A 57,671-nucleotide genomic window follows, 5' to 3' on the forward strand; every position below is an offset into this window, starting at 1 on the left:
TAAGCCTCTTTTCTGGTAAGCTCCTGATAGAGACGGGGAAAAGTTTCCGCAAAATAAAAATGCCCTGATGACATAATCATCAAGGCATTTTCTATATAACTTTTGGTATATTATAGCTTTTTCAAAACAATATTTCGCCAATAAACTTTTATCCCACCACCATCGTGGATTTGAAGGTTAACACCACCTTTTCCTGCTCCTATTTTAGCATCAGAGAAGTTGACCATTTCTACTCCATTCAAATAAGAAGTAACATTATCTCCTTTTACAACAATCTTCATTTTGTTCCATTCTCCAAACTTCAAGTTCTTGTCTTTTTCAGGATCTGGTTTTACCAACCAGCCTCTACCGTAAGATTCGTAGATCCCGCCAGTATCATGACCTGGAGGCGCAACTTCTACTTGCCACCCAGAAACTTTTGTGCCTTCTACTGTAGATCTGATAAACACGCCCGAATTTCCATTGGCCTCTTGCTTGAATTCAAGAGTTATTTCAAAATCATCGTACTCTTCATCTGTACCTAAATAACCATATCCTTTATCAGGTCCACTTTCTGAAATCAACAAGCCATCCTCCACGTACCATTTCTCTGTACCATAAATCGTCCAGCCGGAAAGGTCCTTCCCGTTAAAGAGTTTAATTTTCTTCTGCGCCTGAGCAAAATTTACAGATGCTAACAAGAGCATCACCACTAATACTTTTTTCATATGTTTATAATTTATCATTCAAATGTCAATGGGCCAATGTATAATCGGATGGGAAAACCGTCCTCTTATCCATGGAACCCTTCGATTTTACAATTTTCTGATTTTAATATTTTTGAACCAGGTCTCTGCGCCATGATCCTGAAGAGAGATCAACCCTGTTTTTGAAATCGCATAATCAGGGAAGTCATTCCACTTACCGGAGTTACGGGCTTTAGTCCATGCCTCAGAGTAAGGGACAAATTCAACTGTTTTCTGTCCATTCAGATAATAACTGGATCCTTCTTCCGAAAAGATGATTTTGGAAGTATTCCACTCACCAGCTGGCTTCACTGCTCCTTCGTAATCAGGCTCGGTCATTGCATAATCCGCACCAATCGATTGCCATTTCTCCAAAGGCTCTGCAAATCCCAACTGATCGATCATCTGATATTCCGGTCCTGTCTCATATGGAGCCTTATATTTTGGATCTTCCACTACATGGTAAAGTACTCCGCTATTTCCTCCTGGGGCAATTTTCCAAGTCCACTCCATTTCGAATTGCTCAAATTCCACAGGACCAAAAACAATATCTCCTCCGATATCACCACCTTTTCCTAATGCTTTCAAAGCACCATCCTCTACTGTCCATCCATCTGAAGGGAAGCTATCACCGTTGAAAGCTCTCCACCCATCGGTATTAGTTCCGTCAAAAAGTAACATCCAGCCATCAGCTTTCTCTTCCTCTGTAAGTGAGTTCTCTGGCACCAAAACTTCTTCAACAACTGTTTCGGTAACAGAATCTTCTGCTGGCTTCGGTCCACATGACCAAGCAAAGGCTAATAATGCCACCCAAGCGTATTTTGTATTTTTCATAGTACGGTTTATTACAAACTAATTGAAGTCAAAAGTTAATTGATTTTTTTAATAAAGTTCTTCAGGAAAATGAATTTTTTCATAAGCGGTAAATAGAAGAGGATCCTGCTGTTGTTTTACTAATTTCAAAGATTTTCGAAATAGGACTTAGCTTTCAAAAGCCTACTACCATACCATGAGAACATCTCCCCGTCTACTATTCTAATTTTAGCTTTCGGCAATAAGGATTGGTAGAACTCAATATGACTTTCTTTAAATGGAAAAGGCTCCGAACTAAGCAATAGGTTTTCAGGATTCAATTCAACCAGTTCCTTCTCTGATAGCTCTGGATATCGCGAAGTCTGAATTAAATTCTCATAGCCAGCAAAATCCAACATCTCATTTATAAAGGTATCAGTTCCTACTACCATAATTGGATTCTTCCAAATCAAATAAATGGCAGAGCCTTTCTTATGAAATGGTATTTCAAAATCCGAGTTCAATTGCTTAATGATTGCTTCAGCTTTCTCTTCCGCAGCTAGCATTTCTCCCAAACCCTCGATCATCTCCAAACTATCAGCCAGCGTATAGATATCACTCATCCAAACAGGGTACTTCCCCATTAGCTCCTCTATCCCTTCCTGCTCATTCTCCTCCTTATTACCTATAATTAAATCCGGGTATAAAGAATCAATAACATCCATTCGATAGTCCTTTGTTCCACCGATAATTGTTTTTCGATTTTTGAGTTCAAGCGGATGAACACAAAACTTGGTCACACCTACAATTCTCTCCTCCAAACCCAAATCAACCAACAGTTCAGTCTGAGATGGAACAAGTGAAATGATCCGTTGAGGAGTTGAAGGAAGTGCTATTCTTCGCTTAAGTTGATCTAGGTATTCCATGTAAAAGCAAAAAAGTCCACAGGTTTTTAGCTGTGGACTCCGTACTTATTTTATATATCGAAAATCAAATGTTGGATCAAAATCCAACAAGAACTCATACATCAAGTTGATCACCTGCTCGATGTCATCTTTACTGGCAGTTTCTACGGTGGTATGCATGTATTTCAAAGGGAGTGAAATCAATGCCGATGGCACTCCTTCATTAGAATAGGCAAAAGCATCGGTATCCGTACCTGTACCTCTAGATGCCGCAGCTCTCTGGAAAGGAATCTCCTTCTTTCTTGCCGTGGCAATAATCAAATCCAGCAACTTCTTATGAACAGATGCTCCAACTGGCAATACTGGACCTTTGCCAGCTGTGTAATCACCACTAGTCACCTTATTATATAGAGGAGCGGTGGTATCATGACAAACGTCCGTAATAATTGCAGCATTAGGCTTGATTTTGGCAGCGATCATTTGAGCGCCACGAAGACCAATTTCCTCTTGTACGGCATTTACTATATAGAGCCCAAAAGGTAATTCTATGTTATTCTCCTTGATTCTTTTGGCAACCTGAGCGATCATGTAGCCACCTATTCTATTGTCAAGCGCTCTGCCAGAGTAGAATTTACCATTCAATTCAGTCAACTCATCTTTGAAAGTGATCACGCATCCCACGTGGATCCCCATTTCCTCCACCTCATCTTTGGATCTTGCTCCTACATCGATGAAGATATTGTCTAAAGTCGGCGCATCTTCTTTTCCGTCTTTTCTCACATGGATCGCCGGCCAGCCAAATACTCCAGGAAGCACACCTTTATCTGTATGAATATTTACCCGCATGGATGGAGCGATCATATGATCGGAGCCTCCATTGCGGCGCACATAGATATAGCCGTCATCTTTAATGTAGTTAACGAACCAGCTAATCTCATCCGCATGCGCTTCAATCACGACCTTATATTCTGCCTCTGGGTTGATCACCGCAACTGCAGTTCCATAATTATCTGTGAAATAATCATCCGCAAAAGGCTTGACGTAATCCAACCAAATCTGCTGACCTGAAGCTTCAAAACCAGTCGGGGAAGCGTTGTTGAGGTACTTATATAGAAATTGAGTTTCGTTTGATTTTTTTGTCATTTCAATTATTATTAAAGACCATAGTATTCAGTCCATGGTCCATAGACGTCTCACGATGAGACAAGTTTATTCTTTAAAGATTGAATCATTTTCACCAGTTCCTCACATTGATTATAGGTGGACTGAAATACTTCTTCTGCAATATAATTTCTCCTCTTTGAGATAAAAAGAGCTGAGACGACTTCAACGATAGAACGGATTGAGTAATTCAAAAAACGTTGGTATTCTGGATTGGATTGGCTCGTGCTTCCTTCTGCAATATTCAAAGCTACGGAATCTGCGGCCCTCCTCATTTGCGAGATTAAATTAAATCGCTCATCACTGGGAAAACCTTTGGTGATAACAAATATCACCTCGTTAAGATCCATTGCTTTTTGCCAAATAATTAATTTTTCAAACTTAAATGCCATAACTCTAATTTAACGTAAAACTATGGACTATTGTCTTCTAACTATTAGCTCAAAGCGGAATATTCCCATGCTTCTTTCTTGGGATTTTATCGACTTTGTTTTCCAGCATTTTGAAGGCTTTGATTAGTTTGACCCTAGTTTCCGAAGGCATGATCACTTCATCAATAAATCCTCGATGTGCAGCCCGATATGGGTTGGCAAACTTATCCGTGTACTCATCTACTTTTTCCTGCAGCTTAGCTTCGGGATTTTCAGCTTCTGCGATCTCTTTTTTGAAAATAATCTCCGAAGCTCCCTTTGCTCCCATTACTGCAATCTCTGCAGTAGGCCAAGCAAAATTCAAATCAGCTCCTATGTGCTTGGAATTCATCACATCATAAGCGCCCCCGTAAGCCTTTCTTGTAATCACCGTAATTCTAGGGACAGTCGCTTCTGAAAAAGCATACAGCAATTTGGCTCCATTAACGATTATTCCATTCCATTCCTGATCTGTGCCAGGCAAAAACCCAGGGACATCCACCAAAACCAAAAGTGGGACATTGAAACTGTCACAAGTTCTTACGAAGCGAGCAGCTTTCACTGAAGCATCGTTATCCAAAACTCCAGCCATTGATTGAGGTTGATTACCAACAACACCTATACTTCTGCCTGCAATCCTTGCGTAACCAACAACAATATTGTCAGCAAAGTTTTCATGAACCTCTAAAAATGAATCCTCATCCACTATTCCTTTAACAGCATCACGAATATCATACGGCTGGTTTGGGTTATCCGGAATCAAACTATCGAGCTCCTTTCGGCTTTCATCCTCCAAAAGTTCATAAGGATAAACTGGAGCGATTTCCTCACAATTCTGAGGCATGTAGCTCAAGATCTTTTTGATATGCTGGATACATTCCAATTCATTTGCGCAAGCAAAATGCGTCACACCACTTTTAGTGCTGTGAGCAGAAGCCCCACCAAGTTCCTCAGCGGTAACATTTTCTTGAGTGACAGTTTTAACCACATTTGGCCCAGTCACAAACATATAGGAGGTGTTTTCCACCATTAATATAAAGTCAGTAATCGCAGGGGAATAAACTGCTCCACCAGCACATGGCCCCATGATCGCAGAGATCTGAGGTACAACTCCAGAAGCAAGTGTATTTCTATAAAATATATCGGCATATCCCCCAAGTGAATTCACCCCCTCTTGGATCCGAGCTCCCCCAGAATCATTCAATCCAATCACAGGAGCACCATTTTTCATAGCCATATCCATGATTTTGCAGATTTTCTCTGCATGTGTTTCGGAAAGAGAACCGCCAAAAACGGTGAAATCCTGAGAGAACACATAGACCAATCGTCCGTTCACCTCTCCATATCCTGTAATCACACCATCACCTAGATAATGTTCTTTGTCAAGACCAAAATCCTTTGCCCGATGCATGACGAATTTGTCAATCTCCTGAAACGATCCTTCGTCCATCAGCAATTCCACACGTTCACGAGCAGTAAGCTTCCCCTTTTTATGTTGAGCAGCAATTCGCTTTTCCCCACCACCGAGCAGAGCTTCGGCATTTTTCTTTTTCAGCAACTCTATCTTGCCTTCTTTTCCTGGTAAAGTATAATTGGGTTTATCCTGATTGCTCATAGTATATTTTTTAGACTAGCTCAAATATAGCAGGCTTTGTTAGCTATGGAAAGGAATGTTTCCAGATGTAACTATTGTAAAAAGTAAGTAGTAATAGGTGTTAAGAAAAATCCATAGCCAAGGAAGCTTTCGCCAGCACAGCTTCAGTAGGCTACTAGTTGTCGCTGTTCATCTCCGTGAAACCTCAGCGCGTGCTGTAATGAACTAGTGTTTAAAAAAAAATCAGGCAATTAAATTTATATGGAAAGACCTCATTTCAAATAACTTTCTATATTCGCCCATCTTTAAAATTGGCAGCGTATGAGTACCCGAAAGGCGGCGGTAATTGACATGGGCACCAATACATTTCATTTGTTATTGGTAGAATTAGATAATGTAACTTTTAAAACAATTTACAAGGAGAAAATCCCTGTCAAATTGGGTAAAGGTGGAATTAACCAAAATAATCTTGCAGAAGACGCTTTAAAACGAGCTTATCATACGCTTAAACATTTCAAAAACCTGATCGATGGCGAGCACATAGATCAGGTTTTTGCTTTTGCTACTAGTGCAGTTCGAAATGCTGAAAATGGTCCTGAGTTCGTCCAAACTGTCAAAGAAACTATTGGAATAAATATTCAGGTATTATCTGGCGAGGAAGAGGCTCAGATGATTTACCAAGGAATCCGATTGTCAGGCTCACTAAATGGACAGACTGATCTGATGATGGATATTGGTGGTGGTTCGGTCGAATTCATCATAGGCAACAGTCAGGAATCACTTTGGAAACAAAGTTTCGAAATCGGTGGACAGCGCCTGTTGGAGCTTTTCCATTATCACGACCCAATTTTACCTGAAGAAGTTGAAAAGCTTGAAGGGTACTTGGAGGAAAAACTTCAGCCGCTGGTCGAAGCCATAGCGCTTTACAAGCCAACGGGCTTGGTAGGTGCTTCGGGTACTTTTGACACGCTGACGGACATTTATTTCGAGTCAATGCTCCAGTGCAAACTCACTGGACGGCATGTATTTGAGCTTCCCGTAGAAGAATACGAGGCGATTCATCGTATGATTTTGAGTAAAAACAAGGAAGAGCGCCTCCTGATTCCTGGTATGATTCCAATGAGAGTAGATATGATCGTGGTCGCTTCAAGTTTGATCGAGTTTATTTTGCGATATATTGAAGTGGATTTCATCACCTGCTCCCATTATGCATTGAAAGAAGGAGCAATCGCTTCCTTGCTTATTCCGGAGCAGACAGCTCTTTAAGCCTTTCTGAAAAATTTCATTTCTTATATTTGGCTGGTAGTTTTTCACCAGATTAATCCACTATTCCTATGACCTATTCCTTCGAACAACTTCACGCTTTTACGCTAGGCATGCTAACTAAAATAGGCTGTCCGGAAGACCAAGCTAAAACTGCAGCGGATGTATTACTTTCCGCAGATCTGCGTGGTGTGGATAGTCATGGGGTAGCTAGACTTTCCGGATATGTGCGTTTGTGGGAGAAAGGAAGGATAAATGCTACGCCAAATGTGCATGTCGTTCACGAAACACCTTCCACGGCTGTCGTTGATGGAGATGGAGGATTAGGACTGGTTGTAGCTCCATTTGCAATGAAAGTTGCTATTGAAAAAGCTAAGATTGCCGGAACAGGTTGGGTCTCTGTGAAGAATTCAAATCATTACGGAATTGCAGGTTACCATGCTATGCAAGCTTTGGATCATGACATGATTGGGATTTCCCTGACGAATGCAAGTCCACTAGTCGCTCCGACTTTTTCACAGGAGAGACTTCTCGGGACGAATCCCATAGCAGTTGCGATCCCTGCTAAAAACCAGCCTCCTTTTGTGGCAGATTTGGCGACAACCACTGCAGCTAATGGGAAATTGGAAATCCTACAAAGAAAAGGAATGGACACGCCAACTGGCTGGGTTCAAGACAAAGAGGGAAATCCAACTACTTCCGCCAATGGTGTAAAAGACGGTGGAGCGCTACTACCTCTTGGAGGTGACCGGGAACACGGTTCTCACAAAGGATATGCATTAGGGTCAGTTGTGGACATTTTCTCGGCAGTACTTTCAGGTGCCAATTACGGTCCTTGGGTTCCACCATTTGTGGCATTCCTCGAGCCAGATCCTAATCCTGTTGGAGAAGGAATAGGTCACTTTTTCGGAGCAATGAGAGTGGATGCTTTCCGCCCTGCAGACGAGTTCAAAGCACATATGGATAATTGGATCACTAGATTCAGAGCGGCTAAACCTACACCTGGAAATGAAAAGGTATTGATACCAGGTGATCCTGAGCGGGAACTGGAAGCTATTCGTATGAAAGATGGAATCCCATTGCTTGATCCTGTAGTGAAGGATCTGACTGAATTGGGAGCGCGCTTTGGGGTGAAGTTTTAGGGTTGTTGGTGTTGGATGTCGGGTGACCGATGTTAGCGGAACGTACTACCTTACATAGCGTTGATCGTTTAAAAGAATATCGTTTGAAATGAAAAACTGGTTTATAATTCTTCTCCTTATATTTTTTTCATCCTGCAGGAGCAAAAATTCTAGTTCCTTAAAAAAAACCAGTGATACTCTTTCGGTTGAGTTTTCAGAATACATGTTTAAGAATGGACCTTTCAGATTGCATAAGCAAATCCTGATTAAACAGTTTACAAAGGATTCAACGAGCTATTCTTATTATGATTCTTTAGGGACAACCCTCTTAAGGTCATATTCTCTTATCACTGACAATGATCAAATTGAAATTAACACAAACTACCCTACTAGCGATTATGGAAATAGGTTGGGTTTAGTCTATGAGGAGAATACTATTGATACGTTACAATTATTAAAGTATCAAATTTTTAATCCTCCTCTTGATGGAGATGGAGCAATCGTAATTTGTCCAGAGTATGGTATAGTTGGACAATATTCATATACCTGGGGTATAAGTAATATCCTTACCAAATGGGGAGATCAAGAGGTCCCCTCTCAACTTGTAGGTATTTTAAATAGTGACAAATTTATAAGCACTACTAAATTGCCTAAATAAGGTGTTGTTAATTAGCTTTTATTAATGATTCAAAAGTTCCGAACTTTTTTAACTTTAAAGAATCCTATCCAAATCAAACAGATCCGACATCCCTAAAAAATTCAAGCTCGACCGATCTGCTTTTCATGAAAACAATGCCTCTGAACAGGTTAAATACGCTAAAGAGTATAAAGATTCAACGTGGCAGGAAAGACTTCGAATCCATCGTTATCTGAATAGCATTGATTACGGTTATGACATTAATAATCCTCCCAGGGTAGATAAAACAGCTTCTAGCGTTCGCTCCTAAGTAAAATGATAATCAACAACATTCAGCGGTTTAATCTAATCATGTCTTTGATAATTTTAATCTTAAATTTTTCCCTATTCTTACCTCTAACAATAGAGATTTTGCTGACAGGCGGGGGCCCTTTCGCCTTCGGGTTGCTACTTCTTCCTTTTCAAGGAATTGTCCATCTATTTTTAATTCCTGCATTTTTCGATTTCATTAATAATCGAAATTCTCACTCATTTAAATGGACCAATGTACTTGGGGCTTTAATCTCAATACTTTGGTCAATAATCGTCTTGATATCAATTGAATCTTACCCAACCCTGTTCTTAGAAATCTTTTTTTAACTTTAAACCATGTCACTAACTCCCCTCACCTCCCGCCCTTCTTTCGAAGAAAACCCTAAGCTTGCCAAAGCAGCCAATAATCTGAGCACGTTACTTTCTGCTATTGAGTTTAAGTCTATTCCTGATGAGCAAGAGCAGAAAATAAACGAGATTGTTTCGGGAGTAAATAATTTCCCAGGTCCAGACCCTGAATTGCTAAAGCAAATAAAATCCGCACAAGCAGGTATCATCAAACTACTAGATCAAGAACTGAAGCTTGTCCCGCAAAATCACTATCAACTCCAATGGCTTGTTCTCGGAATGGCTACTTTCGGGATCCCGCTAGGAGTGGTATTTGGCATTTCCCTTGGAAATCTAGCTTTTTTGGGAATCGGACTACCAATAGGAATGGCCATTGGCATAGCTATAGGGTCATCAAAGGATAAACAAGCCAATGAAGAAGGCCGACAACTGGACTGGGTAGCCAAATAGCCGGCCCTTCACTCCTCGCTCGTAAATCACATCACTTCCAAGTACAGAAATCACAACTTTTTACCATGCCAGCGCTTAGATCGACACAATACGTTGTTCGAGTAATTGCCAATTCCTGCCATTTTGTGAGCTCATCTGGTATTTTTTCTCAGTTTATCCTTCCCAAAGTATAACCAGTTATATATTTTACCCAGTCTATCAACTTGAGAAGTCAGTTATTCAAGTTAATAAGTTGATTATTGAACCTATTAAGTAGCTTATCCTAGTCAATAAGTTAACTCGCTCTCCTCCGAATAGAACTAACTATCAAAAAGGGGTAGTCCTCAGTGCATTTTTGAGACATATCCTACTTTAGGAGTAGAATAACCAACTTAGAAAGTAGAAAAGTTAACTGCATAAGTTGACTGGGTATATTTCCACTAGAAATGGAACTGTTTTTCGCAAACTTGTTTGTAGAAAAAACAGACTGAACTCAGCTATGGAATTCTCCAGGTATGTTTTTTACCTTAAAAATGGAGAAGTACTACGAGTGATTATTTCCCTATAGAAGCAAACTTCCAAAGAAAGCTGCGTTATCTAGCTCTGAGGCTTCGTTTTAGCTCTTTTTCCCATACCAGCAAAGCGAAATTTCAGCTCATTATAGATCGTAATCGCATTGGTGATGCCCATTTTCATGGCCGATTTGACTGTTTTATAATACAGATTTCCCTGACGATTGGCTTCAAAGCCTGCAAGTGCTCGTGTAGCAGTCAGCGAATCACGGATTTGCATGACTTTAATGATGAGCGAACGCATTTGCTTGGTCAGATCATAGTCTTTTTCCAATTCTTCCAACTCCATAAAGCCCGGGATAAATTCAGGGTTCGTCTTTGCAAAAGCAATGCATTTGCTCACATATAAGGACGCTTTATCTCCGAATTTGTCCTTGCGCTGCCTGTCTTTGGCTGACATCTCCACGGTGTACTTATGCAAAATCTCGGTGGATTTGCTCAGGTATTCATGCAAAAGAATCATATCCTCGTCGGATATCCGCACAGAAATCTGATTTTCAAGTCCCATGGTATCAAAAGTTTAAGTAGAGAAAAGTAAAAACTAAGATAGCTTTTTCGCAGTAGAAGCGCGTCAATGTCTGTTGAAAATCACCCTTCATGGACAAATGCCAGTCAACAGGAAATCACTTGCCAATGTTCTATCTTTTTGTAATTTGAAGCGCTTTTAACTCAAACCCATAACCTATGAATCCCTTAAATCGAAGAGAATTTTTAAAAGGAAGTACTGCCTTGATGTCGCTGGCAAGTTTTGGCTTGCTTGGCATGGACTTTAAAGACCGCGAAGCCCCCCTGCAAGTTGCTTTGATCGGTACGGGCTGGTACGGAAAGTCCGATCTTTTCCGATTGATTCAAGTCGCTGACGTGGAAGTAGTAGGCCTATGTGATGTGGATAGCAAGCAACTGGCCGAAGCTGGAAAATTAGTATCCACCAGACAAAAGTCTGGTAAAGTCCCGCCTCTTTACGAGGATTATAAGGAGCTTTTATCCAAAGAAAAACCTGAATATGTACTCGTCGGAACTCCGGATCACTGGCATGCACTGATCGCAATAGCTGCATTGAAAAGCGGAGCTCATGTTTATTTACAAAAACCGATTTCAGTGGATGTAATTGAAGGAGAAGCGATTTTGGCAGCAGCCAGAAAATACGATCGCAAAGTTCAAATAGGTACCCAACGTAGAAGCACCCCACATTTAGTCCAAGCAAAAAAGGAAATTATCGATACCGGGAAATTAGGAAAAATCTCCCATGCTGAAGTTTGCTGCTATTATCATATGCGTAATAATAGTAATCCAGATGTAATCCCGGTGCCCGATAATTTGAATTACGATCTCTGGGCTGGCCCTGCGCCTATGCTTCCTTATAGGGGAATTTTGCACCGTGGCTGGCGAGCTTTTATGGAATACGGAAATGGCATTGTAGGCGATATGTGTGTCCACATGCTGGATGCGGTACGCTGGATGCTAGATTTGGGATGGCCTATACAAGTGACTTCTACCGGTGGGATTTATGTACAGAAAGATAGCGTGGCTAATATTTCAGATACGCAAACTGCCCTTTTTGAATTTGACGAGTTGAATGTAGTCTGGCAGCATCGCACCTGGGGTAATCCCGTGGACAAAGATTATCCTTGGGCTTTTAAAATCTACGGGGAAAATGGGATGCTGGCAGGAAGCCCGATGCGAGCTGATTTTTATCCTGAAGGAAGAAATAATGGAGAGCCGATCCACTACCCTGTAGTTTTGGAAAAGGAACAATTTCCTGAAGATGTTACCGAAAAAGACAATGAAGTTCACGCTGCACCTGCTACGCGTGAGCAAATGAAAGACTGGCTTAAGGCCATAGAAAATGACACTTTGCCTGTTGCAGACGTTTTGGAAGGTCATATTTCTACTGCCTCCTGTATTTTGGCAAATATGTCAATGGAACTAGACGGAAGACCACTTCGCTACAATCCAAAAACGATGACAGTTGAAGGTGATGAGGAAGCTACGGCACTTTTGAGAAGACCGTATCGTGATGGCTATGCTCATCCTGAGCCGAATCTAATTTGAAATTTCAAATCTCAAATTTCAAATTTTAGTTGCTAAGGCTTTGTGTTTTTGTATCTTAAGAGACACAATAAACCTCAAATCCTCACTTTATGAATTCATTTAATCGAAGAGATTTTCTCAAAGGCTCTTCCGCTTTAGCTACTTTGGCAAGTTTTGGACTTTTAGGAATGGACTTCAAGGACCGAGAAGGACCACTTCAGGTTGCTCTAATTGGAGCTGGTTGGTATGGAAAATCAGATCTATTTCGCCTAATCCAAGTAGCAGATGTCAATGTAGTCGCACTTTGTGATCCAGACAAAAACATGCTAAAAGCTGCTGGAGATATGGTAGCAACCCGCCAAAAGTCAGGTGCTGTTCCTAAACTTTATGAAGACTACAAAGAACTTTTGGCAAAAGAAAAATTAGAATATGTACTCATTGGCTCGCCAGATCACTGGCATGCCCTGCAAGCAATAGATAGCTTGAAGGCTGGGGCACATGTGTATTTGCAAAAGCCAATTTCTGTAGATGTGATCGAAGGTGAGGCCATCATAGCAGCTGCGCGCAAATACAATAAAAAAGTGCAGGTTGGAACCCAACGAAAAAGTACGCCACACTTGATTGATGCAAAGGAACAGATTATTGATTCAGGGAAACTGGGCAAAATTTCTCATGTAGAAATCTGCTGTTATTACCATATGCGTGCAAACGGTAACCCTCCGGTTGAGCCCGTTCCAGACTTTTTCAATTATGACCTGTGGACTGGTCCTGCACCCCTTCGTCCATATGATGGATTACCTCACAAGCGTTGGTGGAGAACATTTATAGAATATGGAAATGGAATCACCGGTGATATGTGTGTCCATATGCTGGACACCGTTAGATGGATGTTGAAGTTGGGTTGGCCCACACAGATCACTTCGACTGGCGGGATCTATGTGCAAAAAGATGGAAAGTCAAATATTTCAGATACGCAATCCGCGATTTTTGAATATCCAGAGCTCAATGTGGTCTGGCAGCATAGAACCTGGGGAAATCCTGAGGACGCGGAATATCCTTGGGCATTTAAGATTTTTGGAGACAAAGGAATGCTGGCCGGAAGTACCATGCAGGCAGATTACACGCCATTGGATAAAGATGAAAAGCCAATCCATTTTGAATGTCTTTTCGAAAGAGAGAAATATCCAGAAGATCTAACTGAGCCAGATATAGAATTGAATGCTGCTCCAGCGACCCGACTTCATATGCAGAATTGGCTGAAAGCAATTGAGACGGATATACTTCCTATTGCAGATATAGAACAAGGGCATATTTCTACGGCTTCGTGCATTTTGGCAAATATATCGATGGATCTTGGTGGTAGAACGCTCAAATACGATCCAAAGACTATGACTGTAATTGGTGACAAGGAAGCTACTGCTCGGTTGAAAAGACCTTACAGAAAAGGCTTTGTGCATCCAGAGCCAAAAAGTGTTTAGGTAACTGATCAATTTGTAAATCATCAAAACCGACTTCTTTACTCAAAAGGTCGGTTTTGTTACTTTTATAGGTAAGTAAACTTTCTACCAAAATGATTAACATCATCCCCGCCAAATCCGAAGACCTGATCCACGTCCAATCCATCGCTCACCGTACCTGGCCAGATACTTTTGGAGCTATTCTTAGCCCTGCACAAATTGATTACATGCTGAATTGGTTCTACGATATCAATCATTTGAAAGAGCAAATTGGACAAGGCCATATTTTCTTACTTGCCAATGAAGGTGGGGAAAAACTTGGCTTTACTGGTATAGAAATCAACAATGTGCCGGGAAAGACCAAAATCCACAAGATCTATATTCTGCCTACAGCTCAGGGAAAAGGAATTGGGAAGAAATTAATTCAGGCTATCAAAGCTATAGCCTTAGAAAATGAGCAAACGAGTCTGCTACTAAATGTAAACAAGTACAATACGGGTGCTATTGAATTTTACGAGTACTTGGGTTTTGTAAATATCAAAGAGGAAGTCATAGATATAGGAAGTGGTTATGTGATGGATGATTATGTGTTTGAGTTGAAGCTTTGAGTAACCTTTGAGGTCTTTATTTGACCTCGAAGGTTTAAAATAAAAACTTAAACCTTCGAGGAGATTTCTCAGTCGTTCCTCCTTCGAAATGACACCTCAAAGGTTATTCAGAATAGTCTCCCAAAGGACCAGCCCATTGGCTGGAGCTGGTGGGAGCTTTTCAAATTTATCCGAAGTCTCGAATCGAGTTTCAATTTCCGACAAATCCATTTCACCCTTTCCTATCTGCCAAACAGCAGACATCATCATACGCACTTGATGATGAAGAAAACCAGAGCCAGTGATCTCGAAGTAATAAATATCCTGCGGAAAAAACTGTCCTAGAAATTCATTGGAAGTGTAAATCCCAGAAGAAAGAACTTCTCGGACATAGTCAGTTTTGTTTTCTGAAGGTTTGCAAAAGCCTTTAAAATCATGCTTCCCTTTAAACAATTGGCAAGCTTCTTTCATCGCTTCCCAATTCAGATTCTCCTTTATATTGACTAGAAAAGCTGAAGCGAAAGGATGGAAATCTATTGAGTTAGAAAAATAATAGCGGTAAGTTTTCTGCTTTACGGATTGGATCAAATTAAAATTGGTGGCGACTTCCTGCACGGAATTCAACTGAATATCCTGCGGCAAGTGATCATTCAATTCGGGTAAGAGTGAATTCATTTCAACTTTTTCCCGAAGGAAAATCTGCACATACCCTCCAACACAGGAAACTCCAGAGTCTGTTCTGCTTGATCCAATCAGAGAAAAATCTTCATGTCCTAACACATGTCTAATCACCCGCTCCAACCTACGCTGAACGGTTGGCTGATTGGGCTGAGGAGCCCAACCTTTGTATCGAGCGCCGAAATAGGAAATGGAAAAAAGATAGGAATATGGTCGGGATTGCACAGGATATGCTACTTTAAATCCCAATGTACGCATAGTAGGAACATACTAAAGAATTAACAGATTAAATTCATTTATCTGCCACTCCAAGATCTAACACAATCGCTGGGTGTTCCAAATTGTGATGGAATACACCCAAAACTCCAGGAGTAATATAAAACCCCAGTTCTATTGGGGATTTAGACTTCTGCATAGGAATATGAAAAAAAGAATCTCTTTGATCTAAAAGATCAAAAACTACAAATATGCTATCAAATTGAGATGGGACAGAAATTCCTTCTGGAAAGTCCACCGTAAACCATCCCGAGCTTTTAACTTCTTCCACAATCGGTGCAGCTGCCAACTCAACAAAATCATTAATTGGATAATTCTTACCCGGATTCAATTTCTCATTGCTAGTAGAAGCCAAAATCCTGATCGACACCAGTGCCGATTCCTTCAATACATCAGATATCAAAAAACTAAGTTTATATAAATCTCTATCCCTTTTCCTCGGCAAATCAATAAAAGCTGTATATCTAAAGCTACCTTGAGTATTATACGCTCGAATAGGCTGTTTAGAATCGTATATTTCATCCTCTTTCGAACCGATTTGGATTAATTTATAATGAGCTGAGGACACAATAATTTCTGGTAAATCATATGTTTTGGTATTCAGGAAAATAGTTTCTGATACCTGCAATGATTCCCTATCAATTATAGTATCATTGATCGAATAACCTGAAATAAGCACAGCATCCCAATCATTCAGTGAATAAGAAGGAACCTTAACATTCCCAGCTTTGTCAGAAGAATATACCTTGGACGAAGGAAGTATTTCAAATTTAAGATAGGGTATGGGATCTTTATTGATTGCATCTCTTAATTCCCACTGTACAGAACCTTGGGCAGACAGATTAAATACCTGAAATGCTGTCATCAGAAATACTATCGCGGAAACTCTCTTCAATGTTTCAGTTTTTAGGCACATAGCTTACTAAAATTGGGTACTCTGTAGCTTGAATCTTAATTCCTAAATTCAACAATGAGGAAGGATCAACCTCCTCGGGTAAAAGTACCGTCTGAAATTCTCCTCTCCGGACACTTAATGGTCTCATAATCACATAATCAAAGTGAGAATCCGGACTATACCTCAAAGTTTCTCCAGAATTCAAATCAACCAACCCCAACTCTACATTCTCTATATTCTCATTGAAAAAATTGAAAGCAACAAAGTTCTCGTTCTTTAATATATTATGAGCAGCAAAATAATAGGCACCAGAACTTAAAATATCATAGAAATCATTGGCGTCACTTGTTTCAAGGACTGTAGTGGGAATGCTCTTTGAACCAAAGTCTATTCGAAACTCCAAGGCCAATGCATTGTTTCTTATTTTATAAACTTGCTCTGTAAATGCTTGGGTCAAATATCCTTGTCCCAACAAATCTGTTGATATTGCTTGTGGGATATAACCTTCTATCACTCCTGGTGATTGCGGAAAATGATCGAAGGAATCAGTCGAAGCTTGATAAAAGATATATCCTGTTTTTTCTTGAGAATCTGAAATCAAAAGTAGTTGATCATCTGTAAGTCCTAATCCCCCAACCAATAAAAAATCTAGCTTGGTTTCTGATATATAGTTCAATGTTCTCAAATCATAATAAATCAGCTTAGACTGATTTCTATCATACAGAACCACACTAGTGCCTGTCATTGTGAAGAATTCAATTTCAATATATTCCCCAGGACCATTTCCCAATTTTGAAAGCTGGCGAGTAAAATGACCCAGTGAATCAAAAAACAAAATTGAATTATTCAACCCATTCTCTAAGACAATAATTTCGTCGTTGGTATATTGAACATCCTGAATTATTCCAAAGTTTATTGAGTCTGGAATACTAAGTGGGACAAATGATTTAACCTCAAAAATTTGAGACAAGTCATTTGATCCTATATTTGCATCATAAAATTCAATTACGTTTTGGCTACCACCTTTGCAAGCACAAATCAACACCACTACTAAAAAATAATAATATTTCATATTTGGAATAGAATTTAAGGCAGGGGATTTCCCCCGCCTAATAATTTTTAGATGCTAATATCAGGAGGTTGAGGCCCAGTACATCTCAGTAGGCATGTTTCACCCGGACTCACCTTACAATTAGTACTAAACCACTTTTTCTTATAATCGATAATAGCATTTCCACATGGCACTGTGGTTTGTGCATTTAATTGCTGTAAACTTAGCAGCGCGAAACTACTAATCAACAGAAATGCAATGAAAAGAGAAATCTTTGTTTTCATAATGACCTAAAATTTGAAGTTTGAAAATATCACAAAGTACTTTGAAAAGATTGTCTGACAACTAAAAATACCCCCCCGAATTAAAAAACAAATTAAATGAAGAAAAAAACTTACTTATCTCTAAAATCCATAAAAAAACCACCCCATTCCTGAGGTGGTTTCTTGTTGGACTTTGAGTAATTATAATTTCATTTATACTGATTTGAATCTAGCTTCTATAAGCTCAGGGTTCTGATTTGTATTGAAAACTGCCACAACATATACAGAATTATTATCCAGAAGGTAAAGAATAAAGAATGGAAATTTTTTAAGTGGATATCCCCTAACTCTATCGAAATACCTGATTTGATAGCCTTCTGGGGATTTAAGAATCACACCTTCCGCATACTTGAGTGAGCTCAGGAAATACTTACCTAATGAGGGACTTACTCTGTTATAGTAAATGAAGGCTGATCTGACATCATCTTCTGCTTAACTAGAATAGCTAATCGACCAAGACATTACTTGCTCTCAATTCTTGAAATCATTTCATCCCAAGTACTAAAAGACATTTTTCCAGAGTCAAACAATTCAAGCCTTTTTTTCAATTCTAACAGTTGCTCAGGAGTTAAATCAAAATTTGATTGTTCAAATTCACTGGCTACTGTATGCAAAATCTCCAACAGGTTTTCGTCTGCAGAATCGACTATGAGGTGGAGCTTTTCTTTAAGAATTGAGGTTTCCATAACATGAAAGATTATTAAATTTAACTCAATCAACATGTTTCTCCAATGTACGCATAAAAAAACCACCTCTCTCAAGGTGGTTTTAGGAAGTTCGAGATTACAAATCTCAAACAGCGTTTCTATTGACTTTCTATTACCCTAAAATCCTCTTCGCCAACCAATCGCCAACTTCAGAAGTTTTGTAGGATGTACCGCCATCAGCAATATCTTCGGTTACATATCCTTCATCAAGTGAAAGATTGACTACATCAGAAATTAGTTTAGCTTCTTCTTTCAGTTCAAATGCATAATCAAACATCATCGCAGCAGATAGAACTGTGGCCAATGGGTTTGCAATGTCTTTTCCAGCGGCTTGTGGATAAGAACCGTGAATTGGTTCGAACAATTTGATGGAAGTTCCCAAAGAAGCAGATGGCATTAAGCCCATAGAACCTGAAATTACCGAAGCCTCATCTGTTAAGATATCGCCAAATAAATTTTCAGTAATCAAGACATCGTATGCTTTTGGCCATTGAATCAATCGCATCGCTACTGCATCTACGAATTCATATTCTACTTTCACATCTGGATATTCCGGAGCAAGTTCTTGTACGGTTTCTCTCCAAAGTCTAGAAGTAGCCATCACATTTGCCTTATCCACGCAAGTCAGGAGTTTTCTTCTTTTTTGCGCAGCTTCGAAACCCATTCTCGCCAAACGTACAATCTCATGCTTGCTATACACATTGGTATCAAAAGCTTTGGTTCCTTGCTCATTTCTTCCTCTTGGCTCGCCGAAGTAGATCCCGCCAGTCAATTCTCTGAAGAAAACAAAGTCAACCCCATCTACACGATCCAATTTCAAGGGAGATTTGTGCACCAAAGAAGGGAAGGTGAATGTAGGACGAACATTGGCAAACAAGCCTAATTTCTGACGCATCAATAGCAAGCCTTGCTCTGGACGAACCTTAGCTTTCGGATCATTGTCATACTTAGGATCACCGATTGCTCCGAAAAGCACTGCATCTGATGCAGCAGCTACTTCGTGAGTTGAATCTGGATAAGGTTCACCGGTCGCATCAATTGCTGCGGCTCCTACTACTGCTTCTGTAAAAGTGATTTTGTGTCCGAATTTCTGGCCAATAGCTTTCACTACTTTCACAGCCTGGTCGATTACTTCAGGTCCGATGCCATCACCCGGCAACAGCGCGATATTCATTTCCATAAAACTTGGATTCTTCTTTCGTTGGTGTTTGATTGAATGATTCGACGATGTTCAGCATTTTCTCTGTGGCCATCATCGCAGCCACTGTTTGATCGGGATCTAGCCCTTTCGTTTTAAATATTTTTCCATAATCCCAAGTCACAACTGTCTCCACAAAAGCATCTGTTTTGCCTCCAGGAGGAATCGAAACGTGGTAATCGATCAACTTGGGAAGTTGTCTTTTTCGGGATTTGTAAATTTCTTTTACTGCACGCATAAATGCATCATATTGCCCATCTCCAGATGCATGTGCGTCATATGATTTTCCGTAAATGTTTAAGCGAAGTTGCACAGAAGGTTTTAGACCTTGAGAATGGGTCATATGGTAGCCTTCGATGAAAATATTTTTGGAAATAGAGTTATTCTGCAACACATCGGAAATGATGTAAGGCAGATCTTCCGTAGTGACCCGCTCTTTTTTATCACCAAGTTCGATGATTCGCTGAGTCACTTTCGTCAGTTCCTCTTTTTCTAAAGAAATCCCCAACTCTTCCAAATTCTTTAGAATATTGGCTTTGCCGGAAGTTTTGCCAAGGGCATATTTCCGCTGGCGACCAAATCGCTCTGGAAGCAAATCGTTGAAATAGAGATTCTTTTTATTGTCCCCGTCAGCGTGAATTCCTGCAGTTTGAGTAAAGACATTTTCGCCAACTACAGGCTTATTTGCAGGAATATGCTGTCCGGAAAACTGCTCTACCAACTTACTTACTCGGTAGATTTTCTGCTCCTGCACATTGATCTGAAGATCAGTGAAATCTTTGATCACTGCGATCACTGACTCCAATGGAGCATTTCCAGCTCTTTCTCCAAGCCCATTGATCGTAGTATGAATTCCAGAAGCTCCGTACATGATGGCTTCCATGACGTTGGCTACAGAAAGATCGTAGTCATTATGCGCATGGAAATCAAAATGGGCGTTCGGGAATTTGGTAGATATTTGGATGAAAAATGCCTTTGTCTCTTCCGGAGAAAGCAGTCCCAACGTATCTGGAAGCATAATTCTCTTCACAGGAAGAGTCGTCAGAAATCCGATCAAGGCTAACGTGTATTCCTGAGAATTCCGCATACCATTCGACCAATCTTCCAGATACACATTTACATCAATCCCATTTTCCTGAGCATATTCAATGCTCTTTTGGATGTCTGCAAAATGCTCATCCTGAGTTTTTTTCAATTGATGCACAAGGTGATTAAGGGAACCTTTTGTAAGCAGATTCATCACTTTGGCACCAGCCTTCAACAGCCAATCCACCGAAGCGGGAGTATCCACAAAACCTAAAACCTCAACCCTATCCAGATAGCCTTTCTCAGCTGCCCAGTGTGTGATTTTTTGCACCCCTTCCAATTCCCCATCTGAAACTCTAGCTGAAGCAACCTCTATTCGATCTACCTTCAATTCATCCAGCAAAAGCTTAGCGATCTGCAGCTTTTCAGAAGGCAAGAAGGAAACGCTAGAGGTCTGTTCACCATCCCTCAGCGTAGTATCCATTATTTCAATGCGCTTCCCTGCGGCCATTTTCACTTATTTATTTGCAGCAAAAGCATCGATTTCGTCTGACATACTTAATAAGTAGTCGATATCGTCGAAGCCATTTTGCATGTTGTCTTTTTTGTATTCATTGATGTCAAAAGATTCGGATTCTCCAGTGGAGTCCAAAGTAATCTTCTGACTAGGAATGTCTACAGTAATCGTAGTTTCAGGATTTGCAGTGATGGTTTCCAGTAATTTATCGGCAAATTCCGGGGAAACTGTCACTGGCAAAACACCGATATTTAGACAGTTATTTTTGAAGATGTCGGCGAAAAAGCTTGAAACTACACATCTGAACCCGTAATCATACAATGCCCAAACAGCATGTTCCCGGCTGGATCCAGAACCGAAGTTCCTTCCTGAAACCAAGATTTTACCGCTGTAAGTAGGATCGTTCAGGACAAAATCCTTTTTAGGGTTGCCCTCCACATCATATCTCCAGTCACGGAAAAGATTGTCGCCGAAACCTTCACGCTCTGTAGCCTTTAGGAATCGAGCTGGGATGATCTGATCTGTATCCACATTGTCTGTCGGTAATGGAACCGCAGTGCTCGTGAGAACAGTAAATTTATCGTAAGCCATTTTTTAATTAGTTCAAAGGTTGGAAAGTTGGAAAGTTGAATGGTTTGCTCGGTGCAAACAGGTACTTCCCATTTCTGACTTCGTATTTTTAATTTTGAAAAACTTCTCTTGGATCGCAGATTTCACCGGCAATGGCTACTGCTGCTACTGTCAAAGGAGATGCGAGCATGGTTCTTGCCCCTGGTCCTTGACGACCTTCGAAGTTTCTATTAGAAGTAGAGACTGCATATTTTCCAGAAGGAATCTTGTCATCGTTCATGGCTAGGCAAGCAGAACAGCCTGGCTGACGTAGTTCGAATCCAGCTTCTTCCAAGATTTTAACCAAACCTTCTTCATGTGCCATTTTCTCAACTTCGCGAGAACCTGGAACGATCCAAGCGGTAATGTTATCTGCTTTTTTGTGTCCTTTTACATACGATGCCACAGAACGAATATCCTCGATGCGTCCATTGGTACAAGAACCTACGAATACGAAATCAACTTTTTTACCCTCGATAGCTTCACCTGGCTCAAAGCCCATGTAAGCCAAAGACTTCAGGTAAGAAGATTTATTGCTTCCTTCCATGCCTTCAGTGGTAGGAATATTTCCCTTCACTTTGATTCCCATACCCGGATTGGTACCGTAAGTGATCATCGGTTCGATATCCGCAGCATCGAAGTGATATTCCTTATCGAAAACCGCACCTTCGTCTGTTTTCAGAGTTTTCCAGTGAGCAACAGCTTTGTCCCAATCTTCGCCTTTTGGAGCGTATTCTTTCCCTTTCAAGTATTCGAAAGTAGTTTCATCAGGAGCAATCAAACCTCCACGAGCACCCATTTCGATAGACATGTTACACACCGTCATTCTAGCTTCCATAGAAAGACTTTGGATAGCAGATCCTGCATACTCCACAAAGTATCCAGTGGCACCTGCAGCTGAAATCTGCGCGATGACATAGAGTATCAAGTCTTTGGAAGTTACGCCAGGTCCAGCTACGCCATCGATCGTGATTCTCATTTTCTTAGCCTTGGACTGCATGATACATTGCGTAGCCAAAACCATTTCTACCTCGGAAGTACCGATCCCGAAAGCAATTGCTCCGAAAGCGCCGTGGGTAGAAGTATGGCTATCACCACACACGATAGTCATTCCTGGCTGAGTGATACCCAATTCTGGACCAATCACGTGAACAATCCCATGATGAGCAGAACCCAAATCGTGTAGTTCGATGCCGTATTTGGCACAGTTCTCACGAAGTCTTTCTACCTGCATGCGTGAAAGCTTATCCTTAATTGTTTTATCCTGATCGACCGTAGGTACGTTGTGATCAGGTGTTGCAACTGTTCTACTTGGGTTTTTCACCCCTATTCCACGCTTTTCCAAATTTAGAAAAGCGACTGGAGAAGTTACTTCATGGATAAAATGCTTATCGATGAAGAATACATCTGGACCAGCTGGAACGGATTTCACTACGTGAGCATCCCAGATTTTATCAAATAATGTTGTCTTTTCCATAATTATGCGGTCGCGTATTCTTTGACCGGTATTTTATTGAGCGCATCGACAAAAGCCTGAGCTGATGCCAAAACGATGTCTGTATGTGAAGCAAAACCATAGTATGGCTTGTCTCCTTTGATTAATCTCATGTGAACTTTTGCCACATCATCACTACCGTGAGTGATGGCTTGGATTAGGAATTCTTCCAATTCCACGGCTGGTTTAGCTATTTTGTCAATAGCTTTCAGAACTGCATCTACAGGGCCATTTCCGCTTGCAGTAGAAGTATGGGATTCGTCCCCGATTTTCATTTCCACCTGAGCTTGAATTGAGCCATTGGATGAATAAGTGACTTTACCCAATTCAATAAAACTGGAATCAGTCACAAACTTACCAACCAAGCCCATCAGGTCTTTGCGACCGATATCACGCTTACTATCTGCCAAAATCAAGAACTCTTCGTAAACCTCACGAAGTGCTTCCCCTTCCAATTCTACTCCCAAAGCATCCAAGTGATGCTTCAAAGCAGCTCTTCCGGATCTTGCTGTCAAGACGATAGTGGACTCACCGACACCCACATCTTTAGGATCAATGATTTCGTAATTTTCTCTGTGCTTCAAGACACCATCCTGGTGAATTCCAGATGAATGCGCAAATGCATTTCTGCCTACAATAGCCTTATTTGGCTGGACTGGCATATTCATCAATTTGGAAATCAGACGGCTTGTATTGTAAATTCTTGGAGTGACAATTTCAGTGTGTACAGGAATAGATTTGTGGCATTTGATTGCCATCACTACTTCTTCCAAAGAAGTATTTCCCGCACGCTCACCAATACCATTGATAGTTACTTCCACCTGACGCGCTCCATGCTGAACACCTGAAACAGTGTTAGCAGTAGCCATACCAAGGTCATTGTGACAATGTGTAGCAATAATTGCTTTATCAATATTTGGCACATTATTCTTCAAACTAGCGATAATAGCACCGTATTGCTCTGGTAGGGTATATCCTGTAGTATCAGGAATATTCACCACTGTAGCTCCTGCTTTGATCACCTCCTCGATTATTTTATTCAAGAAATCAGGGTCAGCTCTACCGGCATCTTCAGCGTAAAACTCCACATCGTCTACAAACCTTCTAGCAAACTTCACTGCAGCTACACCCCGAGCAATAATATCCTCGGGAGTGGAGCGCAGTTTATATTGAATGTGGTATGGTGAAACACCTATACCCGTGTGAATACGACCTTTTTTAGCGAATTTGAGGGACTGAGCCGCTACTTCAATATCCTTTTCTACAGCTCTGGAGAGGGCACAGATAATCGGGTTAGAAACTGCCTTTGAAATCTCAAGTACAGAATTGAAATCTCCTGGACTTGAAATTGGAAAGCCGGCTTCGATAATATCTACACCTAGTTCTTCCAGCGCTTTTGCTACCACAATTTTCTCCTGGGTATTCAGCTGACACCCGGGTACTTGCTCCCCATCTCTCAGGGTAGTGTCAAATATCCATAGCTTCTCACTCATAATTCTTGGGGGTTTTGTATTAGTTATTTTCTGGTCTCAACTGACGGACGACAGCACCTGCCTGCCACATTTCAGAATCTCTCAATTCTTTCAATTCAGCTTCCAGTTTTACTCGGTAATCTTCTTTAGAGTTAGAGTCAATAGACTTCTGAGCCTCTTGACCAGTTTTTACACTGTTATATAGTTCTTCAAATACAGGCTTAGTAGCATCTCTGAAAGGCTTCCACCAATCCAAAGCACCTCTTTGAGCTGTAGTAGAGCAGTTAGCATACATCCAGTCCATTCCGTTTTCAGCTACCAGTGGCATCAATGACTGCGTCAATTCTTCCACAGTTTCGTTGAATGCTTCAGAAGGAGTGTGACCATTTGATCTCAACACTTCGTACTGAGCTGCAAATATACCCTGAATTGCTCCCATTAGCGTACCTCTTTCGCCAGTCAAATCAGAAGTTACTTCACGATAAAAGTCCGTTTCGAACAAATATCCTGATCCTACACCGATACCAAGTGCAACAACACGATCTTTCGCTTTGCCAGTTCCATCTTGATAAATTGCATAGGATGAGTTCAAGCCTCTACCTTCCACAAACATTCTTCTCAAAGAAGTACCGGATCCTTTAGGTGCTACCAAGATCACGTCTACGTCAGCAGGAGGAACGATACCAGTTTTGTCTTTGTAAGTCACACCGAAGCCGTGAGAGAAATACAACGCTTTGCCTGGAGTAAGGTGTTTCTTTACTGTTGGCCAAAGAGCAATCTGCCCTGCATCAGAAAGTAGAAACTGAAGGATAGTGCCTTTTTCGCATGCTTCTTCCAATTCGAAAAGTGTTTCGCCAGGAACCCAGCCATCAGCTACGGCTTTGTCCCAAGTCTTGGAGCCTTTACGCTGACCTACAATCACGTTGAAACCGTTGTCTTTCAAGTTAAGTGCCTGACCTGGACCTTGTACACCGTAACCCAAAACCGCGATCACTTCGTCTTTGAGTACTTCTCTTGCTTTTTCCAGTGGAAATTCTTCCCTAGTTACTACGTTTTCTTCTGTTGAGCCGAATTTTAATTTCATCTGTTTTTTTATTTATTACTAGTGTTTAATAGGTTCCAGAGGAAGCCTTTTTATTGGTTTATTATTATTTGACAAAACTGTCAATTGTGAGCATTCTCTTTGCTATAGCGACCCTACCTGATCTTGCAAATTCCAGAAGACCATAACCTTTTAAGATCTCAAGTAACTCCTGCGTCTGTTCCTTGTGACCGGTTAGTTCCAACACTACAAAGTCTGGTTCTGCAGCGATGATTTTTGCATTGTGCTGACGAATAATCGTTTCCAATCCACCATCCAACCTCGATACAGGAATCTTATATAAAGCGATCTCCTGATATACAACGCTTTCATCTTCATGGTAAAATGCCTTGATCACATCGATGATTTTCTCAATCTGATTGACCAGCTGGACTACCGTGTCTTCAGATGCAGTCACCTCGATTGTGATTCTGTGAATCCCTTCCAAGCGGCTTTCAGAGGCCGTAAGTGCATCGATATTAATACCTCTACGGGTAAAAATAATGGTGATGCGGTTAAGAATACCGATGAAATTCTCGGTAATAACGAATATGGTATATCGTTTCATTTAGGGTTGGTTTAGCTAAGTCTAACCTCTTCCACTGAACAGCCAGTGGCAATCATTGGGAATACATTGTCTTCTTTTTCCACCACTACTTCGAGGAAATAAGGTCCATCGTGAATCAGCATATCTTCAATCGCTTCCTGCAAATCACCTCGCTCGGTGACTTTTTGAGCTTGAATATTATATGCCTCAGCTATTTTGATAAAATCAGGATTGTCAAGTTCGGTAAATGAATAGCGTTTGTCAAAGAACATTTGCTGCCACTGTCTCACCATTCCAAGGAAATTATTGTTAAGTAACACAATTTTCACTGGAGCCTTGGTCTGCATAATGGTACCCAATTCCTGGATCGTCATCTGAATACCACCATCTCCTACTACACAGATTACCTGCCTGGAGAAATCATACATCTGAGCTCCCAGAGCTGCCGGAAGTGCAAAACCCATAGTTCCTAAGCCACCAGAAGTCACTTGTGTTCGTGGTTTCTTGTAATTGAAATATCTCCAAGATATCATTTGGTGCTGGCCTACGTCAGTTACTAGGATCGCATCATCAGCTTTGTATTTATTAACCTGATGTATTACTTCACCCATGGTCAATCCAGGCTTGGTCGGTGTCAAATCAGGATCGATGACTGTTGCTTTCTCCTGATCCGCCAATTCTTTGAATTTCGCCATCCAATCCGGATAGGTATTTTTCTTAACAGCTTCAGTTAATAACGCCAAGCTATCCTTACAGCTGCCTAGTACAGCAACTTCACATTTTACATTTTTATTGATTTCTGCCGGATCAAGTTCCAAATGGATCACTTTAGCTTGCTTCGCGTATCGCTTCAAATCTCCAGTTACCCGGTCATCGAATCTCATTCCCACCGCGATCAACACGTCGCACTGATTTGTCAATAAATTTGGCGCATAATTCCCATGCATACCAAGTTTACCTACATAGTTGGGATGATCTTCTGACAAAGCTCCAGAACCTAAAAGTGTACAAGCAGCAGGAATACCTGATTTCTCCAAAAAGGCTTTCAATTCTGCTTCAGCTTGACCCAAGACAACTCCCTGACCAAAAAGCACATAAGGTCTTTTGGCCATATTGATCAAGAAAGAAGCTTCCTGAATCGCAGTTTTCTCTACTGGGATATGAGTTTTGTAAGATCTGAATCCAAGACACTTGCTGTAATTGAATTCACCGAAGTTTGTCTGTGCATCCTTTGTGATATCAATCAAAACTGGCCCTGGCCTTCCTGATTTAGCAATATAAAAGCCTTTCGCGATAGCTGGAGCGATATCTTCAACTCTTCTCACTTGGATGTTCCATTTAGTTCCAGGCATGGAAATTCCTACTACATCAGTCTCCTGAAAAGCATCTGTTCCTAACAAATGTGAAGCAACCTGACCGGTAATACATACCAAAGGAGTACTATCGATCTGTGCATCTGCCAGACCAGTAATCAAATTCGTAGCACCAGGGCCTGATGTAGCTATACAGACGCCGACTTTGCCAGAGACTCTGGCATAACCTTGAGCTGCATGGATCGCGCCTTGTTCGTGGCGGGTGAGTACATGCCTCAGCTCATCATGATAATCATGTAATGCGTCGTAAACGGGCATGATTGCCCCTCCGGGATACCCGAAGATTATTTCCGCATTCTCGGCAATGAGTGACCTAACAACGATGTCAGCTCCTCTTATCATTGATTCCTTCATGGGCTTAGAATTTGTCTGTAACGCATCCTTCAGATGCGGTTGAAACTAGTTTGTTGTATTTCTTTAATGTTCCCTGTAATTCAGGCATCTCTTTCTGCTTCCAGGATTTTTTTCTCTCTGCTAATTCTTCATCAGAAACAGCGACGCTGAGCTTGAGCCCGTCTGCGTCAATTGTAATAATATCTCCATTTTGGACGAGTCCAATTGGACCACCTGACCACGCTTCTGGAGTCACGTGTCCGACGACAAAACCGTGCGTACCTCCTGAGAATCTTCCGTCTGTGATCAGCGCCACATCCGATCCCAAACCAGCTCCAATAATCATGGAAGTTGGTTTCAGCATTTCAGGCATTCCGGGCCCACCCTTTGGACCAATATTTCTAATGACGAGCACTTCACCTTTTTGAACTGCATGATCACGAATCGCATCATTTGCTTCTTGCTCAGAATCAAACACGTGCGCAGGGCCGGTAAATGAACTTCCTTCTTTTCCTGTGATTTTTGCTACAGCTCCTTCTGGCGCCAAATTTCCATCAAGTATGCAAAGGTGCCCAGTTGCTTTTATAGGAGTTTCCAAAGGATGAATCACATTCACCATAGAAACGGTTACGGGTTCGATATCTTTTAAATTTTCAGCTACAGTTTCTCCAGTCACCGTAAGGCAATCGCCATGAATGAAGCCGTTTTGCAACATGTACTTCATAAATGCAGGAACTCCACCTTGCTCATGAAGATCTTCCATCATGAATTTACCTGATGGCTTGAAGTCACCGATCATTGGAGTCTTAGCATTGATCGCTTTGAAGTCCTCAATCGTAAAGTCAACGCCAGCAGTTCTCGCTATCGCAATGATATGCATCACCGCATTGGTACTTCCACCCAGTGCAATTGCAACAGTGACAGCATTCTCTATACTTTTTCTGGTGACGATATCACTTGGTTTGATATCCTTTTCCAAAAGGATCCTCATGTATTTATTGACATCTCTGCATTCCTGAAGTTTCTCAGGAGAGTTTGCCGGATTGGATGCCGAATAAGGCAAAGACATTCCTAGCGCTTCGATGGCCGATGACATGGTATTGGCAGTGTACATTCCTCCACAAGCACCAGCACCCGGACAAGCATTACGGATTACGCCGTCATAATCTTCGTCCGAGATATTTCCGTTCACTCGTTTGCCAAAAGCTTCGAAAGCGGAAACGATATTCAGTTTTTCTCCTTTATAATTACCTGAAGCTATAGTGCCACCATACACCATAATAGAAGGTCTGTCTATACGAAGCATTCCCATCACAGCGCCTGGCATATTCTTGTCGCAACCAGCCACTGCCACACAGCCGTCGAAAGAGTGCCCAAGAATAAAAGACTCAATGGAATCCGCAATTATCTCCCTAGACACCAAGGAATAGCGCATTCCTAGCGTCCCCATAGAAGTTCCGTCAGAAATCCCAATGGTATTAAAAACCAAACCGGTCAGATCATGGTCTTGAGAAGACTCCTTGATCAGACCGGCAAAGTCGTTCAGGTGCATATTGCAGGGGTTACTTTCATAGCCACAACTGGCCACCCCTACAAAAGGCTGTTTCATCTTTTTATCACTCATCCCAGTGGCATACAACATTGCCATTCCTGCCGGATGCTCAGGATTGTCACTTATCTCCCAACTGTATTTTTTCAGGGTCATATTTTAACGGGTATAAAAAAAAGTGCCTCAGCTTAGTGAGGCACTTTAGATGTTTTTTATTTCATTATAAATAATAGTCTAGTGCCTCACATTAAAATCTAATGAGAATAATGACGCTTAGCAAAATGACTACTTTATACATACTATTTTTCGAGACTTCCCCCAACTCTATGTTGAAGTGTAGGACAAACTTAAAACCGAATTTTGAGACTTACAATATTTAATTTTACAATTTTCATCTATCCCAGTTGAAAAATGTATGCAAAATTTATTTTTTCAAAATATAAAATTTCAAAACCCTCACTTTGCCCCTGTATTTCAGCAAATGATTTGTTGAAAATTTCGATTTTCAAAATTTTGTACTGATTTCCGATTTCTTCAATATTTATCAAAAGTTATTCTCTTTTTTTTAATAAGAAAAATGATATATCATAATTACTTCAATAAATGCTAAATTTTTTACCGAATTCTCAATAAAGGAAAAGTCTTTACCCTCTGAAATTTATTCTAATTTTGACCAAACGTAAATTCCAATGATTTCATTTCCAAACGCTAAGATTAACCTAGGGCTTCACATTACCTCCAAAAGAAAAGATGGATACCATGATATTGAGACCTGTATGATCCCAATTCCGCTTTCTGATGCCCTGGAAATGATTATTGAAAATAAGAAAACAACTTTCGAAAGCTCTGGTCTCAACATTCCCGGCGAAACAAAGGATAATCTTATTCTCAAGGCCTATCAGCTATTAAAGAAGGACTTCCCTAATCTGCCTCACTTAAGTATTCATCTGCACAAAAATATCCCGATGGGAGCTGGCCTTGGGGGAGGATCTGCAGATGCAGCATTTGCTTTGACCTTAATGAATAATCTTTTTGATCTGATTCTTGATGATTTCTTTTTGGAAGAATATGCTGCGCAACTTGGAAGTGATTGTGCATTTTTCATTGAAAACACACCAAAAATTGCGACTGGGAGAGGCGAAATTCTGGAACCTATAGCGCTAAATTTGAAAGGAACTCATTTGGTTTTAATAAATCCTGGAATTCATATCGGCACCAAAGAAGCCTACGCTGGTGTCACTCCAAGTACACCAAAAGTGAAACTCGAAGAAGTTCTGGCTGATAAGAGACGATGGAAAGATGAACTTGTAAATGACTTTGAAGCGAGCATATTCCCCAATCATCCCGAAATTGCGAGGATAAAAGATAAACTGTATGAAAATGGGGCTTATTACGCAGCTATGTCCGGCTCAGGTTCTTCTGTTTTTGGCTTATTTGAGGAAAAACCAACTCAAATTGATTGGGACAACAAGCTCTTTGTATTTGAAAGTCAGCTGGTATAGCACTGTATTCTAAACAATTACGTCTTCGAAGCAAGTCAAAAACTAGACTCTATTAATCAAGTAAAGCGCTTCAATAAGGCTTTTTCAAAAGCTAAAAAGCAAGACCATAATAAAGCAAATTCTGATTTTAGTGATCAGGACTTTAAGAGAAAGCTATATGTTATCTCATTTGACCAAGCTACAGATCAAAAGAATGTGGTATCAATCGCGGATGAAGGTCTGGATAATTATCTAAGGCAAATAGATGATCCCGATGAATAATTCACCCCAGTGGCCGTACTGGTTTCCTCCTTTTATTCAAGTAATTCAGAACAGGGTAAGTAAGCACCGATACCAGGATTATCGCCGTCCCTACATAAAATTGAGGAGTCATTTTTTCGCTTTCCCCAAAAATCAATACAGCCAGAATAATACCGTAAACAGGTTCTAAGTTAACAGTCAAATTGATTGAAAAAACTGAAAGTCTCTTCATCAATTCTACAGAAACTGAGAATGCGTAAACGGTGCAAATTCCTCCTAGGATAAATAGCCAAAACCAATCGTAACCTACCCAAGTAAGCTGCAAACCTCCTTCTGTCATGAAGCTGGAATAGATCGGCATAAAGAGTAGTGTAAACAAGCAAGCACCTGCCATTTCGAAGAAAGTGATCTGATAAGGATTGTGCTTGTGGGCTAGCTTACCATTTAAGACTGAGAAAACAGCTGCCAAAAATGATGAGGCTAAAGCCATACTTAACCCAAGCCAATAACCTGTCTCGAAACTGAAAATCACCAACAGGCCAGAAATCACCATCAAACCGAGTCCTACTTCATACCATTTGATTTTAGTGCGATTGAACAAGGGTTCCACGAATGCAGTCCAAAGTGAAGTAGTCGCCATCCCAGCTAAGCATACTGAAGCTGTAGAAACACGAGCTGACCAGAAAAATAAAATCCAGTGCATCGCTATCACAAAGCCAACTCCAGTGACTTTTATCATATCAGGTAATGGCATCAGCAGATTTTTCTTTTTCAGTAAGAAAAGACCAGCGACACCTATAGAAGCAATCAAGGTTCTATAAAACACCAGCTCAATCGCAGGCAAGCTAATGAGTAAACCCAGAATAGCAGTAAAGCCCCAAATGAGTACTATCAAATGAAGCATCAAGTAATCCTTGATCGTTGCGTTCATCTAGCGGGGGACAGTCTTATAAAGCAGTAGACCTGTGGCTCCAAAAATGATATTAGGAAGCCAGACAGCGAAAATTGGATACGTTGCCCCATTTTCGGCAAAGGTCCGGGAAAGGATAAACAAAATGATGTATACAAATGCGAGCAAAAAACCCATAGCAATCTGAAAACCCGAACCTCCACGAGTTTTTCGGGCGGACATGATCACACCTATAAAGGTTAAGATTATCGCAGCAAAAGGAGACATGAATCGTACATATCGTTCAATTTTATAAAACCCGACATTATCCGCACCGCGTTCTTCCAAGATCTTAATTTGCCTTCCCAATTCAGGAAGTTTCAACGTCTCTTGATGTTTTTCCGGCAAGTTAAAATCCTCCGGACGAATGGAAAGTACCGTATCCAGAGCCTCTCCAGACGTGTAATCTTCGCCATGCTCATTGAGTACTCGGAGTTTCCACTTATTCAAAGTCCAAACCTGTTTGGCTGTATCCCACTCAATGTTATCTGCAGATAGCTTCGCTAGCATCTCTCCATCTTTGATCGTCTCCAAAGTAAAAAAATACCCTGTGTTTCCTGTTTTATAAAATCGGCTGATGTAGGCAAGGGAATTCGCTCCCACTTGAAGATGGACATTGGATTCGGAGGAGGTTACCTCTTTGTCTAGATAGTTCATCCTGAATTTGGTCACTCCTTCAGTCGCTCCTGGCAATACCCATCCATTTAATAAAAAACTAGCTCCACCAATCATGCTAGCAGCAAAAAGGAATGGCCTCAGCATCCTCATGAAACTCACACCGCTACTTAATATTGCGATTATTTCCGTTCTGCCGGCCATTTTGGAAGTGATGAAAATAACCGATATAAAAACTGTAATCGGGGTCAAGAGATTATTCAAATACAAGCCATAATTCGCCATGTACTTAAATATTTCTCTCGAAGGAACATCATTCCTGATGTAGGTGTCGTTCTTTTCGGTAAAATCTAAAACTAAGACAACAAGAACTAACATGACCACTACGAAAAAGTAGGTCTTGAGAAAATCCTTGATGATCAGTTTATCGAGTAGCTTCATGATTACAGTCTGGTGCTCACTTTTTTCACCATTTGATCTTTCCAAACGGCAAAATCACCTGCTAGGATATGTTCTCTAGCTTGGCCCACTAGCCAAAGATAAAAACTTAGGTTATGAATACTTGCAATTTGCGCAGCCAAAATCTCCTTGCTGATCGTCAAATGCCTTAAATAGGCTTTAGAATAGAAAGTACTTACATATCCGCCGATAGCTGGGTCTATTCCTGTGAAATCTTCCTTCCACTTTTCATTTCTGATATTGATGAATCCCTCTGAGGTGAAAAGCATGCCATTTCGTGCATTTCGTGTAGGCATCACACAATCAAACATGTCAACCCCAAGTGCAATGCATTCAAGAATATTTGCTGGAGTCCCAACTCCCATTAAGTAACGAGGTTTATCCTGAGGCAAAATATCTGTCACCAACTCAGTCATCTCGTACATCATTTCTGCAGGCTCCCCTACGGAAAGCCCGCCAATAGCATTTCCTTGCTGATTGGTAGAGGCAATGAATTCTGCACTTTGCTTACGCAAATCCTTGTATACTGAGCCTTGCACAATCGGAAAAAGCGCTTGACTATAACCATATTTCCCTTCAGTCTCATCAAATCTTTCAATGCAACGAGTCAACCAACGATGGGTCATCTCCATGGAATTTCGAGCATAGCCATATTCACATGGGTAAGGCGTACATTCATCAAACGCCATAACGATATCAGCACCTATAGTCCGTTGAATATCCATGACATTTTCTGGAGTGAAGTGATGCTTTGAGCCATCGATGTGTGATTTAAACATCACGCCATCTTCCTTGATTTTGCGGGTGCCGGATAGCGAAAAAACCTGATACCCTCCGCTATCTGTCAAGATTGGTTTCTGCCAGCCGTTGAATTTGTGCAACCCACCAGCCTTTTCCAGCACGTCGAGCCCCGGTCTCAGGTACAAATGATAGGTGTTTCCAAGGATGATTTGAGCTTTGATATCCTGATCCAATTCCCGCTGATGAACTGCCTTGACAGAACCAGCAGTCCCTACAGGCATAAAAATAGGTGTTTGAATCTCGCCATGGTCAGTTTTCACTACACCTGCTCTGGCTTTACTTTTGGAATCTTGATGGGCTAAGGTAAACTTCATATAGATAATTGGTTGCTGGTGAGACATTCTACATATTGTCCCGTTCAGCCTACAAAAATATACGCTTATTCTTAAACGGTTTGCTGAATTTGATTTTATATTTGCGCAGCAAAAGCGACCTATGGGCCTATTTTTACTTTGGTTTTTCTTCGGTGTTGGAATACTTATCCAAGCAAGTTACCTCTTGGTTATTTTTGGAAAAGCTGCCTTTTACTCTGGCAACAAGTCACAATCTACAGCTAAAAATGAAGAGGGAGTGACTGTAGTCATTTGTGCTCACAATGAGTTTTCAAACCTCAAAACCCTCATTCCTAAGCTCTTCGAACAGGACTACCCTGTATTCGATGTCATGATCGTGAACGACAGATCTTCGGATCGTACCAAAAGACTTTTGGAGAAAATGATGGAGAGTTATCCTAAACTTCGATCTGTCACCATCAAGTACACACCGCCTCACGTCACTGCCAAAAAATATGCCTTAACGCTCGGTATCAAAGTAGCCAAATATGACGTCCTACTTTTGACAGATGCAGATTGCCTACCAGAAACCGACCAATGGATCAGAAAAATGACTGATCCGGTGAGAAATCAAGACAAAACATTTGCTGTGGGATTTTCTGGATATGAACAAAAGCCAGGCTTTTTGAATAATTGGATTCAATTTGAAACTTTGCTTACAGGCCTTTACTACATTTCATTTGGACTTTGGAAAAAACCCTTTATGGCCATCGGTAGAAATCTCTGCTATCGTAAAAGCTTTTTCATGGAGGTGAAAGCTTTCAAAAACTTATGGCATATAGAAGGTGGTGATGACGACCTTTTTGTCAACCTCTACACAAATGGAAGAAATACAGAAATTGTATTGGATCCAGCAGCGAACACTATTTCTAAACCAAAAGAAAATCGAAAAGACTATTTTATCCAGAAGAAAAGACACCTTCATGCTGGCAAATATTACGATGCAGCAGATAAGAGAAAGATTGGATTATACTCCTTTTCCCATGCATTATTCTGGCTTAGCGGGTTTGGATTACTTATTTATGCCGGAATAGCTCAAAGCTGGGAACATTTTTCCGTTGTTTTCGGTATTATCCTATTAAGGTCTTTTCTTGTAACGCTAATATTCAAAGCTGCTGAGAAAAAGATCCAAGGAACTAAACCTCCGAAAAATATCTGGATGCTTGACTTCTTGTATTTAGGTTATTTTTGGATTTTAGGCACCATTTCCCACCAGGCAAAAGACATCCAATGGAAATAAACGAACGCGGTTTTTCTAAGAAAGCACTCGAGGACTTTGAGCTGATCGATCAGGCAGTAAATCATGAAGATCAGCAAGCCTTCGCCTCTTTGATGAAGCGCTATAAAAAGGCCGTTTATTACATGATATTGAAAATGATCCGAGATGCAGATGATGCAGAGGATCTTACGATGGAGGCTTTTGCCAAGGCATTCAAGAACCTGCATCGTTTCAAAAAAGACTACACGTTTTCTACATGGCTTTTTCGTATCGCTACCAATAATACCATTGATTTCATCCGGAAGAAAAAGCTCAAGACGATGAGTTTGAATACTACGATGTCTGATGATGGAGGAAATTCGGTTACTATCGACGTGGAAGACGATGACAATAATCCTCAGGACGAATTCATCCGTACCCAGCGGATCGAGATGGTTCGAATTTTTGTCGACAAACTACCTGCGAAATACCGCAAGCTTGTACAGCTACGCTATTTCGACGAGCTTTCGTATGAGGAAATCGCTCAGGAGCTTGAAAAACCACTTGGAACTGTGAAGGCACAACTTCATAGATCTAGAGAATTACTTTACGAAATTGCCTCAGGCAAAGAAAAACACATTTGATGAATTCAGGCACCCAGCTCATCCAGTCTTATTTCCCTGATCTTACAGAAGGTCAGCTTTCACAATTTGACAAACTTCAGGAGCTATATGAGGATTGGAATTCAAAAATCAACGTCATTTCCCGTAAGGACATGGAGCAATTCTATGTGCATCATGTCCTTCATTCCCTTGGGATAGTAAAGGTGATGCCTTTCGAGCCTGGGACGAAGATATTAGATATCGGTACTGGTGGTGGATTTCCAGGAATTCCTTTGGCGATTATGTTTCCTGAGACTCATTTTCATCTGGTAGATTCTATCGGGAAAAAGATCACTGTGGTCAAAGATGTGGTCAAACAATTGAAGCTGACAAACGTGGAAGCACAGCAAGCTAGAGCAGAGCAGCTTGTCCGTAAATATGACTTTGTAATCAGTCGGGCGGTTACCCGAATGATCAATTTTTACCCTTGGGTGAAAAACAAAATCCGTAAGGAAGATATCAACGAATATCCAAATGGAATTCTTTACTTGAAGGGGGGAGAAGTGGATGAGGAAATGGAAGAATTAGGGAAATCTTACGTGGTATATCACTTGGAAGACTACTTCAAAGAAGAATTTTTCGAGACCAAAAAAGTGATTTACATGCCTTGGGAGGATAAAAGGTAAATTGGTTGTTGGGTGCTGGAAGTCGGATGAACTATGAAAAAGCTCTCAATAATGCACTTTAGAAAATACACTTTTTTACAATAAATGTATCTTCAAAGATACAACTATCTGTATATATTGTATCTTTGAAGATACAATGAAAGAGCTAATTCGAAGATATCAAAGCTTAATTACGGGAATTGATCTGAAATTCGAGCGTTCCCTTTTGACTAAAATCAACTGGGATGCTCGTGCTATAGGTATAAAAGGTGCGCGTGGAACTGGAAAATCAACCCTATTGCTTCAGCACCTCAAGGCTTCAAATTATGGCGAAAAGGCTATATATTTCTCACTCGATGATCTGTATTTCAAAAACTCCACACTCCTAGAAACTGGGGAAAGCTTCTATAGAGCAGGTGGTAGAAAGCTTTTTTTAGATGAAGTTCACAAGTACCCCGACTGGCATCGGGAAGTGAAAAACTTATACGATTTCTACCCTGATCTTCAACTGGCCTTTTCAGGCTCATCGATTCTTGAACTTCAAAAATCGAGTGTTGATCTAAGTCGAAGAGTTCTTTTTTATGAGCTCACTGCTTTATCCTTCAGTGAATTTCTCAAATTAAAATATGGCTTTGATTTGCCTGCTTACACTTTCGAAGAAATCCAAAGCAACCATATAGAGATAGCAAGGAGCATAAAACAACTACTTGAATCTCCGCTCCCCTATTTCCAAGAATTCCTGTCATACGGATCCTATCCTTTTTTCAATGAAGGCCTTGAAGAATATAGCTACAGATTACAACAAATACTTAATTTCATAATCGATTATGATCTTCCTGAAGCAAAGGACATATCGGTCAGTACACAGAACAAACTAAAAAAACTTCTTTATGTGATTTCTGAATTGGTTCCTTTTACGCCAAATGTGTCTAAGCTCGCAACACAAATAGAAACAACACGTCCCATTCTACTTGAAATGCTTCATATATTGGAAGAAGCTAGGCTAATACGCAATCTAAGGTCTGCAACGAAAGGAATCAGTCTGATGAATAAGCCAGAAAAAATACTACTCTCAAATGCAAATCTAGTTAAATCACTATCCGAAAAGGGCTGGAACTCTGGAAACATCAGAGAAACCTTTGCACTCGATCAACTTCAGAATGCTGGCTTAACTATCACCCATCCTTCAAAAGGTGACTTTTTGCTTAATGAAGAAGTTCTATTAGAAATTGGAGGAAAAAACAAAGCTTTAACCCAAGTAGCTCACCATGAAAATCACTTCGTTTTTTCGGATGAATTAGAAATAGGCTGGGGAAAGCAGATCCCACTTTATTTGTTAGGGTTCTTATATTAAGAGTGAGCGTTTCGCTCCACTTTTTAGAAGATTAAGTTTTACAATTTCAAAATAGAGATTCAGCCTGACTCTAAAGAAGCAGTACATTTACTATATCCTGTGCTTTCCTTTGCGCAAACCTCCGTGTTCATCGTAGTATAAAAAACTTTCGCAAAATTCCCCGACAATTACCTCCGCTTCACTTGCCTCCTTTCGGAGATTAGCCCTAATTTGAAGTCTCAATTACCCAAGCTGTATGTATTTAATTTTTGATACGGAGACCACCGGTCTTCCTCGCGATTACAATGCTCCTATGTCCGATGTGGACAATTGGCCAAGACTGGTTCAGCTGGCCTGGCAACTGCATGATGCAAATGGAAATCTAATTTCAAATCATAATTACATCATCCGACCGGAAGGATTTACCATTCCTTACAATGCGGAAAAAGTCCATGGAATTTCTACCAAGCGCGCCTTAGCAGAGGGTCATGACCTGAAGCAAATCCTTGGGATTTTTGAAGGTGATGTGAAGCAAGCCAAGTATTTGGTTGGACACAATGTGGAGTTTGATGTCAATGTAACCGGTTCGGAATATTACCGCGCAGAAGCCACCATGCCGCTGACTGCGCAGCAACTTGATACAAAAGATATATCAACTGATTTCTGTGCACTTCCTGGCGGTCGAGGTGGCAAATATAAATGGCCAACACTTACTGAACTCCACCAAAAACTTTTCGGCAAAGGCTTCGGTGACGCACACGATGCTGCCTATGATGTGGATGCTACTGCACGCTGTTTCTTTGGGTTGATTAATCAAGGCGTCCAAGCTCCAGAAGCTGGAATTTCCATCGCTGAAGTCATCTACGAAGCTCCGAAATTAGAGGAAGCAAACTTTGCGCAAGCAAAAGACGCGCAAAAGGCTGCTGCTAAAGATGTCCTGAAGCAAGCCGGCAAAGCTGACATCTCGGACCTTACCGACATTCCATTCACACACTTGCATGTGCACAGTCAATACTCGGTACTTCAGGCAACTTGTGAGATTCCTGCGATGATAGCACGGGCAAAAGAGTTGGGAATGCCTGCAATTGCAATGACCGATCACGGAAATATGATGGGTGCTTTCCACTTTGTAAAAGAAGCGTTAGGCAAAGACATTAAACCAATTTTAGGTTGCGAATTCAACCTGTGTCGAGACAGAAAAAACAAATCAAATAAGGATGATGGCTATCAAACTGTCCTTCTTGCAAAAAATAAAGCAGGCTATCACAACTTGGCAAAACTAGCCTCCTACGCCAATATCGAAGGATTTTACTATTTACCCAGAATCGACAAGGAGCTTTTGGTCCAATACAAAGGAGACCTCATCGCAACAACCGGCGGGCTTTGGGGAGAGATTCCTTTTTTGATTTTGAACGTCGGCGAAACACAAGCTGAGGAAGCTTTCGTCTGGTATAAAGAGCAGTTTGGAGAAGACTTCTATGTGGAGCTCAATCGACATGGAATACCAGAAGAGGAAAAAGTGAATGAAGTGCTCTTGGAATTTGCGAAGAAGTATGACGTGAAGTATTTCGCAGCAAACAATTCCTATTACAGTGAAAAAACTGATGCAAAAGCGCACGATGTATTGCTTTGTGTGAAAGACGGTGAGCTTTACGACAAGCCAAAAAAATACATTGGAAAGCGTGGAAGAGAATTCCGCTATGGCTTCCCAAATGATGAATTCTACATCAAGACTCCCGATGAGATGAAAAAGCTCTTCGCGGATTTGCCGGAAGCCATCGAGTGTACCAATGAGATTACCGAGAAAATCGAAACCTATAAATTAGCCAGAGAAGTACTTCTTCCAGCTTTTGAGATCCCTGATGAATTCAAACATGCAGAAGATGAAGTGGACGGCGGAAAACGAGGAGAAAATGCCTTCTTAAGACATCTGACTTACGAAGGAGCAAAAAAACGCTACCCTGAAATCACACCAAAGATAACAGAACGTCTGGATTTTGAATTGGCGACAATTGAGAATACAGGATATCCAGGCTACTTCCTGATTGTTCAGGATTTTATTGTTGAGGCTAGAAAAATGGGTGTATCTGTAGGCCCTGGCCGTGGATCTGCAGCTGGTTCTGCTGTTGCTTATTGCACAGGTATCACTAACATAGACCCCATAGCATACAATCTACTTTTTGAGAGATTCCTGAATCCGGATCGAGTTTCGCTTCCCGATATTGATATTGACTTTGACGATGAAGGCCGGGGTTCCGTGATCGATTATGTGATCAAAAAATACGGTTCCAATCAAGTTGCACAAATCATCACCTATGGTACTATGGCAGCTAAGTCCGCCATCCGTGATACAGCACGAGTTTTAAATTTACCTCTTCCTGAAGCTGGAAGACTTGCCGGTTTGGTACCAGATATCAAGCTAAAAGCGCTGTTTGGCTTAGCTGGAAATCGGGCTGCACTTTCTGATAAGCTAAAAGGGCAAGGTGAAATGATCGCCAAAGCAGACGAATTGATCCGGATTTCCAAAGGACAGGATGATTCTGCGAAAACGATCAATCAGGCAACCATGCTCGAAGGTTCTGTTCGAAACCTTGGAATCCATGCCTGTGGTGTCATCATTACGCCCGCAGATATTACGAATTATGTACCGGTAGCACTAGCGAAGGATTCTGACATGGTTTGTACGCAGTTTGATAACTCCGTAGTAGAATCTGCAGGACTGTTGAAGATGGACTTTTTGGGTCTAAAAACCCTGACACTGATTAAAACCGCCGTTCGGATTGTAAAAGAACGTCACGGAATCGAGTTGGATGCGGACCATTTCCCAATTGACGATGCTAAAACCTACGAGCTTTTCCAACGTGGTGAAACCGTCGGTATTTTCCAGTATGAATCTGCCGGAATGCAGAAATACATGCGCGAACTAAAACCTACGGTTTTTGCAGATTTGATTGCTATGAATGCCTTGTATAGACCGGGGCCTTTGGCATATATCCCTTCTTTTATTAAAAGAAAGCATGGAACTGAAGCGATCGAATATGATCTGGACGACATGCAGGAATACTTGGAGGAAACATACGGAATTACAGTTTACCAAGAACAAGTGATGCTTTTGTCCCAAAAACTTGCTGGATTCACTAAAGGTGAGGCGGATGTTTTGCGTAAGGCGATGGGTAAAAAGCAGAAAGATGTACTCGACAAAATGAAACCGAAGTTTGTCGAGCAGGCTTCGGCAAAAGGTCATGATGCAAAGAAACTTTCAAAGATTTGGACTGACTGGGAAGCATTTGCATCCTATGCATTTAACAAATCCCACTCAACTTGCTATGCATGGATCGCTTATCAAACGGCGTATCTAAAAGCTCATTACCCAGCCGAATATCTTGCTTCCGTACTGAGCAACAACATGAATGACATCACTCAGGTGACGTTTTTCATGGAGGAATGTAAGCGTGCCGGAATCCCAGTTTTAGGGCCGGATGTGAATGAATCCAAAAATGGATTTACCGTAAACCAGGCTGGGGAAATCCGATTCGGAATGGCTGCAATCAAAGGGGCTGGCTCGGCAGCAGTCGATGCGATTATTGAAGAGCGAGAGAAAAACGGACCTTATAAAAACATCTTTGACTTTGCAAAGCGGGTAAGTTCCAAGGCTTTGAATAAGAAAACAATGGAAGCCCTAGCGATGGCTGGTGGATTTGATTGCTTTCCACAGCATCATAGAAGACAATATTTAGAAGCTGCAGATGGAGATTTGAATTTGATCGAGAAAGCGACAAAGTATGCTCAAAAAGTCCAGCAGGAAGAAGAAAGCAATCAGGTTAGTCTTTTCGGCGGAGGTGCAGGAAATATGGAAGTACCACTTCCAACCATTGCACCGATGGAGCCTTTTACCCAATTGCAGCAATTAAACATCGAAAAAGAAGTGGTTGGACTTTATATTTCTGGTCACCCACTCGACCAATTCCGATTGGAAATTGAGTCGTTCACCAATGCTTCTTTGCCTGATCTAAATGATTTGGAAAGTTTGAAAAGTAAAAGCGATATCAAATTGGCTGGATCAGTTTCAACATTTGCACACCGTACCACCAAAAATGGAAAGCCCTTTGGCACGCTAACTCTGGAAGATTATCAGGGAGCATTTACTTTTTTCCTATTTGGAGATGATTACGTGAGGTTCAAAGAATACTTTATGCCAGGCTGGTTTTTGTTCATCAGCGGGACGGTTGCAGGTAAGCGCTGGGCGGAGAATGAGCTGGAATTTAAAATTAGTAGCATCACTTTGCTGGACGAGATCCGTGGCAAAATGGTAAAGGGACTTCGTGTGAACATAGATCTGGATGATCTCACACTGGATTTGATGGAAAAACTGCAGGCAATTTCCGAGAAGTATAAGGGAGATGCCAAGCTTTACTTTGATGTGATTGACCGTAAGGAAAATATTGCGCTGGAGCTTTTCTCGAAGAGATTCTCCATCAATCCAAGTTCAGAAATGATTACTGAATTAAAGCAAATTCCTGAGGTGATGTATAAGGTGGTTTAAAAAGTAAGACCGATGTTTGATGACCGATGACCGGTGTCCACATTAAGGTTTACCTCAGTGATTTCAATTCAAAACTACTCTCAATTAGATATAGGAAAGAAATTAAAACCATTACAATCATCGTTTTTGTCAATCATTCATTGACAAAAAAATTAAATCCCTCGGAACTTATTAATACGCTATTGGCTTTTGCACATATATTTGAAATTTAGAAATCAAAAACCAAACATACAATGTCAAAAGCAATAGAAATTACTGACGCAAACTTTGAAGAAATCATCAAATCTGAGCAGCCAATCCTAGTGGATTTTTGGGCTGAGTGGTGCGGACCTTGTAAAATGATCGGTCCAGTGGTGGAAGAACTAGCTGGAGATTATGATGGCAAAGCTGTCGTAGGTAAAGTAGACGTGGATGCAAATCCAGGTGTAGCTCAAGCGTTCGGAATCAGATCTATCCCAACACTCCTATTCTTCAAAGGTGGAGAAATCGTAGACAAGCAGGTTGGAGCAGTTCCAAAATCTGTTTTATCTCAAAAACTAGATGCTCAACTTTAATTAGTTGACTATATTACTTTCAGAGCCGCAAGGAAATCCTTGCGGCTTTTTTTATCTTCAAACTTTATGGCGGAGCAATTAATTTCTTTAGATGAGTTTTGGAGTTTGAGAGATCAGATTCCAGTGATCGATGCCCGTAGCGAAAAAGAATTTGATCAAAGCCATATACCAGGCTCTTTTAACATTCCCATTCTTAATAATACAGAGCGAATTCAAGTTGGAACACTTTATAAAGAACGAGGCCCTGAAGAAGCAACTATCAAAGGGTTCGAATTAGTGGGACCTAGGTTTCATTTAATCCTAAAAGACGTCCTTAAGCGCTTTCCTGAGAAAAAAATAATCATCTACTGTTGGCGTGGTGGAATGCGAAGTCATATTCTTGCTTGGCTATTAGGTATGGTTGGCTTTGAAATATTCCGCCTTATTGGAGGTTATAAAACCTATAGAACTTATACATTTGATTTAGTCAGAAAAGACTGGAATCTTATTGTGCTAGGAGGAAAAACAGGGACTGGTAAAACAAGGTTGCTTAAAAAGCTTCAGGATTCCGGAGAGCAAATCATCGATCTGGAAAGACTTGCTAATCACAAAGGATCTTCCTTTGGGGCTATTGGACAGCCAGCACAGCCTTCAGTAGAACAGTTTGAAAATATATTTGCGGAAACTTTACAAAGCCTCAATCCTGCAAAACCAAGTTGGGTAGAAAATGAAAGCCGAAAAATCGGAAGATTGATTCTCCCTGACAATTTCTACCAACAAATGCTAGCCTCTCCGTTCATAGATATTTATAAGACAGAGAAAGAGCGAATCAATTTGATAGTCAAGGAATACGCGAGTTTACCTCAGGACGATTTAATTCTGGCTGTATTACGAATCAAAAAGAGGCTTGGAGGCTTAAGAACCTCGCAAGCGATACAGGCAATTGTGGAAGGGAACCACTCAGATTGGATCTCAAATATGCTGATCTATTATGACAAGGCTTACAATTTTGATCTTGATAAACACGCTGTTGGAAAAACGATCCAATTAGACCTTTCGGGTATCGACGAGGACACATCTACCAAAAAACTACTAGAAGCAAAATCTCAATTGTATGGAAAATACACCGACTCGACTGACTGAATGGAGTGAAGGCTCTGGCTGCGGATGCAAAATTGCACCGGCAATATTAGACCAAATACTAAGTTCAAGTGGCTCATTTACTCAATCAGACCCAAAACTTTTGGTTGGAAATTCAGGAAAGGATGACGCTGCAGTATATCAAGTTTCAGAAGATTTAGCTGTTATAAATACAGTTGATTTTTTCACTCCGATCGTGGACGATCCTTATGATTTTGGAAGAATTGCTGCGGCAAATGCACTTTCAGATGTTTATGCGATGGGTGGTAAACCAATTTTTGCAAATGCTATACTCAGTTGGCCGGTGGAAAAGCTAGCGCCAGAACTTGCAGCTAAAGTTATGGAAGGTGCGAAAAATATTTGCAAAACGGCAGGTATTGAATTGGCTGGTGGGCATTCCATTGCTGCAAAAGATCCAATTTTTGGCCTTTCAGTAAACGGGGTTGTCCATCCCCACAAAATCAAAAAGAATCAAGGTGCTAAAGTTGGAGACATCATTTACCTGACAAAACCTCTCGGAGTTGGGGTTTTAGCCACTGCACTAAAGCGTCAAAAGATATCTGACAAAGATTACCTGAGCTTGCTTGATACCGCTTGTAGATTGAATTCAATTGGAGAAATAATTGGCAATCATGAGGAAGTACATGCCATGACGGATGTGACTGGTTTCGGCTTACTTGGCCATTTGATAGAAATGTGTGAAGGATCAGAACTTTCAGCAGAAATCGATCTCTTTCGTTTGCCAATGATAGAAGGGGTACAAGAATACATCAACCAGTTTATTTTCCCTGACAATACCTATCGCAATTGGAATGCCTACAGCGCAAAGACGATAGGTGTGGTAGGAATGGACTTGGTCAAACTTTGTGATCCACAAACAAGTGGAGGACTGATGCTAGCCGTAGACCCTGAAAATAAGTCATGGTTTGAAAATTCTATGAAGCAGCAAAATCAGGTTATTTGGGAAATTGGCAGCTTCACAGAAAGAAATGAGCATGTGGTGGAAGTAAAGCAATAAGATAGATTTTAGTTTCTTATCTTAATGTGAAACAATCTAACCCAATCATGTTAAGCCTAAAAAACCTCATCACTGTATTCCTACTGTCCTTTTCCATTTCGCTTTACGCTCAGCAGGCGCCAGAAGGAACAACAAGCGAACTTGTGATCCTAAACGTTAAAACAGGAGAGCGGAAAACAGTCTTAAAAGAAATCAGACATTTTGAAGCTCCAAATTGGTCGAGGGACGGGAAGTTTTTACTTATTAATTCCGGAGGTCATTTAGAGCGAGTTGATTTAGACGGAAATAAATTAGGGCAAATTCAGCCTGATAAAATCACTCGTGCAAACAATGACCACGGACTAAGCTTTGACGGAAAACTACTTGTCATCAGCAAAAGTGATGAGGGTACAAGTTCCCGCATCTATACCATGCCGTTGGCAGGTGGTGAACCCAAATTAATTACACCAAATTACCCAAGCTACTGGCATGGAATCAGTCCTGACGGCAAAACTTTGGTCTATTGCGCCGAGCGAGAGGGTGCATGGGATATTTATGCTATCCCAACTGCTGGAGGAACTGAGAAGAGAATTACCACAGCTGAGGGTCTTGATGATGGTCCAGAGTATTCCTATGACGGAAAATGGATCTATTTTAATTCCAACCGAACTGGAAGAATGCATGCTTACAGAATGAAGCCTGATGGATCTGGTGCAGAGCAACTCACAGATGATTCGATGGACAATTGGTTTCCACACCCATCTCCGGATAATAAATCAGCAGTAATTATTTCCTACTTGGAAGATCAAAAAGGTTCTCATCCTTTTGGTAAAGATGTTAAGCTCCGTCTGCTGGATGTAGAAACAAAAGAAATCAAAGATTTAACTCCTGTATTCTACGGAGGTCAAGGCACGATCAATGTTCATAGTTGGTCACCGGATGGAGACTGGATCTCATTTGTAGTTTATCACAAACCTTGATCAAATAAGTGGAGACACCCCTCCCGACACCATAAATTTCATCACATCAGAACTTTTCACGCCTATTAGCGGAGTCACCTTTTCCTTGGGCACCAAGAATACATTCCCAGAGACGTTGTAGCTATGAGGGAAGTAAACAGCTACCATGTCAGGCTCACCAACGATCGACATATCCTCTTGGGTAATGAAGCCCAATCGGATAAATGTATCACTAAGCTGAACTTTGACCGGGGATGAAAATTTCTTTTTGTCACCCACAAAAGCTCCCATCAGATCTTTGATACTGGTATAGATCAAATTCACCAAAGGGATCTTGATCAGTCCCCTTTCAAACCAATCAAAAATAGGTTTTGCAAAGAAGAGACTGGCGAGATATCCTACGAAAGTGATCAAAGCCAATACCATTAAGATTCCAATTCCAGGTAAAGGCACTGGAATTAAGTTATCTAGAAAAAGAATGGTTTGATAGATAATATAAAGTGTAACTGCTATCGGGGTAATGAAAAGCAACCCTCTTAGGAAATAAGAAATTACGCGCTTGTAGGTAAATGACATGGCTAGAAAATGAAAATCCTGATTATTACTCAATAATAATCAGGATTTGTACTTGAAGATATTTTATGTCTGATTTTCTGTCAGATTAATCTGGTAGGACTCTCACTTTTACACTTTTGTAATAGATTACAGACTTAGGATCGTGCGCCTGGAGAGCAATGGTACCGTGATCAACTTTTTTAGTACCTAGATCACCTTTACGGTTTTCATCTTTGGACTGATCGTATACATTGACTGTTTCACCGTTGATTTTCACAGTTACTACATCTCCTTGTACGATGATATGCTCAGTGTACCATTCGCCATCTTTTACATAGACATCTTTCACGTCTTGGAAAGAATAGACACTACCTGTTTTTCTCCAATCAGAATGGCTTTGGTTCACCTGAATTTCATAACCAACATTTGGCCAGCCATCTTCTTGGTATTCTGTATGAATAAAAATACCTGAATTAGCTCCTGGCATTGTTTTCACTTCAGCAATTACTTCAAAGTTATTGAAGTCGTGATTTGCAACATCACCATTGTAAAAAGCATGTCCACGTGGACCAGCTACTTTAATCACTCCATCTTCCACTTGGAAAGATTGGGACTTTTCAGATATTTTCCAGCCATCAAGGTTTTTACCATTGAATAGTTCAATCCAATCTCCGCTGCTTTGCGCGGTAGCCGAAAATGTAAGTGCTAAAAAGCAGCAGAATGCTAATAGGGTTCTCATAAGAGTCAGGGTTATTGAATAAATAAGTTTTCAGGTGAAAAGTTACGAGCTAATTGATAAAAATCAATTACCGCTAAAAACAAAAGCTCCGAGATACTATCCCGGAGCTTTGTATATATTCTTTTCAAATTTTTTGCTTACAAATCAATCCCCATAAAGGACATAAATGCCAAGCCCATCAAACCTGTCAAAAGCATCGTAATACCCAAACCTTTCAAGCCATTTGGCACATGGGAGTATTTCAATTTTTCACGAATAGCAGCCAAAGCAATAATTGCAAGTAACCATCCAACACCTGAACCGAAACCATAAACTGCAGATTCAGCTAACGTGTAATCTCTTTGAGCCATGAAAAGTGAACCACCTAGGATAGCACAGTTCACCGCGATCAATGGAAGGAAAATACCCAAGGCACCGTATAGAGCAGGAGCAAATTTCTCAACAATCATCTCTACCAATTGTACCATGGCAGCAATGATGGCGATGAACATGATGAATCTCAAGAATGAAAGATCAATATCAGCCAAACCTGGGCTAATCCAAGCAAGAGCTCCTTCTTTCAATACATACTCGTTTAGCATCCAGTTAGTCGGTACTGTTACTGTCAATACGAAGATTACAGCAGCACCTAGACCCATTGCAGTACTTACTTTTTTGGAAACGGCCAAGAAAGAACACATTCCAAGGAAGTAAGCGAAAATCATATTGTCGATAAAGATCGACCGAATACCTAAATTAAATAAATCCATTTTTTCGCTAATTAATTAGTGTTCAACATAACCTGTCTTGGTACGCTGTACCCAGATGATGATACCCAAAATCATAAATGCTCCTACAGGTGATACCATCAATCCATTAGTTGCTAATGTGAAATCAGGACCAAATAAACCTGAGATATAATCATAAACCGGAATACCAAATACAGCACCTGAACCGAATAATTCACGGAAGAAGGCAACTGCCAAAATAATCCAGGAATAACCTAAAGCAGAACCAAATCCATCCAATACTGAATCGTATGGTTTGTTGCCCATAGCAAATGCTTCCAATCTACCCATTACAATACAGTTGGTAATGATCAAACCTACAAATACAGAAAGCTCTTTGTACATGTCATAAGCAAAGGCTTTCAATACTTCGTTTACCAAAGTAACCAAAGTCGCTACTACAGCTAGCTGTACGATGATTCTAACACGCCCAGGAACCGTGTTTCTCATCAAAGAAATAACAAAGTTGGACATTACTACCACAAAGATTACCGCGATCGCCATCACTAGCGTAGGCTTCATTTGGGTAGTTACTGCCAAAGCAGAACAAATGCCCAATACCTGAATTGTTACTGGGTTATCATCTACTAAAGGATCTGATATTAACTTCTTGCGACGCTTGGATAGTAAAGCCTCAGCAGGCTTTTTCTCAATCGCTTTTTCTACAGTTTCAGCACTCATGTTTATAAAATTCTTGAGTTGATAATTAGATTAAAGTGCAGCTACAGAAGTAGATGACTTTTTAGATTCTATGTATGCCTGATAATAGTTGAGGTAATTATAAAGCATATTATTTACTCCTTTGCCAGTAATAGTAGCTCCAGACATACCATCTACTTGATGAGGATTATCAGAGTAGTCTTTACCTTCACCTTTTTGCATTTGAACTGCTACTAGATCACCTGACTCATCGAAGATAGTCTTGCCAACATATCTCGACTGTACTTCAGGCTCAGTAATTCTTGCACCAAGACCAGGAGTTTCTCCAGCGTGAGCCAAAGTAATACCTCCAACTGTGTTCATATCTGTATCCAAAGCAATATAACCCCAGATTGCATCCCAAAGTCCTGCACCATAAAGTGGTAGTACATAATTAGCAACATCATCAGCATTGCCCTCAGCATGGTAGATGTAAACAGGGAATAATCTCTCCTCTTTTGGTTTCTTGTAGTTCTTAGCAATATCTACAGTTTCAGCAGTTACTGCTACACCGTCTTGCTCAGTTACTTCTTTTCCGTCGATGTCTACTACAATAGAAGCAATTCTACTTTCATAATAAGAATTGATCTCTTTAGGAGTCATTGCGGCGATTTCATCACCTGAAATAACGGCACCTAAAATCTGCTTCTTGTTATCTAAGGCAATAGCCTCTTTCTGCAAAGGACCTAAGACCTGAGAAGTACCAGAAAGAAGTAATCCTAAAACTACCGTCAGGATGACGGAGAATGTAATAATATAAGTGTTAGACTGTTGCACGTTGTAACCTCCTTGTTTTATTTGCCTTAACTACATAATAATCGATCAATGGAGCGAACACGTTCATGAACAGAACCGCAAGCATAATCCCTTCAGGGTATGCAGGGTTAGTCACTCGAATGATCACTGTAAGCATACCTATTAAAAGACCGTATATCCATTTACCTGTTTCTGTCTGAGAAGCTGATACCGGATCAGTAGCCATAAAGACTAAACCGAATGCTAAACCACCCATTACCCAGTGATACTGAGGTGGCAAAGCCATGTATTCATTCACAGCAAAAAGATTCATTACAAAGCCCATAATGTAAGCTCCAGCAAAACCAGAGAAAATAATCTTCCAGCTAGCTACTCCAGTAGCGATAAGAATCAATGCCCCTACCAAAGCCATCAAAGTAGAAGTCTCTCCGATTGAGCCGGGAATCCAACCCATGAATAGATTTGCAAATTCGTATAGTCCTGATCCCAAAACTGTATTGTGTGCAGCTAAAGCCTCTACGGCTGACTGCGTGCCTTCTACTCCGGCATTGTAAACTACTGAAAGAGCGGTAGCTCCTGAGAAACCGTCAACTGGCATCTTATCACCTAAATAAGTCCAAACCTGGTCACCAGAAATCTGTGCCGGGTAAGCGAAATACAAAAATGCTCTTGCTGTCATGGCCACGTTTAACACGTTCATACCAGTACCGCCGAACACTTCCTTTGCAATCACTACTGCGAATACCGTTGCCAATGCAACTTGCCACAATGGCGTAGTTGCAGGAACTACCAAAGGAATAAGCATCCCTGTTACCAGGAAGCCTTCGTTGATTGGGTGCTTGCGCACAATTGCAAAAATTGCTTCTACGACACCACCAGCAGTATAAGCGACTAATACAAGTGGAAGTACGAGCATTGCTCCAATGCCTAACTTCTCACCAAAATTCTCCCACAATCCAGCTGTTCCGCCAGTTGCGAGTAAATGCTGATGACCTGTATTGTACATACCAAAAAGCAAACAAGGAATCATAGCGATTACCACTGTGATCATCATTCGCTTCAAATCGATAGCATCCTTTACCTGAGCACCTTTGATGCCGGTAGTATGCTTAGGGCTGAACATAAATGTCTCCCCTGCCTCAAACGCATAATATAGACTTTCAAGCTTTCCACCTTTTTCGAAAAGTGGCTTCTGCTTGTCCAATAAATCTCTTAGAAACTTCATATGGATTAACTGTATTGGATTAATTCAATTCCTTTTCTCACCAACTCCTGCACAGGATGCTTTGACACATCCACAAACTCGCAAAGAGCTAAATCTTCTTCCACGATCTCATAGATCCCCAATTCTTCGATTTCATCAAAATCTTCCGCCATAATGGCTTTCAAAAGATAAACCGGCAGAATATCCATTGGCGTTACTGATTCAAAAACACCAGTCTGTACAAATGCTCTCTCCTCACCACGTGCATTGGAATCCATCACATGCTCTTTTTTCGGAGAAAGGAAGGAAAGCAATCCAAGTGCTCTATGATAGCTCAATCGGGTGGTAGGCTTTGCCCAACCCATAAATTCATAGTAATCACCTTCTGGGATCACGGTGATTTGGTTATGGTAGAAACCAACGAAACCTTCCAGAGAAATTTTCTCTCCGGTAAGCACATTCCCAGAAACCACTCTAACGTGTCCTGAATTAAGGTTTCCTTTTACAAAAGTAGAGACATTAGCTCCACTGTAGGTTTTCACATAAGCTGCTTTAGTCAATTCGGATCCGGTTACCGCGATGACTTTAGAAGCATCGTACACACCTTCCAAAATGAACTTACCGATCTGCGCTACTCCATAAGGAGTGACAGTCCATACAATCTCACCTTTATTGATAGGGTCAACGTGATGAATCTGTACGCCGACATTACCTGCTGGATGTGGACCAGAGAACTTGTTCACTTGGGCACCTTTCAAATCTGCAAATGGAGCTGGAGTGGATTTAGAACCATCCACGTTCAAGTGAACTTTGCCACTTGTCAGTTTAGCCAAAGCTTCAATTCCTGCCTGAAGATATTTCTCTTGGCCCTGCAATGCGAAAGCATAGTCTGGAGCCAATGGATGCGTATCAAAAGCAGATATGAAAATACTCTTTGGAGTATCCGCTGGATTTGCGACTATACCATAAGGTCTTTGGATGATGTTTGGCCAAACACCACTCGCTGCCAGTTTTGCTGCCAAAGCATCTCTATCCAGAGAAGCAATATTTACAGCACCTAGTTGCTCGAGGACGATGGTAGCATCCGCCAAAATACTGATTTCAAGCAATTTCCTGCGATCCCCACGCTTCACTTCGACAATTTTGCCGGAAACAGGAGCCGCATAAATTACTTGATCCAATGCTTTGTCGATCAGGATTGGAGTACCTGCCTTTACGGTATCTCCTTCATTGACAAGAACTTTAGGGCGCTGGAGCCCGATAAAGTCTGTCGGCTTAATTGCGAAGGTTTGCGCCGGGGCGAAATCAGCAAGCTCTTGCTTAGCCTTTCCCACCATATTGATGTCAAAACCTTTCTTAAGCTTCACTATTTTAGACATATCTGTTTTTGAACTATGAGCTTTTGAAAAACGCCCCAAATCTAATAAATAACCTTTTTAATTTGAGGGTATATGAACTTTAATGTTTGAACTTTTGGAAGAATGGCTTCCTAAGTTTTTAAATAACTCTATTTTAAACTGAAAGCACTCCTTCTTCGAGTGATTCTACGTAGGATTTCACTTGCTCCATCAACCACATAGGCGTAGATGTCGCTCCACAAATCCCTACTTTCTCATCTTTTTGGAACCAGTTTGGGTTAATTTCTGACTCATTTTCGATGAAGTAACTTCTCTCGTTTTCCGCCAGGCATACTTGATACAAGGCTTTTCCATTGGAGCTTTTTTTCCCAGACACAAATAAGATCACATCATTTTCCTGGGAAAAACGATGTAGCTGCGGCTCACGATTGGACACCTGCCGACAAATCGAATCATTTGCATTGAACGTCTCTCGAGTAAGCTCTTGCTTAGCGGCCTGGATTCTATCCTCAATCTTTTGAGAAATTTCGTAGAATCCCTTGGTACTTTTAGTTGTCTGACTGAACAACGTCACTGGTCTGGTAAAATCTATCTTTTCCAAATCAGAATCTTCCATCACTACAATAGCTTTTTCCAGCGTCTGACCTGTCAATCCGATCACTTCAGCATGGCCTTTTTTGCCATAAATGACAATCTGACCTTCCTCACGCTCCATTTTATCAAAGGCACTTTTCACCCGATGCTGGAGCTTCAATACTACTGGGCAAGAAGCATCAATTAGTTCAATATTGTTTTCTATAGCCGTTCTATAGGTCTCAGGCGGTTCGCCATGTGCGCGAATCAACACCTTGCAATCATGCAATTCTGAAAGTTGCTCACGGTCGATCACTACTAGGCCTTTCGCGCTAAGACGCGAAACCTCCATATCATTATGCACAATATCACCTAGGCAATACAGCTGGTCGCTTTGCTCCATCTCGTCCTCTGCCATTTTGATGGCAAATTCGACGCCGAAGCAGTACCCAGAGTTTTTATCAATGGTTACCTGCATAGCTCTCTTTTTTATCTATAATCTGTCTTGCTGCATGGACAATTTTCCCCACTTGCTCAGCAAAGGTAATGTTACTTGTATCTACCTCCACTGCATCTGGCATTTTCTTGAGCGGACTTTCCGCACGGGAAGAATCTACGCGATCTCTTTCGGCCAAATTGGTTTTAATTGCCTCCAATTCAACCAACTCGCCTTTCTCCAACAACTCTTCCTGACGTCTAACTGAACGGGTATCCAAATCCGCAGTCATAAATATTTTCAGGTCTGCATCAGGAAATACAACTGAGCCGATATCTCGACCATCCATGACAACCCCTTTTTTCTTTCCAAGTCGTTGCTGCTGCGCAACAAGCTCTTTTCTGATGGCAGCTACAGTCGCGATTTCACTCACTTTATTTGAAATCCGCATAGTACGGATCTCCTTTTCCACATTCAATCCGTTCAAATAAGTCTCTTGCTTGAGCGTATCCGGATTGAGGTGAAAAGAAATTTCTAGTGATTTCAGTCCCTTTTCCACATCATGTGGATTGGCTGGAGAAAGGAAGTTGTTCAAAAAGTGTAGCGTCGCCGCTCTATACATAGCTCCGGAATCGATGTAAGTATATCCCAAATCCTTTGCAACTGCTTTGGCAGTGGAGCTCTTCCCACATCCCGAATATCCATCGATGGCGATGACGATTTTATTCATTCAAAAAACCCGCTTAATTCGTTTTTTTATTACTGCGCAAATATAGTAGTTTTAATCTAAACCAATCCCCAAACCTTGGAATCGAATCGCTTATACAGATTCTCTCCAATTAATTTCTCCCACATTTTTATGCAAATCCTAGGTCAATTCGTAGACATTCCAAACCGTGAAATTTATGCTGTTTCTCTCAGTGTAGCCCATGGAAAAATAGTAAAGCTGGAAAAAATAGATGAAGATTCTTCTTTGCCTTATTTGATGCCTGGGTTCATCGACGCGCATGTACATGTAGAGAGTTCCATGCTTGTACCTTCCGAATTTGCCAGACTTGCCGTAGTTCATGGAACTCTAGCAACAGTCTCCGATCCGCACGAAATCGCCAATGTCTGTGGAATGGAAGGCGTGGAATACATGATCGAGAATGGGAAACAGGTTCCTTTTAAATTTTACTTCGGCGCACCCTCTTGTGTTCCTGCCACACCTTTTGAAACAACGGGTGGAGAAATCAATGCCGCTGACATTGAAAACCTGATGTCCCGCCCAGAGATTCATTACCTAGCAGAAATGATGAACTGGCCTGGAACGGTGAATCGAGATGAGCAGGTGATGGAGAAAATCCGAATCTCAAAGAAATACGGTAAACCTATCGATGGACATGCGCCAGGACTAAAAGGCGAATTGGCTGAAAAATATGTAAGCGCTGGCCCTAGCACCGATCATGAATGCTTTACGGCTGAGGAGGCTTTGGGGAAATTAAAGCTGGGAATGAAAATCGCCATCCGTGAGGGTTCTGCTGCCAAAAACTTCGAAGCCCTTATAGACCTGATCGATGATTATCCTGAGATGATTATGTTTTGCTCGGATGATAAGCATCCAGATAATCTAGCTATTTCTCATATCAATGAACTAGCAGCTCGAGCTGTCGCAAAAGGCAAAGATGTGTTCAATGTTCTTCGAGCTGCTTGCTTAAATCCAATTGCTCACTATTCCATGAATGTAGGACAATTGAGAGAGGGAGATCCTGCAGATTTTATTCTGGTGAAAGACTTGATAGATTTTAAAATTATCAGCACTTATATAGATGGAGAGAAGGTAGCGGAGAATGGAAAGACGCTGATTCAGCCAATCAAAAATGAGGTCATCAATAATTTTAAGACTTCTCTGAAAACCCCTGAAGACTTTCAGCTCAAAGCCCATGGATCAAAAGTAAGAGTAATCGAAGCTTTGGATGGGCAATTAATCACTCCGGAAATCTCCGGTGAAATACTCATCCAAGACGGCTTTGCGGAATCGAATCCAGACGGAGACATCTTAAAAATCACCGTGGTCAACCGCTACCAAGATGCTCCTCCAGCTGTGGCTTTTATCAAGAACTTTGGGTTGAAAACCGGTGCCATCGCTTCCTCAGTTGGTCATGACTCCCATAATATTATCGCGGTAGGAATCGATGACGAATCCATATGCAAAGCGGTAAATCTAATAATCGAAGCAAAAGGTGGAGTTTCTGCCGTTTCTGAAAATCAGGAAGGAATACTTCCACTTCCAGTAGGAGGAATTATGTCTGCTTCGGATGGGTATGAAGTAGCAGCTGCTTACACGAGCATCGATAAACTTGCCAAGGAAATGGGAGCCACGCTGAACTCTCCTTTTATGACATTAAGCTTTATGGCTTTACTGGTGATTCCAGATTTGAAGCTAAGTGACAAGGGATTGTTTAATGGGCAGAAGTTTGAGTTTGAGGAGGTGTTTTTTGGATAGACGGAAGACAGAAGACGGGAGACAGAAGTAGCCTAAAAAGTGAAGCTCTCTCTAAGACACTTTTCCTTCGATCCTTTCAAAAAAGTGAAGAATTTAATCATGAAAAACACGAACGTCAATAGTCTAGATCGAATCCAGAAAGCCCAGTCCATTGGATCTGTGGTGACTATGATATCTTTTATCCTAAATGTATTTGTGAGTAGAATGAATTCGCTGGAATTCTTGACTATTCCTTTAATAATCGTTGTTTCCTTGACGATTGCCGTTTCAAGCTATTTCCTTTTTCAGACCGTCAAACACAAGGAAAAAATTAATGGCTTTCGTAAAAACATGACGGCTTTCATGATTAGAGTTATCATAAACGTAGTGCTGCTTGTGCTTATGGTAATTTGATAAGTGAAAACTTCGGAGTCCAATTCCGAATTTTCCCATATATTGAAACTAAACACCCACACTGATCACTTACCATCTCAATATGTACAAAAGAGGCATAATAGTTTTTTCAGTATTTCACTTGTTCTTTTTCTCTTGTTCTCAAAAGTCAGTTGGAGAGCAATCAGATTTAGGTTTTGACAAAAGCATTTCGCTAAACAATGGAGAGCGCCTATCACTATCTGATGAAATAAATAGATCGTCGGACATGATCATTATCAATGACAAAATGGTCATAGCTGATAAGGATGATGAATATTACTTTAAGGTCTTCAATATCTTGGAAGAAAAATTCGAAGGAGATCTCGGAAAAATAGGAGAAGGACCCTGTGAAATAGGGTTTCCAACTTACTTACAAGCAGTGCCCAATAATTTTGATGACATTGGACTTGTACTCAAATCAAATTTCGGATATCAAGAGATGTCGTTGGTGTCATTTGATAAATCCGAGGAATCGAATTGCAATAATGGGATAGAAAAGATCGCATTCGATTTCATGAATTATGTCAAGGTAGCTGACTCATTATTTATAGGAACAGGTATTTTTCAAAAAAAATATGCCTCTTTCAAAATAGGTGAACAGAGTTATGAAGAACTAGCTATTGATTATCCTTACTTGTCTGCAGAGATGAAATCTGTACCGAATTCAATCCCTATGTCCCAGCAAGGAAAATTTAGGATCAAGCCTGGTGGGAAGAGCATATTATTTACTCATAGTTCAAATCCATTTTTTGACATTCTGGAAATAGAGAATAACAACATCACTTTAAAATTCCGAATGGAAGGAGAAGCTCCTGACTTCATAGGCTCAAACAGTCCGAAATCAATGAGCGCAGTAATGACTGATGAAAATATCAATGGCTTCATCAGTAGCAGCACTACTGACAATTTTATTTATCTGCTTTATTCAGGAAAAACGCGAAACCAAGGCGAGGAAAAATATTCAAACCAAGTATGGGTATATGATTGGGATGGGAATCCAATTAAAAAATTTCTACTTGATCAGGAAGTAAATCAGATAGCAGTTTCTCCAAATGATGAATTTCTAATATCCTATCATGACAACGGGAAGCCCAACTTGACTCGCTACAAGCTAGGTGGAGAATAAAGTATAACCCCTCCAGTTTCCAAAAAATCTGGAGGGTTTATTATCAAATATCCGAAGTAAAGTGAAACTCTATCTCAGGATAGTTATCCATTACCATCTGAAGCCAGGCTTTTGACTCGGCCATAAAGACCAGCTTGCCGTCTTTGTCATGGGCAATGTGACGGTTTTTGGAGCGGACAAATTCCTCCAGCTGCTTCTTGTCCTTGCTGGTGATCCA

The 57,671-nt window shown here is 40.9% G+C and carries 53 protein-coding genes (1 of these 53 running past the window's edge); 20 read left to right on the forward strand and 33 right to left on the reverse strand.

Annotated features, from left to right (window positions below; genetic code table 11):
- Positions 1-110: 110 nt before the first annotated feature.
- The 6 genes from AACZ87_RS12900 to AACZ87_RS12925 all read right to left on the reverse strand — a co-directional run bounded on the left by AACZ87_RS12900 (position 111) and on the right by AACZ87_RS12925 (position 5,608).
- The gene (locus AACZ87_RS12900) at positions 111-707 is read right to left on the reverse strand and encodes a DUF1080 domain-containing protein (RefSeq protein WP_339867741.1); all 597 of its coding nucleotides are present in this window, start codon (positions 705-707) and stop codon (positions 111-113) included.
- A gap of 87 nt (positions 708-794) precedes the next feature.
- Positions 795-1,559, reverse strand: a complete 765-nt coding sequence (locus AACZ87_RS12905; protein ID WP_339867743.1) for a DUF1080 domain-containing protein — start codon at positions 1,557-1,559, stop codon at positions 795-797.
- 125 nt (positions 1,560-1,684) lie between these two features.
- A complete protein-coding gene (locus AACZ87_RS12910) occupies positions 1,685-2,443 on the reverse strand; it encodes a helical backbone metal receptor (protein ID WP_339867744.1) in 759 nt (252 codons plus the stop codon).
- A gap of 45 nt (positions 2,444-2,488) precedes the next feature.
- A complete protein-coding gene (locus tag AACZ87_RS12915; RefSeq protein WP_339867746.1) occupies positions 2,489-3,565 on the reverse strand; it encodes a M42 family metallopeptidase in 1,077 nt (358 codons plus the stop codon).
- A gap of 50 nt (positions 3,566-3,615) precedes the next feature.
- On the reverse strand, positions 3,616-3,975 hold the full coding sequence (locus AACZ87_RS12920) for a four helix bundle protein (RefSeq protein ID WP_339867748.1): 360 nt from the start codon (positions 3,973-3,975) through the stop codon (positions 3,616-3,618).
- A gap of 49 nt (positions 3,976-4,024) precedes the next feature.
- Positions 4,025-5,608 carry an acyl-CoA carboxylase subunit beta gene (locus AACZ87_RS12925; RefSeq protein WP_339867749.1) on the reverse strand — a complete coding sequence of 528 codons (1,584 nt, stop codon included), beginning with the start codon at positions 5,606-5,608 and terminating at the stop codon, positions 4,025-4,027.
- A gap of 300 nt (positions 5,609-5,908) precedes the next feature.
- Here AACZ87_RS12925 and AACZ87_RS12930 point away from each other — a divergent pair, with 300 nt between their 5' ends.
- The 4 genes from AACZ87_RS12930 (at position 5,909) to AACZ87_RS12945 (ending at position 9,718) form a co-directional block, all read left to right on the forward strand.
- Positions 5,909-6,853 carry a Ppx/GppA phosphatase family protein gene (locus AACZ87_RS12930; protein WP_339867750.1) on the forward strand — a complete coding sequence of 315 codons (945 nt, stop codon included), beginning with the start codon at positions 5,909-5,911 and terminating at the stop codon, positions 6,851-6,853.
- Between the two features lie 68 nt (positions 6,854-6,921).
- Complete coding sequence (locus AACZ87_RS12935; protein WP_339867751.1) at positions 6,922-7,992, forward strand: Ldh family oxidoreductase; 1,071 nt, start codon at positions 6,922-6,924, stop codon at positions 7,990-7,992.
- An 88-nt stretch (positions 7,993-8,080) separates the two neighbouring features.
- Complete coding sequence (locus AACZ87_RS12940) at positions 8,081-8,629, forward strand: hypothetical protein (protein WP_339867753.1); 549 nt, start codon at positions 8,081-8,083, stop codon at positions 8,627-8,629.
- Between the two features lie 627 nt (positions 8,630-9,256).
- A complete protein-coding gene (locus tag AACZ87_RS12945; RefSeq protein ID WP_339867755.1) occupies positions 9,257-9,718 on the forward strand; it encodes a hypothetical protein in 462 nt (153 codons plus the stop codon).
- Positions 9,719-10,294: 576 nt separating this feature from the next.
- Here AACZ87_RS12945 and AACZ87_RS12950 read toward each other — a convergent pair.
- Positions 10,295-10,777, reverse strand: a complete 483-nt coding sequence (locus AACZ87_RS12950) for a hypothetical protein (RefSeq protein ID WP_339867757.1) — start codon at positions 10,775-10,777, stop codon at positions 10,295-10,297.
- A 176-nt stretch (positions 10,778-10,953) separates the two neighbouring features.
- On the opposite strand from AACZ87_RS12950, the gene AACZ87_RS12955 reads away from it, so the two are divergent.
- The 3 genes from AACZ87_RS12955 (at position 10,954) to AACZ87_RS12965 (ending at position 14,365) form a co-directional block, all read left to right on the forward strand.
- Positions 10,954-12,321 (forward strand): Gfo/Idh/MocA family oxidoreductase, encoded by a 1,368-nt coding sequence (locus tag AACZ87_RS12955; protein WP_339867758.1) that lies wholly within the window; start codon positions 10,954-10,956, stop codon positions 12,319-12,321.
- 89 nt (positions 12,322-12,410) lie between these two features.
- Positions 12,411-13,778: a Gfo/Idh/MocA family oxidoreductase gene (locus AACZ87_RS12960; RefSeq protein WP_339867760.1), complete on the forward strand. Its 1,368-nt coding sequence runs from the start codon at positions 12,411-12,413 to the stop codon at positions 13,776-13,778.
- A 92-nt stretch (positions 13,779-13,870) separates the two neighbouring features.
- Positions 13,871-14,365 carry a GNAT family N-acetyltransferase gene (locus AACZ87_RS12965; RefSeq protein ID WP_339867762.1) on the forward strand — a complete coding sequence of 165 codons (495 nt, stop codon included), beginning with the start codon at positions 13,871-13,873 and terminating at the stop codon, positions 14,363-14,365.
- A gap of 96 nt (positions 14,366-14,461) precedes the next feature.
- Here AACZ87_RS12965 and truA read toward each other — a convergent pair whose 3' ends face one another.
- From truA to ilvD, 13 genes are all read right to left on the reverse strand, one after another.
- On the reverse strand, positions 14,462-15,280 hold the full coding sequence (gene truA / locus AACZ87_RS12970; RefSeq protein WP_339867763.1) for a tRNA pseudouridine(38-40) synthase TruA: 819 nt from the start codon (positions 15,278-15,280) through the stop codon (positions 14,462-14,464).
- A gap of 34 nt (positions 15,281-15,314) precedes the next feature.
- The gene (locus AACZ87_RS12975; RefSeq protein ID WP_339867765.1) at positions 15,315-16,193 is read right to left on the reverse strand and encodes a hypothetical protein; all 879 of its coding nucleotides are present in this window, start codon (positions 16,191-16,193) and stop codon (positions 15,315-15,317) included.
- A gap of 4 nt (positions 16,194-16,197) precedes the next feature.
- Entirely contained in the window at positions 16,198-17,265 is a 1,068-nt protein-coding gene (locus AACZ87_RS12980; protein ID WP_339867767.1) for a 6-bladed beta-propeller, read from the reverse strand.
- Positions 17,266-18,028: 763 nt separating this feature from the next.
- Entirely contained in the window at positions 18,029-18,253 is a 225-nt protein-coding gene (locus tag AACZ87_RS12985) for an addiction module protein (protein WP_339867769.1), read from the reverse strand.
- 133 nt (positions 18,254-18,386) lie between these two features.
- Entirely contained in the window at positions 18,387-19,454 is a 1,068-nt protein-coding gene (leuB, locus tag AACZ87_RS12990; RefSeq protein WP_339867771.1) for a 3-isopropylmalate dehydrogenase, read from the reverse strand.
- Positions 19,423-21,009 (reverse strand): alpha-isopropylmalate synthase regulatory domain-containing protein, encoded by a 1,587-nt coding sequence (locus AACZ87_RS12995; protein ID WP_339867773.1) that lies wholly within the window; start codon positions 21,007-21,009, stop codon positions 19,423-19,425. Before AACZ87_RS12995 ends, leuB begins: the two co-directional genes overlap by 32 nt.
- Before the next feature lie 6 nt (positions 21,010-21,015).
- Complete coding sequence (leuD, locus tag AACZ87_RS13000; protein ID WP_339867774.1) at positions 21,016-21,606, reverse strand: 3-isopropylmalate dehydratase small subunit; 591 nt, start codon at positions 21,604-21,606, stop codon at positions 21,016-21,018.
- 88 nt (positions 21,607-21,694) lie between these two features.
- A complete protein-coding gene (gene leuC, locus AACZ87_RS13005; protein WP_339867776.1) occupies positions 21,695-23,101 on the reverse strand; it encodes a 3-isopropylmalate dehydratase large subunit in 1,407 nt (468 codons plus the stop codon).
- A gap of 2 nt (positions 23,102-23,103) precedes the next feature.
- On the reverse strand, positions 23,104-24,612 hold the full coding sequence (locus tag AACZ87_RS13010; RefSeq protein ID WP_339867778.1) for a 2-isopropylmalate synthase: 1,509 nt from the start codon (positions 24,610-24,612) through the stop codon (positions 23,104-23,106).
- Positions 24,613-24,631: 19 nt separating this feature from the next.
- Complete coding sequence (ilvC, locus tag AACZ87_RS13015; protein WP_310105755.1) at positions 24,632-25,675, reverse strand: ketol-acid reductoisomerase; 1,044 nt, start codon at positions 25,673-25,675, stop codon at positions 24,632-24,634.
- A gap of 64 nt (positions 25,676-25,739) precedes the next feature.
- The gene (gene ilvN / locus AACZ87_RS13020; RefSeq protein ID WP_339867783.1) at positions 25,740-26,240 is read right to left on the reverse strand and encodes an acetolactate synthase small subunit; all 501 of its coding nucleotides are present in this window, start codon (positions 26,238-26,240) and stop codon (positions 25,740-25,742) included.
- Positions 26,241-26,251: 11 nt separating this feature from the next.
- Positions 26,252-27,946 carry a biosynthetic-type acetolactate synthase large subunit gene (ilvB, locus tag AACZ87_RS13025; protein WP_339867785.1) on the reverse strand — a complete coding sequence of 565 codons (1,695 nt, stop codon included), beginning with the start codon at positions 27,944-27,946 and terminating at the stop codon, positions 26,252-26,254.
- A 4-nt stretch (positions 27,947-27,950) separates the two neighbouring features.
- Positions 27,951-29,630: a dihydroxy-acid dehydratase gene (ilvD, locus tag AACZ87_RS13030; RefSeq protein WP_339867787.1), complete on the reverse strand. Its 1,680-nt coding sequence runs from the start codon at positions 29,628-29,630 to the stop codon at positions 27,951-27,953.
- Between the two features lie 533 nt (positions 29,631-30,163).
- Between ilvD and ispE the strand changes: the two genes are divergently transcribed.
- On the forward strand, positions 30,164-30,976 hold the full coding sequence (ispE, locus tag AACZ87_RS13035; RefSeq protein ID WP_339867789.1) for a 4-(cytidine 5'-diphospho)-2-C-methyl-D-erythritol kinase: 813 nt from the start codon (positions 30,164-30,166) through the stop codon (positions 30,974-30,976).
- 262 nt (positions 30,977-31,238) lie between these two features.
- Here the strand turns inward: ispE and AACZ87_RS13040 are convergent, their stop codons facing one another.
- From AACZ87_RS13040 to tgt, 3 genes are read right to left on the reverse strand one after another with little or no spacing between them, the layout of a single operon-like run.
- Complete coding sequence (locus AACZ87_RS13040; protein ID WP_339867792.1) at positions 31,239-32,147, reverse strand: DMT family transporter; 909 nt, start codon at positions 32,145-32,147, stop codon at positions 31,239-31,241.
- Positions 32,148-33,221 carry an LptF/LptG family permease gene (locus tag AACZ87_RS13045; RefSeq protein WP_339867794.1) on the reverse strand — a complete coding sequence of 358 codons (1,074 nt, stop codon included), beginning with the start codon at positions 33,219-33,221 and terminating at the stop codon, positions 32,148-32,150.
- 2 nt (positions 33,222-33,223) lie between these two features.
- On the reverse strand, positions 33,224-34,354 hold the full coding sequence (gene tgt / locus AACZ87_RS13050) for a tRNA guanosine(34) transglycosylase Tgt (RefSeq protein WP_339867795.1): 1,131 nt from the start codon (positions 34,352-34,354) through the stop codon (positions 33,224-33,226).
- A gap of 121 nt (positions 34,355-34,475) precedes the next feature.
- Between tgt and AACZ87_RS13055 the strand changes: the two genes are divergently transcribed.
- The 9 genes from AACZ87_RS13055 (at position 34,476) to AACZ87_RS13095 (ending at position 46,363) form a co-directional block, all read left to right on the forward strand.
- Positions 34,476-35,612 carry a glycosyltransferase gene (locus AACZ87_RS13055; protein WP_339867797.1) on the forward strand — a complete coding sequence of 379 codons (1,137 nt, stop codon included), beginning with the start codon at positions 34,476-34,478 and terminating at the stop codon, positions 35,610-35,612.
- Positions 35,603-36,214 carry a sigma-70 family RNA polymerase sigma factor gene (locus AACZ87_RS13060; protein WP_339867799.1) on the forward strand — a complete coding sequence of 204 codons (612 nt, stop codon included), beginning with the start codon at positions 35,603-35,605 and terminating at the stop codon, positions 36,212-36,214. Before AACZ87_RS13055 ends, AACZ87_RS13060 begins: the two co-directional genes overlap by 10 nt.
- The gene (gene rsmG, locus AACZ87_RS13065) at positions 36,214-36,858 is read left to right on the forward strand and encodes a 16S rRNA (guanine(527)-N(7))-methyltransferase RsmG (RefSeq protein ID WP_339867801.1); all 645 of its coding nucleotides are present in this window, start codon (positions 36,214-36,216) and stop codon (positions 36,856-36,858) included. The genes AACZ87_RS13060 and rsmG overlap by 1 nt, the downstream gene beginning before the upstream one ends.
- Positions 36,859-36,994: 136 nt before the next feature.
- Positions 36,995-38,191, forward strand: coding sequence for an AAA family ATPase (locus AACZ87_RS13070; protein ID WP_339867802.1), 1,197 nt, complete (start codon positions 36,995-36,997; stop codon positions 38,189-38,191).
- A gap of 235 nt (positions 38,192-38,426) precedes the next feature.
- A complete protein-coding gene (dnaE, locus tag AACZ87_RS13075) occupies positions 38,427-42,713 on the forward strand; it encodes a DNA polymerase III subunit alpha (RefSeq protein WP_339867803.1) in 4,287 nt (1,428 codons plus the stop codon).
- Between the two features lie 233 nt (positions 42,714-42,946).
- Positions 42,947-43,267, forward strand: coding sequence for a thioredoxin (trxA, locus tag AACZ87_RS13080; RefSeq protein ID WP_111612532.1), 321 nt, complete (start codon positions 42,947-42,949; stop codon positions 43,265-43,267).
- Positions 43,268-43,333: 66 nt separating this feature from the next.
- Entirely contained in the window at positions 43,334-44,389 is a 1,056-nt protein-coding gene (mnmH, locus tag AACZ87_RS13085; protein ID WP_339867805.1) for a tRNA 2-selenouridine(34) synthase MnmH, read from the forward strand.
- Entirely contained in the window at positions 44,361-45,404 is a 1,044-nt protein-coding gene (selD, locus tag AACZ87_RS13090; RefSeq protein WP_339867806.1) for a selenide, water dikinase SelD, read from the forward strand. Before mnmH ends, selD begins: the two co-directional genes overlap by 29 nt.
- A 47-nt stretch (positions 45,405-45,451) precedes the next feature.
- Positions 45,452-46,363, forward strand: coding sequence for a transporter (locus AACZ87_RS13095; protein WP_339867807.1), 912 nt, complete (start codon positions 45,452-45,454; stop codon positions 46,361-46,363).
- Here AACZ87_RS13095 and AACZ87_RS13100 read toward each other — a convergent pair whose 3' ends face one another.
- The 9 genes from AACZ87_RS13100 to cmk form a co-directional block, all read right to left on the reverse strand.
- Entirely contained in the window at positions 46,364-46,918 is a 555-nt protein-coding gene (locus AACZ87_RS13100) for a DUF502 domain-containing protein (RefSeq protein ID WP_339868102.1), read from the reverse strand.
- A gap of 85 nt (positions 46,919-47,003) precedes the next feature.
- Positions 47,004-47,636, reverse strand: coding sequence for a DUF1080 domain-containing protein (locus AACZ87_RS13105; RefSeq protein ID WP_339867809.1), 633 nt, complete (start codon positions 47,634-47,636; stop codon positions 47,004-47,006).
- Between the two features lie 137 nt (positions 47,637-47,773).
- A complete protein-coding gene (gene nqrE, locus AACZ87_RS13110; protein ID WP_339867811.1) occupies positions 47,774-48,385 on the reverse strand; it encodes an NADH:ubiquinone reductase (Na(+)-transporting) subunit E in 612 nt (203 codons plus the stop codon).
- 15 nt (positions 48,386-48,400) lie between these two features.
- Positions 48,401-49,084: an NADH:ubiquinone reductase (Na(+)-transporting) subunit D gene (locus AACZ87_RS13115; protein WP_339867813.1), complete on the reverse strand. Its 684-nt coding sequence runs from the start codon at positions 49,082-49,084 to the stop codon at positions 48,401-48,403.
- Positions 49,085-49,114: 30 nt separating this feature from the next.
- Positions 49,115-49,879 (reverse strand): NADH:ubiquinone reductase (Na(+)-transporting) subunit C, encoded by a 765-nt coding sequence (nqrC, locus tag AACZ87_RS13120; protein WP_339867814.1) that lies wholly within the window; start codon positions 49,877-49,879, stop codon positions 49,115-49,117.
- Positions 49,866-51,083 carry an NADH:ubiquinone reductase (Na(+)-transporting) subunit B gene (locus AACZ87_RS13125; RefSeq protein ID WP_339867815.1) on the reverse strand — a complete coding sequence of 406 codons (1,218 nt, stop codon included), beginning with the start codon at positions 51,081-51,083 and terminating at the stop codon, positions 49,866-49,868. The genes nqrC and AACZ87_RS13125 overlap by 14 nt, the downstream gene beginning before the upstream one ends.
- Before the next feature lie 5 nt (positions 51,084-51,088).
- Positions 51,089-52,441: a Na(+)-translocating NADH-quinone reductase subunit A gene (locus AACZ87_RS13130; protein ID WP_339867816.1), complete on the reverse strand. Its 1,353-nt coding sequence runs from the start codon at positions 52,439-52,441 to the stop codon at positions 51,089-51,091.
- A 133-nt stretch (positions 52,442-52,574) separates the two neighbouring features.
- The gene (locus AACZ87_RS13135) at positions 52,575-53,471 is read right to left on the reverse strand and encodes a 4-hydroxy-3-methylbut-2-enyl diphosphate reductase (RefSeq protein WP_339867817.1); all 897 of its coding nucleotides are present in this window, start codon (positions 53,469-53,471) and stop codon (positions 52,575-52,577) included.
- Positions 53,455-54,159 carry a (d)CMP kinase gene (cmk, locus tag AACZ87_RS13140; protein ID WP_339867818.1) on the reverse strand — a complete coding sequence of 235 codons (705 nt, stop codon included), beginning with the start codon at positions 54,157-54,159 and terminating at the stop codon, positions 53,455-53,457. Before cmk ends, AACZ87_RS13135 begins: the two co-directional genes overlap by 17 nt.
- A gap of 129 nt (positions 54,160-54,288) precedes the next feature.
- Between cmk and ade the strand changes: the two genes are divergently transcribed.
- The 3 genes from ade to AACZ87_RS13155 all read left to right on the forward strand — a co-directional run bounded on the left by ade (position 54,289) and on the right by AACZ87_RS13155 (position 57,454).
- Positions 54,289-55,914, forward strand: a complete 1,626-nt coding sequence (gene ade / locus AACZ87_RS13145; protein ID WP_339867819.1) for an adenine deaminase — start codon at positions 54,289-54,291, stop codon at positions 55,912-55,914.
- A 99-nt stretch (positions 55,915-56,013) separates the two neighbouring features.
- Positions 56,014-56,307, forward strand: a complete 294-nt coding sequence (locus AACZ87_RS13150; protein WP_339867820.1) for a hypothetical protein — start codon at positions 56,014-56,016, stop codon at positions 56,305-56,307.
- 82 nt (positions 56,308-56,389) lie between these two features.
- Entirely contained in the window at positions 56,390-57,454 is a 1,065-nt protein-coding gene (locus AACZ87_RS13155) for a BF3164 family lipoprotein (protein WP_339867822.1), read from the forward strand.
- Between the two features lie 43 nt (positions 57,455-57,497).
- On the opposite strand, the gene AACZ87_RS13160 is transcribed toward AACZ87_RS13155, so the two are convergent.
- Positions 57,498-57,671, reverse strand: partial view of a peptide chain release factor 3 gene (locus AACZ87_RS13160; protein WP_283414670.1) — the final stretch only. It continues 1,407 nt past the right edge of the window; 174 of the gene's 1,581 nt are visible here — the last part of the coding sequence; its start codon lies off the right edge, out of view — the gene reads right to left on this strand; its stop codon occupies positions 57,498-57,500.

The sequence above is a fragment of the uncultured Algoriphagus sp. genome (assembly GCF_963974365.1).
Lineage (GTDB): Bacteria > Bacteroidota > Bacteroidia > Cytophagales > Cyclobacteriaceae > Algoriphagus.

Bases quoted from the DNA above. Each gene is read 5' to 3' on its own strand.
- AACZ87_RS12900 (WP_339867741.1), bottom strand. From the start codon at position 707: ATGAAAAAAGTATTAGTGGTGATGCTCTTGTTAGCATCTGTAAATTTT.
- AACZ87_RS12905 (WP_339867743.1), bottom strand. From the start codon at position 1,559: ATGAAAAATACAAAATACGCTTGGGTGGCATTATTAGCCTTTGCTTGG.
- AACZ87_RS12910 (WP_339867744.1), bottom strand. From the start codon at position 2,443: ATGGAATACCTAGATCAACTTAAGCGAAGAATAGCACTTCCTTCAACT.
- AACZ87_RS12915 (WP_339867746.1), bottom strand. From the start codon at position 3,565: ATGACAAAAAAATCAAACGAAACTCAATTTCTATATAAGTACCTCAAC.
- AACZ87_RS12920 (WP_339867748.1), bottom strand. From the start codon at position 3,975: ATGGCATTTAAGTTTGAAAAATTAATTATTTGGCAAAAAGCAATGGAT.
- AACZ87_RS12925 (WP_339867749.1), bottom strand. From the start codon at position 5,608: ATGAGCAATCAGGATAAACCCAATTATACTTTACCAGGAAAAGAAGGC.
- AACZ87_RS12930 (WP_339867750.1), top strand. From the start codon at position 5,909: ATGAGTACCCGAAAGGCGGCGGTAATTGACATGGGCACCAATACATTT.
- AACZ87_RS12935 (WP_339867751.1), top strand. From the start codon at position 6,922: ATGACCTATTCCTTCGAACAACTTCACGCTTTTACGCTAGGCATGCTA.
- AACZ87_RS12940 (WP_339867753.1), top strand. From the start codon at position 8,081: ATGAAAAACTGGTTTATAATTCTTCTCCTTATATTTTTTTCATCCTGC.
- AACZ87_RS12945 (WP_339867755.1), top strand. From the start codon at position 9,257: ATGTCACTAACTCCCCTCACCTCCCGCCCTTCTTTCGAAGAAAACCCT.
- AACZ87_RS12950 (WP_339867757.1), bottom strand. From the start codon at position 10,777: ATGGGACTTGAAAATCAGATTTCTGTGCGGATATCCGACGAGGATATG.
- AACZ87_RS12955 (WP_339867758.1), top strand. From the start codon at position 10,954: ATGAATCCCTTAAATCGAAGAGAATTTTTAAAAGGAAGTACTGCCTTG.
- AACZ87_RS12960 (WP_339867760.1), top strand. From the start codon at position 12,411: ATGAATTCATTTAATCGAAGAGATTTTCTCAAAGGCTCTTCCGCTTTA.
- AACZ87_RS12965 (WP_339867762.1), top strand. From the start codon at position 13,871: ATGATTAACATCATCCCCGCCAAATCCGAAGACCTGATCCACGTCCAA.
- truA (WP_339867763.1), bottom strand. From the start codon at position 15,280: ATGCGTACATTGGGATTTAAAGTAGCATATCCTGTGCAATCCCGACCA.
- AACZ87_RS12980 (WP_339867767.1), bottom strand. From the start codon at position 17,265: ATGAAATATTATTATTTTTTAGTAGTGGTGTTGATTTGTGCTTGCAAA.
- AACZ87_RS12985 (WP_339867769.1), bottom strand. From the start codon at position 18,253: ATGGAAACCTCAATTCTTAAAGAAAAGCTCCACCTCATAGTCGATTCT.
- leuB (WP_339867771.1), bottom strand. From the start codon at position 19,454: ATGGAAATGAATATCGCGCTGTTGCCGGGTGATGGCATCGGACCTGAA.
- AACZ87_RS12995 (WP_339867773.1), bottom strand. From the start codon at position 21,009: ATGGCCGCAGGGAAGCGCATTGAAATAATGGATACTACGCTGAGGGAT.
- leuD (WP_339867774.1), bottom strand. From the start codon at position 21,606: ATGGCTTACGATAAATTTACTGTTCTCACGAGCACTGCGGTTCCATTA.
- leuC (WP_339867776.1), bottom strand. From the start codon at position 23,101: ATGGAAAAGACAACATTATTTGATAAAATCTGGGATGCTCACGTAGTG.
- AACZ87_RS13010 (WP_339867778.1), bottom strand. From the start codon at position 24,612: ATGAGTGAGAAGCTATGGATATTTGACACTACCCTGAGAGATGGGGAG.
- ilvC (WP_310105755.1), bottom strand. From the start codon at position 25,675: ATGAAATTAAAATTCGGCTCAACAGAAGAAAACGTAGTAACTAGGGAA.
- ilvN (WP_339867783.1), bottom strand. From the start codon at position 26,240: ATGAAACGATATACCATATTCGTTATTACCGAGAATTTCATCGGTATT.
- ilvB (WP_339867785.1), bottom strand. From the start codon at position 27,946: ATGAAGGAATCAATGATAAGAGGAGCTGACATCGTTGTTAGGTCACTC.
- ilvD (WP_339867787.1), bottom strand. From the start codon at position 29,630: ATGACCCTGAAAAAATACAGTTGGGAGATAAGTGACAATCCTGAGCAT.
- ispE (WP_339867789.1), top strand. From the start codon at position 30,164: ATGATTTCATTTCCAAACGCTAAGATTAACCTAGGGCTTCACATTACC.
- AACZ87_RS13040 (WP_339867792.1), bottom strand. From the start codon at position 32,147: ATGAACGCAACGATCAAGGATTACTTGATGCTTCATTTGATAGTACTC.
- AACZ87_RS13045 (WP_339867794.1), bottom strand. From the start codon at position 33,221: ATGAAGCTACTCGATAAACTGATCATCAAGGATTTTCTCAAGACCTAC.
- tgt (WP_339867795.1), bottom strand. From the start codon at position 34,354: ATGAAGTTTACCTTAGCCCATCAAGATTCCAAAAGTAAAGCCAGAGCA.
- AACZ87_RS13055 (WP_339867797.1), top strand. From the start codon at position 34,476: ATGGGCCTATTTTTACTTTGGTTTTTCTTCGGTGTTGGAATACTTATC.
- AACZ87_RS13060 (WP_339867799.1), top strand. From the start codon at position 35,603: ATGGAAATAAACGAACGCGGTTTTTCTAAGAAAGCACTCGAGGACTTT.
- rsmG (WP_339867801.1), top strand. From the start codon at position 36,214: ATGAATTCAGGCACCCAGCTCATCCAGTCTTATTTCCCTGATCTTACA.
- AACZ87_RS13070 (WP_339867802.1), top strand. From the start codon at position 36,995: ATGAAAGAGCTAATTCGAAGATATCAAAGCTTAATTACGGGAATTGAT.
- dnaE (WP_339867803.1), top strand. From the start codon at position 38,427: ATGTATTTAATTTTTGATACGGAGACCACCGGTCTTCCTCGCGATTAC.
- trxA (WP_111612532.1), top strand. From the start codon at position 42,947: ATGTCAAAAGCAATAGAAATTACTGACGCAAACTTTGAAGAAATCATC.
- mnmH (WP_339867805.1), top strand. From the start codon at position 43,334: ATGGCGGAGCAATTAATTTCTTTAGATGAGTTTTGGAGTTTGAGAGAT.
- selD (WP_339867806.1), top strand. From the start codon at position 44,361: ATGGAAAATACACCGACTCGACTGACTGAATGGAGTGAAGGCTCTGGC.
- AACZ87_RS13095 (WP_339867807.1), top strand. From the start codon at position 45,452: ATGTTAAGCCTAAAAAACCTCATCACTGTATTCCTACTGTCCTTTTCC.
- AACZ87_RS13100 (WP_339868102.1), bottom strand. From the start codon at position 46,918: ATGTCATTTACCTACAAGCGCGTAATTTCTTATTTCCTAAGAGGGTTG.
- AACZ87_RS13105 (WP_339867809.1), bottom strand. From the start codon at position 47,636: ATGAGAACCCTATTAGCATTCTGCTGCTTTTTAGCACTTACATTTTCG.
- nqrE (WP_339867811.1), bottom strand. From the start codon at position 48,385: ATGGATTTATTTAATTTAGGTATTCGGTCGATCTTTATCGACAATATG.
- AACZ87_RS13115 (WP_339867813.1), bottom strand. From the start codon at position 49,084: ATGAGTGCTGAAACTGTAGAAAAAGCGATTGAGAAAAAGCCTGCTGAG.
- AACZ87_RS13125 (WP_339867815.1), bottom strand. From the start codon at position 51,083: ATGAAGTTTCTAAGAGATTTATTGGACAAGCAGAAGCCACTTTTCGAA.
- AACZ87_RS13130 (WP_339867816.1), bottom strand. From the start codon at position 52,441: ATGTCTAAAATAGTGAAGCTTAAGAAAGGTTTTGACATCAATATGGTG.
- AACZ87_RS13135 (WP_339867817.1), bottom strand. From the start codon at position 53,471: ATGCAGGTAACCATTGATAAAAACTCTGGGTACTGCTTCGGCGTCGAA.
- cmk (WP_339867818.1), bottom strand. From the start codon at position 54,159: ATGAATAAAATCGTCATCGCCATCGATGGATATTCGGGATGTGGGAAG.
- ade (WP_339867819.1), top strand. From the start codon at position 54,289: ATGCAAATCCTAGGTCAATTCGTAGACATTCCAAACCGTGAAATTTAT.
- AACZ87_RS13150 (WP_339867820.1), top strand. From the start codon at position 56,014: ATGAAAAACACGAACGTCAATAGTCTAGATCGAATCCAGAAAGCCCAG.
- AACZ87_RS13155 (WP_339867822.1), top strand. From the start codon at position 56,390: ATGTACAAAAGAGGCATAATAGTTTTTTCAGTATTTCACTTGTTCTTT.